This is a genomic window from Paenibacillus praedii, from assembly GCF_049725345.1.
Classification (GTDB): domain Bacteria; phylum Bacillota; class Bacilli; order Paenibacillales; family Paenibacillaceae; genus Pristimantibacillus.
Window position 1 is genome coordinate 229,328 of record NZ_JBMWAM010000002.1, and the last position, 46,205, is coordinate 275,532.

The following is a 46,205-nucleotide window of genomic DNA, read 5'->3' on the forward strand; positions in this document are numbered from 1 at the left end:
AAGTTGCGGTATACCGTATCGAAGCTGAGCCCCGTATACGATTTCCCCATATATTCATAGACTTCCTTCGGCGCCAAATAGCCCTGCGTCTCCGAGAACAGCTTCGCCAACGTCTTCCTTTGATCCGTTATGCGGAGTCCTTGACTAGACATCCGTCGCAAAATGTCTTCCATTGTATGCATATGTCGATCCTCCGAACGTAAAAGTTTCTATATCCATAATGACGAAAAAAAAAGCTCTCGTCAATGAGAGCCTCTTAACCGTTCAATCTCATGTTAATCATAAAGCTGGCCGCCATCGCCGCAAAGAGCAAAATACTTAAAATTGCGACCAGCTTCCTGCGGCGGTCCAGTCGAGCAACCCGCTTTACGTCGCCTGACTGCCTTCTCGCTTCCGTATAAGAGCGGTGCAGGAATAAATAGGTAACACTGGCTGCAACAAATAATAGGTTAACCAGAAACCAAATGGCTGTCCAAAACAAGTTTATTCCTCCGGTCATGATTAGCTATAGTCCTACTATAAGTACCATTTATTCAGGATGAACATGAATACACCGAAGCTGACGATGGCGCCTGCGAAGCTTAACCAGCCAATTTTAAATTTTTGTTGAAACATGCGCAAAATGCCAAAGCTTAGCAGGCCGAATATGAGCAGCAAAAAAATGATTCCTAGTATGAATAAAGTAGCAGAAACACTGCTTACATCAACTAATGACACGAATAACACTCCCTTTGCAAATATGTACAGGTTCACTAGACATTATAAGGGATTGGACAAGCATTATCCAGCCGCAAACCCTGTCCATTTCGTGACAAATAAGAGCGCATGCCAGCTAGCGAGCGCTCCTTCTGCAATTAAAAGCTACCATCGCACGTTCGCTTCATAGTAAGCTCGATTTGTCGGCCTCTTCTTGAGCTTTACTTGCAGTAAATCTTCCTTTAACAGCGTTTTGCATAAACGAGGCTTCACCAGCTTTGGCAGCTTGATCATCTCGCTTTTCCCATTCGGCAAACCATCTAACCTCAGCCGGTCCTCACGCACAAACAGCCGCAGCTGCTCCCGATCATAGCCGTCTGGCAGTTTTATTTTCACATGAACAAAGTGGCGCGTTTCCGAGATGGCAGCTAAGCCTCCTCCCACCATTGCTCCGGCTGCTTCGGGCAACGCCTTTGTCATCATTTTTCTCACATATTGCTCTACCCAGTCCGGCTCTCTCAATATCTCAAAGCCTTTTGGTAGCCGCTGTCCTTCCATCCACCGCTCCAGCTCATCCCATTTGGATGCCACAAGCATGCACCTGCCTTCCAGCACTTCTACCAGTGTATGCGCTCGCCTTCTTTCAGGCCACTCCTGACGCAGTAACCTCTAGGCGAATGCCGCATACGATGTAGCATAGCAATAAAGAGGAGTAATCAACAGTTTCTAGAACCGCCAAACCAAATGCTTTAGAAAGAAGGAGATGCTTATGCCTGCTGTCGTCGGTTTTGTCAAAATCGTTAGCGTCGGCTCCGGTTCTATCGTCCAATTTGGCGATGCTTTAGAAGTATCGCCAAACAGCAATTCAAAAACGTATGCGGGATCCGGCTCATTCCTAACAGGCAGCTTGACCAATTCCAATAATGCGGTAAGCGCTACGAACTCTATTGATCCGGATGTACAAGATAATACAAATAATGACATCGGTGTTGTATGAACCTCACGATCCACCAGCAGATTACCATTCACCAGCTCCGTGTGGACAGTGTGTCGAACAGCTCTGTCCTTCAGGTTGGGAGCGCCGGGTCTATTCGATCCTTATCGCAGCTTTATAATACCGGCGGGTTCACGGGACCCGCTCCTCAGCTCGGTCAAGAAAATCCGCTCTCCTTCGTGCCGCTGCCCAATCCAACCTAGCGGCTCTGAAAATAGGTTTGCAGCAAAGGAGGATATGACTTATGCAGCAGCCAAATCAGCTTTCACCGTGGCAAGCCTGGTCGCTGGACGTGCAGCATACTTTCAAAGCTCTGCAGGAGCAGATCGACAAGCTGGAAGCGCAGATTTCCGCTTTGTCCGAGCAGGTGAAGCTGCTGGAAACGCGTCCCTCTTATAATATAGAAAGCATTGAATATCATTTTGATCAATTAAAGGTGGAAAAGCTTGACGGTACGTTAAATATCGGCATGACTGCGCCAGGCTCAGGAGACAACGCATTCCCTGGCAGCATAGAACAGCTTAACGTCAGCAAGCCAATGGTTTTCCCTTCAGCAGAGCCCGCCATTCCCTCTTCTACAGAACCTTTTAACACGATTTTTGCTCAAATGAACAGCTATTTAGACACCGAAGCGCAGCAGCGGCTGCTCATGTACGAAAATGAGCTTTGCATCCCGCTTGACCCTTATCATCGGCGAATCATTATCGAGGATGTACGTAAGCAGTTGCCGACACGCATTCAGTATTACGTAAACCAATTAAAAACGATGTATGGGGATCAGGCTGCTGGTAATCAATCGAACGAAATCAGTGCTGGCGTACTTGCCAAGACGAAGAGGGATGCCGATGCTGCTTTGCTGGCCTATATGCAGCAGCTGCAAACAGGCTCAACTCCACCAGGAGGAAATGCATAATGATTCAATTCAAGGTTATTAACCATTCACTGACAGTTGGTCAAATTGAGCTGCTTGGCGTTTCCAGCGCATCCATGATTCAGGTCGGCGATACCGACTACGTAAGCTTATATTCCATGTTCGATACGCCGCCGGAATCTGTCATTGTTGGACCTCTTGCGCCTTTCCCGCTTCCTGAGGGCTCCAGCGCGGCGCAGGGTGAAGCTATTGTAACGGGACAAGGCGATGAAGACTGAGTGTAGAGAAGAAGCTTTCCCTACCCGGACTGCAAATCTCGGCTCGTTATGCATTATCAGCGCTTCTCAAACTGCTTGCGTACAGTTAGGTGATCGAGGTCAGACCACAGCTTCACTGCAAGCGCTGTCGCTGCAGCGTCAACAAGATCATACCTCAGCAGGGGATGTTTTTTTCGAATCGTATCCGATCTTTAACCGCGCTCCGCCTATTCTGAATGATGCGGAGTACGATAACGGACAGGTCGTAAACCTAGAGCGCGTGAACCTTTCCCCCAATATTTGCGTTGGCTCAGTCCATATCATCGCAGCAGGGGCAGCTTCCAGCATTCAGGCGGGCAACGGCATGCGTTTGACTACCTATTCACGTATTAAGCATATTCGTCAATACCCGCGCCCCCGACCAGTACCGCCAGTTGGCTATTCCTAAGCAGATGACTTGCGAGGCTTATATCAGGCAGGCTGCACGCCAATAAAGTCCGCCTAGATCATAAAATCTGGACGGACTTTTCAAATTAATTCAATTTCAGGCTGAATACGAGTATTAGCCCAAGCAGCGACAGCAGCACTGACCCCATTAGTCCTGCCGCGAACGACTTCAAGCCCTGCCTTTTGAACATGAGGAGTTCGACGCCTAATCCCAGACCTGCCATAGCCATTGCAATAAGCAAATAAGCTCCATTAATTAGCAGCTCGGTTACTAATGGAGGGATAATATCAAGCGTATTGACCGCGCTCATCATAAGAAAACCAACGATAAACCACGGCATTGGTATCGATTTGATCGACTTGAAGCTGATCCGCTGACCTTAACTTTCCCCTCGTCTATGCCAAATTCCGATAAAAATGTCCACTGGGACAAGCATCGCCACACGAGTCATTTTCACAATGACCGCAAGATCAATTGCCGCCTAGCCGCCCGGTGCCGCCGCCGCAATGACATGTGCAACCTCATGCAGCGTTGCTCCCGAGAATATGCCGTAGCCTGCTTCGCTTAAAGGCAAAAATGAATAAAAAAAGGTGTACGCCAGCGTAAACATTGTTCCTAGAAGATTATGATTGCTCCTTCCGATCATCCGCTTGCAACCTATCGTTTCGTCGATGCCGCGCTGCTGCGCAGCCAGGTTTGGGTACTGCGGGAATTAGGCTCAGGCACACGCGCCTATAGTGATCAATTTATAACTGATGAGAACCTAACGCCGAAGAGAACCTATATATTCAATAGCAGTCAAAGCGTCAAAGAGGCTGTGCTGAGCGGCTTAGGCATTGCTATGCTCTCACGATGGATCGTCAGCAAAGAGCTGGAGACCGGAGAACTGCGCGAGCTGCCTATGCGAAAAAAACAATTCGAGCGTCATTTCTCGATTATCCGGTATAAAGAAGGCTCCACCGCAGTGGCACTCCGTGTATTTGTGCAACGATTGCTCGCAGCAAATGGATGAGCAGCATCCTCCGCATCACTCCTGCCTATCGATAATCATAATGACAACGCCAGACCTCGCATATACTTGAAGCAACTATTGTTGCAAAGGATGAATGCGGACTATGGATATGAGCAGATTGCGTGATCGAATAAATCTGATGACAGCCGAGCTGCTTCGCCAGCAATCACCTGACGGCGCTTGGCGTATGTGCTTTGACTCTGGTGTGATGACGGACAGCTATCTGATCATATTAATGACAGCACTCGGCAGAAGAGATCATCACTTTATGCCTTCACTTGCTGCACGAATCGCTGCAAGGCAGCAAAGTAATGGCGCATGGAAGCTGTACCCTGATGAAGCCGGGGGAAATTTGGAGGCAACCGCTGAAGCCTGCTATGCTCTTCTGTGCGCTGGCTATTATCAGCAGTCGGATCCACGCATTTTGCTTGCGAAGCAATTTATCCGCTCTCGTGGCGGCTTGTCTGAAGTCCGCACCTTGCTGACGCAGGTCATCTTTGCTGCGACTGGCCAAGCCAAATGGCCGCGCCAGCTGCAAATTCCTTTACAAGCCTTTTTCTCCGACCTCGGCATCGGTCTTGACCTGTTTTCGCTTTCCGGTCATGCTCGCGTCCATCTCATCCCAACCCTCATTATGGCGAATACCCAATTTGTGCGCCGGAACGCAATAATGCCGGATTTGTCCGATCTTTTTATTACCGACTCCCGCGTCTTTGCCAATGATGACAATTGGATATCGGCTCTGAACAGCTTCCTTTCCTCGCTTCCGTTAGCGAGCTTGCTTTTCTCCGACTCCTCTGCAATGTTAAAGCAAGCGGAGAACTTTATGCTCGAGCGGCTGGAGCCAAACGGCACGCTCCTCACTTACTCAACAGCTACCATACTTATGATATTTGCGCTCTTAGCGCTGAACTACCCTCCAGAAGCCCCCCTCATCAGCCGGCTTCTGCTTGGCATTCAATCGCTGCAATGCAAGGATCAGCCGCATATACAAGTGGCATCTGCCGAGGTGTGGGATACCGCCATGCTCAGCTATGCACTGCGGGAATCGGGCGTTCCTGCTCATTCAGCAGCCTTAGAGCGCGCAGCCGACTATTTATCCGTTAGGCAGCAAACCCGATTAGGCGATTGGTCCAAACGCAGTCCTCATACGGTACCTGGCGGCTGGGGCTTCTCTGATGTTAACACGATTTACCCTGATGTAGATGACAGCGCTGCCGCTCTTAGAGCGATTCGCCCTTCTATCTCTCGCTTTAGAGACGGACACTCCAAATGGCAGAAGGGCTTAAACTGGATATTAGCGATGCGCAACGATAATGGAGGGTGGCCTGCTTTTGAGCGAGAAGGGTTATCTCTTCCTGCAAGCTTTTTTACTTTTGAAAGCTCTTCAGACATTTCTACCGATCCTTCAACGGTCGATTTAACAAGTCGTGTGCTCACCTTCCTGGGCAAGGAACTCGATATGACGATTGGTCATCGTTGGATTGATGATTCCGTTCAATGGGTATTATCAAATCAGAAGGCGGACGGTAGCTGGTACGGTCGCTGGGGAATCGCCTATATACATGGCACTGGTGCGGTTATCCAAGGGATGACTGCTATTGGTGTGGCAAGAGACCATCCCGCTATTAAGAAAGCGATAAGCTGGCTGCTGAGTATTCAGAATACGGATGGAGGCTGGGGCGAATCTTGCAAGAGTGATAAGGTAAAGCAATATGTTCCATTAGCTGCGAGCACGCCATCGCAAACCGCGTGGGCGATGGATGCCCTTATAGCCGTAAACGAGAAGCTGACACCAGAGCTTATGCGGGGGGCTGAAGCGCTGCTTCGCTCGCTTGCGCGCAGAGATTGGACTTATACGTATCCAACTGGCGCTGGACTGCCAGGAAGCGTATATGTGTACTATCCAAGCAACAACTACATTTGGCCGCTGCTCACCATGTCTGCATTTTTAAAGAAATACGGAACATGACAGGGCGCGTCACATGACGCTTACGATGCATCTAAGCAGAAGAAAACAGCTCGCTTGCTCGGCTGTTTTCTCCTTATACCCACTTTTGTTGGAACGCTGCAATATTGGCATACTCCTCCGTCAACAGACGTGAGATGCGAATATAAATGCGCATAAGCTCAGAATATAGTTGTGCATGCTGCTTGTTTGGCGAATGAAAATGCGATGCGCCCACCATATCAGCGACCGCATGAATCGAATCAATTTCGCCTAAGCTATAAAGTCCAAGTATGGCAGCGCCCAGGCAGGAGCTTTCTATACTTACCGGCACGTAAAGCTCCTGGTCAAAAATATCTGCCATCATTTGACGCCAAAGTTCAGACCTTGCAAACCCCCCGGCCGCTTGAATTTTCACGGGCTTGCCGGTTAATTCCTCAAGCACCATAAGCACGCTGTACAAATTAAAAATAACACCCTCCAGCGCCGCCCGAACAAGATGCTCCTTCTTATGGTGAAGACCTAATCCGAAATACGATCCTCTTGCATTTGCATCCCATAGCGGTGCACGCTCTCCCGATAAATAAGGATGAAAGATCAAACCATCCGATCCAGGCTTTACCTTGCCGGCAAGCTCTGTCAACAGCTCATATGGATCAACGCCAAGACGCTTTGCTTCTTCGATCTCAGCTGTTCCGATCTGATCGCGAACCCATCTAAAGATCATGCCGCCATTGTTAACGGGGCCGCCAATTACCCAGTGTTTCTCCGTTAGTGCATAGCAAAATGTTCTGCCTTTTGGATCGGTTACAGGCTTATCTGTGACGGCACGTATAGCGCCGCTCGTTCCGATTGTAACCGCTACAACGCCAGGCTCGATCGCATTGACGCCGAGATTGGATAATACTCCGTCGCTGGCGCCAACCACAAACGGCGTAGAAGCCAGCAAATTCATTTGCTTCGCAAATTGCTCCTTCAACCCATCAAGCCGGTAGGTTGTAGGAACAAGTTCTGATAATCGTTCAGCCGTCACTCCAGCAACGTGCAGCGCCTCTTCATCCCAATTCAACTGTTGCAAATTAAACATGCCCGTTGCCGATGCGATCGAATAATCGATCACATAACGTCCGAACAGCTTAAAGAAAACATATTCTTTGATCGAAATGAATTTATGCGCATGCTCGAACAGCTCACTATGATCATAACGAAGCCAGGTTAGCTTCGATAACGGAGACATGGGATGGATCGGCGTCCCCGTGCGCAAATAAATGTCATGGCCATTCCAATCGTTTTTAATTTTATTCGTCCATTCCTTACTTCTGTTATCTGCCCATGTGATGCATTTTGTCAGTGGAATACCCTCCTGATCGACGGCGATAACACTGTGCATCGCCGAGCTGAAGGAAACGCATAAAATATCGTCAGAATGCACATTGCTCTTCGTCATAGTTTTACCTATTGTCTCAATGACAGCAGCAAAAATCTCATCAGGATCCTGCTCCGCAATCGCAGGCGACGGAGAATGCAGCGGATATTCCTTGCCTTGACTTGCTACAATCGAGCCACTGACCGTGAACAGCACTGACTTCGTACTGGTTGTCCCGATATCAACCCCGATTACATACTTCGTACTCATCTCGGCTCCTCCTGAAATTGTATAGATAATGTATATTTCTACAATAGCTCTGTTTCAGCTATATATCAAATTTCGTGCCATAGATGAGTATGTGTAACAATCTGGATTTCGTACAGAGCGAGCAATGAGGGGCGATGCTCCCCGACAACAAATAGACCGCATGCTATGGCAGGCATGCAGTCTTCCATCAATGAACGTTTAGCTAAACATTTATTCGTTGGGATCCAATTGCATGCGAAGCTGCTTATACTTCTCCGCGTACTTGCAGACGCTATGCACAACCGTAGCATGCGACCAGGTAAGAGGCGCTACCGAAAGCGGTGTCCCGTCATAAGGGTTAAGCTGCTCAGGCAGCAGACCGCTTTGAAGCGCATGATCGGATACCCACTGCAGCGTACGGCGAGGACCTTCCAGCATCTCAAGCGTTTTGGCGGAATCAATCTCGTAGTTTGCTACCCACAGCGTGCATATAATCCATGGATTGCCCGGCACCTTGTCGATTTCACCTGACTGCTGGAAATAATAATCGTTTGTATACCTTGCGATGCCGCCGATATGCGTTTTGACTTGGAGCCCTTCCTTAATGGCCTCCATCGTCTGGACAACACGGAAATCATCGACCGGAAGCACACCGAATTCCAATACGCCGAACAGACTGCTCTCCAGAGTCATATCCTTCACCCAGCGGTTATCCTTCTGAATAAGCCCGCGTGCGAAACGTCCAGCCTCCTCATCCCACAGCTGAGTAATAATGCCCTTCTTAATCGCTTCTGCCGTTGTCTTGTAGTGATCGCTTCTCTCGTAGTCACCGAAGAGATCCGTGAAGTATGCTGCAGCCATCAAGCCGCCATAAACGGAGGCGGCGGTATACGTCCATATGCCGTAACGCTCCTCCCATAGATCATAGCTTGGCTTTGGCAGAGACAGCGGCTCTTCGATGTAGGAGCTCAGAAATGAAGCCGCTTTACGTATTAAATTACTATACAAGGATTGCGGCAGCTCGATAACCTGGTTACGCGAGTAGTCCTTCCACAATGCAAAGAGAACGAGAGCCGTCTCATCCTCTTGAATGGGCAAACGCCTGCTTCCCTGTACAATATAAGGATGCCAGCTAGAGCCAACAGTCCCATCTGGATTGTACTTATGATACAAATAGCCATCTGGCGCAAGAGCCTGAGCGCAAAATTGGAAAAATGGAGAAATAACGCTCTGATAGCCGGCCATGGACATCGCATCTGCGATAAGCGCTCCGTCACGCGGCCACATGTAGCTGTAGTGATCTCGATTGTATTGCAAGATATCCGTATCATTAGCTGCCAAAATCGCTCCGCGCTCATCGATCTGCGTGCGTACAAGGAGCAGGCTTTTCTTGAACATTTTCACAACGTCCTGCGGAAGATCACCGAGGTCAGTTTCTGCCCGGCGGAGCCAGTGCTTCCAGTAAATAACCATCCGGCTGAGCAACTTCTCCGGATGATTCTCCTGCACGTATTGATTAAGCTCCTTCACAACCTCTAGGTTTGGACCGATCGACATCCAATAGTAGATCGACTTATCGCTATTAGGGGGGACGATTGTACGGAAGCTGATGGTGCTGTCTACTGAGCCCTGAGCAATGGAGTTGCCCATCAACACGCCATCCTCCGCATCGCGCCAGGTTCCCTCAGCTGATTGAAACCTCTTAATACCAGTAGAGTACTGCATCATGCCGCCCTCATCCGAAGAACCGTTAAACATGAAATAATTGTTTCGCTTGTAATGATACAAGGTATGATTCTCTGGATAATATACAGCTGTGTCGCCAACTTCAGAGCCATCAATCATCAGATCCTGGTGAAAGAACAGCCTGACCTCCATCTGCTCGCTTCTTTTGTTGCGGATGACAACTCTTTTAATATAAATGCATTCCCGCTGATGGATGCCATCATTCATTTGGAGCTCGATGCCTAATCGCTCATGCTTTGCAATAATATTCGTGACAAGCGACTCCTCGATATAATCGAGATCAAACTGCCATTCCGGCTCATCCAGCCATGAGAACATGCCGTCCACCCAAACGCCCATGCGACAGTAATGACCGCCAACATGATTTAGCTGACCAACAAAAGGATAATAAATATCGCGAATATAACAATGCTGGTCTAAGTTCAGAAGCATTTTTCCGTTGCCGATTACAAGATGACGGGCCATGATTCCTTCTCCTTTCGATGCGCGGTAAGCTCCGTATATACGGACATATAGGCTTTGGCCGACCGGCTCCAGCTGTAATCCTCTTTGATGCCATTGCCGACGATTTTCTTCCAGACCTCCTCATCACGAAACAGAGCGAGCGCTCTGCGCACGGTATGCATATAGTCATGCGCGTTGTAATTCGTAAAGCTGAAGCCGTTCCCTTCGCCAGTATATTCGTCATAGGCTTGTACCGTGTCTTTCAGACCACCTGTCTCACGAACAATCGGTACGGAGCGATAGCGCAGCGCAAGAAGCTGGCTAAGACCGCAGGGCTCGAATTTTGAAGGCATGGCGAACATGTCCGAGCCTGCATAAATACGGCGTGCCAGCCGATCGTCATAACCTAACCATACCGCCACTTTATCGGGGTAACGATAGGCGGCATCATTCAGAAAATGTTCATATCGTCCCTCGCCGGCACCTAAGATGACAAACTGCACCTCCTCTTGGAGCAGCTCCTCAAAAGAGGCCGCGATCAAGTCAAAGCCCTTCTGCTCGACTAGACGCGACACAATTCCAATCAACGGAACCGTTTCTGATTGCGGCAAACCAAGCTCCCGCTGGAGCTCAAGCTTGTTTTTTCGCTTACGGCTCAGAGAATTGCGATACGGCGTATGAAGCGCGGAGTCATTCATCGGATCGAACAGCTCGTCATCGATGCCATTCACAATGCCGATTAAATCGCCCGACCGGTACCTAAGCAGCGAGTCGAGCCCCTCTCCGTAATATTCCGATTGAATTTCCTCCGCGTATGTGCCGCTTACGGTCGTCAGCTTATCTGCGTAGTTAAGCCCGCCCTTCATACAGCTTGCCGCGCCAAAATATTCAAGACTCTCCGCTCTGAACATTTCATCGCCTGCGCCGATTAAATCCTTCATCTGGTCTATTCCTAATATGCCTTGATATTTCAGGTTATGAATCGTAAATACTGACTTCGCATAAGCCCATGCCGGATCAAAAGCATACTTCGTCTTAAGCAGGAACGGAATGAGCGCCGTCTGCCAATCATGGCAATGAACAATGTCGGGATGGAAATCCATATAACGGACAGCCTCCATAAATGCAAAGCAGAAGAATACAAAACGCTCCGCGTCATCATCATAGCCATAAAGCCCGGTTCTCTTAAAATAAAACTCGTTATCGATCAAATAGTAGGTCACGCCATCAAGCTCTGCTTTCAAAAGACCACAGTACTGATTGCGCCAGCCGAAGGAAACGGTAAAGTGAGCGATTGATTCAAACTGCGCAAGGAAATGCGCTGGAATTTCTTCGTATTTCGGAAGCACGACTCTGGCATCAACACCGCGTTGACGGAGCGCTTTGGGGAGCGCTCCTGCAACGTCAGCAAGGCCGCCGGTCTTAGCAAGTGGTACAGCTTCAGAGGTTGCGAACAGTATGTTCATAAGAAACTCCTTTCCAAATGACGCTGCAGCAGCGCCTTCTATATATTTAAATAATTTTACGCTTACCAGCAAGAAACGGAGAGGTGTCAGCACCGCGGATGTCGCGATCCGCTTCAATGCGCACATCCTTGTCCAAAATACTGTGTTGAACAAAGCTATTCTCGCCTATGATGCCGTTTTGCATAATGATACTGTTACTTACTACAGCACCCTTCTGTACATGCACTCCCCGGAATAAAATTGAGTTGACGACCGTGCCTTCTATTCGGCAGCCATTTGCAATGAGCGAATTAATCGTCTTGGAGCCCATTAAATAACGAGCAGGCGGTTCGTCTTTAACTTTCGTATAGATCGGATTCGGCTGATAGAACAGCTCCTTCCAAACTTCTGGATCCAGGAGATTCATACTATTGCGGTAGTAGCTCGACAAGGTATTCACAACACCTAAATAGCCTTCATGCATATACCCGTATATGGCCAACTTATCTAATCTGGAAAATATCGCATGCCGTACGAGATGATCCTGCCCCTGTGCCAGCGATGTCTCGACAAGCTCCATAAGCAAATCCTTGCGCATGATATACATTTCCATCGAAACGGTGTCGCTTATCATACGTCCATAGTGATCTTGTATGGCTGTGATCCGTCCATCCTCATTCATTGTTACCTTTCGCGCCTTGCCTGTCAGCAGATCCGCCTGCTGCTTGCATACCACCGTAATATCGGCTGCCCGCTCCAGATGAAATTGAATGACCTTGTCAAAATCGATATTGCATACCATATGACTGCGAGTAATAACAACATACTCCAGATTAGATCGATTAAAGTAATCGCGCTGCTGATAGAAATGATATAAATCGCCGCGGCTAATTTCTTGTATATCATCCGTAGCGGGCGGAAGCACGAACAATCCGCTTTGACGATGCTGCAGATCCCAATCCTTCCCTGATCCGAGATGATCCATTAATGACCGGTACTTCGTATGGGCGAACACGGCTACCTTGGCTATTCCGGAGTTCACCATGCTTGATAATACAAAATCAATTAATCTATACCTAGCGCCGAAGGGTACAGTTGCGAGGCAGCGTCCTTGCGTCAGTCGCTCAAGCTCGTCTGTTTCATGAATTAAATTGATAACGCCCATAATTTTATGCTTCATGATTGCTCCACCTCCTGCAGCAAATGATCATTCGTTACATATTGATCCACCGCAATAACCGTGATCGCCTCATCGTCTGGACTACCAATAATAACGCCAGCCTGAATGACGGCACCCTCACCGATAATGGCTCTATGAATGCGCGCACCTTCACCGATACGAACATTCGGCATTACAACCGATTCCGTAATATAGCTGTTACTTGCAGCTTTCACGCCATAGAACAGCACTGAACGATCGACAACACCTTCTACCAAGCAGCCTTCTGTAATTAACGAAGCAGACACCTCCGCTTTAGCGCCGATATGCTGAGCAGGCTGATTTGGATTAACCGAATAAATCCGCCAGGAGGAATCCGCTAATTCGAGCGGGGGCTCATCCGCCAGCAAATCCATATTAGCCTCCCACAAGCTCTCGATCGTCCCAACGTCCTTCCAATAGCCCTTGAACGGGTAAGAGTGAAGCCGCTTGCCGTCTTTCATCATAGCTGGGATAAGATCCTTGCCGAAGTCGTGACTGGAGCTGCGGCTTGCTTCATCATAAATCAAATATTTTTGCAGCTCGGACCATGTGAAGATATAGACGCCCATTGATGCAATATTACTGGTTGGGCTTTTCGGTTTTTCCTCAAACGCGGTAATACGATCCTCATCATCGATATGCATGACGCCGAAGCGGCTTGCTTCCTTCCATTCAACCTCGATACCCGCAATCGTAACATCGGCACCGGAGCGCTTGTGATGCTGCAGCATAAGCTCATAATCCATTTTATAGATGTGATCCCCTGAAATAATGAGGACATATTCCGGGTTATACCTTTCAATAAAGCCCATATTTTGATAAATCGCATTCGCTGTACCCTTGTACCATACCCCGCCCTTCTGCTTCATATATGGCGGTAATATTGTCATTCCGCCGTCACGGCGGTCCAGGCCCCAAGGGCTTCCAATGCCAAGATACCGGTTAAGCTCAAGCGGCTGGTACTGTGTTAAGACACCAACCGTATCAATACCTGAATGAGCACAATTGCTTAACGTAAAATCAATAATCCTGTATTTCCCGCCAAAGTAGACGGCTGGTTTAGCTAAATCCTTCGTAAGCACACCAAGCCTCTTTCCTTCGCCTCCGGCGAGCAGCATAGCAATCATTTCTTTTCGGCCCATAGACACCAACTCCCTCTCAATGTGTGCTCCCCAGTTCTAGGTTGAATAGCAGGAAGGTATACGGGGGTAAATGAAGCGTAATGCTCTGATTGTGACCATGCCAAGCGATGTTTTCACTGCTGCAGCAAAGCTGTTTTTGTGTTCCTGTGCCGCCAAACTGCTTATCATTGCTATTTATGAAAGAGCGGTAAAGACCTTGCTCTGGAACACCGATTCGATAGTTTTCATAATTGTTTCTGGAAAAGTTGGCTAAAATTATAGAAAAGTCCTTGTTTCCGCGGCGGATAAAGGATATGACGGATTGCTCAGCATTATGAACGTCAATCCATTCGAAACATTCAGAATCACTGTCGCGCTCCCAAAGCGAGGGCTGATTTAAATAGGTTTGATTCAAGACTCTTACGTAATGCTGCATGGCGCGGTGCATATCGTATTCCAACACCATCCAATCCAGCATATCGCCGTCTTTCCACTCATCAAACTGACCCCATTCACTGCCCATAAAGAGCAGCTTTTTACCGGGATGCGTCATCCAAAAACCATAAAATAGCCGAAGCTGGGAAAATTTTTCTTCATAGGAACCGGGCATTTTGTTAAGCAAGGAGCGTTTACCGTGAACAACCTCATCGTGAGAAAGCGGTAAAACATAATTTTCTGTGAAGGCATAAAGGAGTGAGAAAGTAATCAAATGGTGGTTGTGCGGTCGTTCAGAAGAATCGAGCGCCATATAACGCAGCATATCGTTCATCCAGCCCATATTCCATTTGAAATTAAATCCAAGGCCGCCTAAGTAGGTAGGAGCTGTGACAGCGGGCCATGAGGAGGAATCCTCTGCAAGCATGAGAGTATCGGGGTAATAATGAAATACCGTTTCATTAAGCTTCTTTAGAAAGCGGAGGGCATCTAAGTTGTCAGGACCGCCAAGGCTATTATACGTATGCATCTCCGGCGGTTTATCCATATGTAAATTAATCATGCTGGCAACAGCGTCAACACGCAGGCCATCAATGTGGTACACATCCATCCAATAGATCGCATTAGAGATCAAAAAGCTGATGACCTCATGACGGGAGAAATCAAAGCCCAGTGTACCCCATAGCAGCTTCTCGGCTCGCTTGGAATCTGGTCCTTCATAAAGTGGAGTGCCGTCAAATAAGCGAAGACCGTGATCATCCTTACAGAAATGGCCAGGCACCCAATCCAAGATGACACCTATATCACTCTGATGGCACTTGTCAATAAAACGCATCAGCTGCTTGGGTGAGCCGTAGCGGCTCGTTACGCTATAAAAGCCCGTTATTTGGTAGCCCCAAGACTGATCAAGCGGATGTTCCGCTATAGGCATTAATTCGATATGTGTATAGCCCATTCCTGCTGCATAAGGAATTAATTGTTCCGCTAATTCTTCATACGTATAAAAATCTTCTTTTCCTTTAATCTTCCAAGAGCCGGCATGCACCTCATAGATCAGTAACGGATTCGTATAAGGTGACATCTCTCGCTTCTTCGCATACCAGCCTTTGTCTGCCCATTTATAGCCTTTCAAACTCGTTACAACGGAAGCTGTACCCGGACGCCGTTCTGCAAAAAAAGCATAAGGGTCTGCTTTGCGAATCACCTTTCCTTCCGGAGTGACGATTTCGTACTTGTAAAGCTCGCCTTCACGGATATACGCAATAAATATCGAAAATATGCCCGTCGTTCCTATATTCTTCATTCGATGCTCTATACCGTTCCAGCCATTAAAGCCGCCAATTACTCGAACCTCTGCGGCATGAGGCGCCCATACAGTAAAGCGGACACCCTGAATACCTTTCACTTTCATAAGGTGAGCACCCATAAAACGGTAGCTGTGATAAGAATCTCCCTTATTGAACAAGTACAAATCTTTGTTCGATAGACCGCTACTTGCTGCTTTCACCATTTGCGGCTTCACCTCCGCTAAATTAGTTTGGACGGATCGTAATCAGCAGAACGTGGATCAGTTACGCTTATTATACATGCTTGTTTGAAAAAAACCAGTCTGATTTCAGAGATTACAACAAATTCATACTTTTTATGTCATATTAGTTGACACGAAACTATCTCTAACTCATTATTCTATGAATGTAATAATGTTTCGAACAATAGCCCTTGGTAACAGCCATTCTTGCGCAGTTTATCCATACACATTCGGATTCTTGCTTTACACGACGCGGTCTTACCATATTGGGATCACCATGCCGCAATAAGCGCTGATGATGCATCGCGCATAAATCCTTTGCTTTAACCGGCTTCGTACAGTTTTCAATGATGCAATGGTTCATCTATAGTCTCTCCTGTCTTTCTGCCTTGAGTTTTTCCAAACCGCCTAACTGTCTGCTATTATCATATCTGGAAATCGAATGAGAATAAAGCTTGTTTTTCATCTTATTAAAGACGATTATGCGAACAATAATTATAGTATGCAAACGCTTTGTGCCTATGAAGTTCTCAAGTTTAATAAATTTAAACCATGAATGAGCCATCGATTAATGCTGCCAATTCAACAGCCTTTCTAGCATCGACACAACTCGACAAGTACTGAAAAAAGAGATTTTGCCCGAAACCGAAAAAAAACGACAATATTCTCCAGGCTGCGGAACGGAAAATTATAAAAGCCCCAAAGGCTGACAGCAGAGCTGATCGCCTCGGAGCTAGAAATCAATGTTTATGAGATACAGCCTGAAATTAGAAAAGCTTCATTTGATAAAGGCTGTAAGCTCCTTAGTGTAATAAAGATGAAGCTCGTGCATAGCCCTTGTACATGCTGTGTAGAAGAGCTTTCTTTCACTCTCCTTTCCATAACATGCATTCGAAGCATCACTAATTATGACTGCATCAAATTCAACGCCCTTGGCCAAATAGGATGGTATGACCAGAACTCCTTTCTCGAAGGTTACGGTCTCTTTATCGATGAGAAGCAATTTAGGAAAATGCTCTCGAAGCTCCTGATACACGCGTTTACTCTCTTCAGCCGTTTTGCAGATGACAGCAATGGATGGATAGCTGGCATTTACCAATTGCTCTATTCGATCCTTAATAGCGAGAATGGCATTCGCTTCGTCCTCCACTCGCGTAATCGTCGGCTCCGCGCCATCTCGATTAAAGGGCTCGATGCGATCGCCGCCTTCAATCATTTTGCTCGTGAATGCGACGATTGGACGAGTAGAGCGATAGCTTCTTGTCAATTCAATCTTCTCTGTCTCTGCCTCGCTGTAAAGCTCTGACAATGGCTCGAAGCCATTGCCGGAAAGAGAATGAGCGAAGATCGATTGATTCAAGTCACCGAGTACCGTCATCTTGCAATTTGGAAATATTCGCTTCAAGTAATGGTATTGGAACGGTGAGTAATCCTGGGCCTCATCAATGAATAAGTGTTTAACGATCGCATTAGTTTGGAATCCCTCGAGCTTTTCCTTCAAATATAAGTATGGGGTAGCATCCTCGTAGTAAATTTCTCCGCGATCCAGCATGGCAGTCGTTTGTTTGCTTATTTCCTGCCAACGCTCCGGCAGTTGAAGCTCTTCACCGTTTAATCGCTCAAGCAAAGAATAATCCCCATCGAACAATCTCCGGTAAATCGAAGGGATATTCAGAAACGATAGTCGCTTCACCCGTTTTCGCAGCTTCTTGAACTGCTCCTGTACAACACTTGCCGCTAAATAATCCTTCTCCGCTTCAAAATCATCAAACGAATTTCCTGCAAACCGATCTTTTTTCTGCAGCTCCTCGTAAGCATGCGCATAAGCTTCCTGATCAAGCAGCTCGATTTGCTCCTGTACCCAATTCTGCTCTCGCTCTGCTTTGCTCAGCTTCGTCAATTGTTTTAACAGCCATTCTGCTGTCAAGCGCATGCGATTCCCTATTGAGGTCGTACGATCAAGCGCATAGAACTGCTCCGCGATTTCCGCATCGCTGATCAGTGTACGCCCGCGAAACTTTATAGACTTGAAGGAAAGACCGGATTGCCCAAGCTCCTCGGCGTACCTATCGATCAGCTTCATAAACGACAAGCCGGATTTATAGGCAATGGCCTCCATTCTTGCATCATAGCCTAGCTCGTTCACGGCTCTCAACGTATATTCCATTTGCGAGTAGGGATCCTCTAATGCAAACATTTTGCCAAGCCTGTGCTCCAAATACTGCTGGTACGTCGTTTGCTGCATATTTTGCTCGCCCAGCTCGGGAAGTACTGTTGCCACATAGCTGTTAAACATCGGATTCGGTGAGAATAAGACGATCTGATCAGCCATTATAATACCCCGATAACGATATAGCAAATAAGCGACACGCTGAAGCGCGGCAGACGTTTTCCCGCTGCCAGCCGAGCCTTGCACGATAAGCAGTCTCGCTCGCTCATTACGGATGATCCGATTCTGCTCACGCTGAATGGTTGCGACAATACTTTTCATTTGCGCATCGGACTGCTTGCCGAGCACCTCCTGCAGCAGCTCATCGCCGATGGTTACACCGGTATCGAACATTCCGCGGATTTTGCCGCTTCGAATCATATACTGACGCTTCAGCGTCATTTCTCCATGAATGGAACCGCTAGGCGTCTCATATTGGACCGGGCCAGGTCCATAATCGTAATAGAGGCTGGACACCGGAGCGCGCCAATCATAAATTAAATAGTCATAGCCGTTCTCATCCAATAATGAGCCTACACCCAAGTAAATACGCTCTGTCATCGACTGGTTCCGCTCTATAAGATCGATTCTTCCGAAGTAAGGCGATTGCTCCAGCTTCAATAAGGTAGAAAGCTGTTCCTGCGCATGCCGATGGCTCCGCTCCCGCTCCGAAAGCACCTCGGCCTGCTGCTTCATACTGGCGTGGGATTCCGCTGATTCGGCGGCATCCTCGAAATTTACGGTAACATCGTCCCAAAAATTACGCCGAATATCGACAATATCCTCACGCATACCGCCAACCTGCTTTTGAAGCTCCTCGATACGTTCGCGAATCAATTTCGTTACAGCTTCTACGCGTCGCTGCTCTTCTTCCAGCTGCTCATTCGGATTATTCATATGCAATCACTCCTTCAATTTAGGTGTGGGAAAGTATTATCGGTCTCATGTGAACCGTTTATAATATCGAAGGCTTAAAATCGATCGTTGAACTATTGATTATAACATACTGCGGATCGAAGAACACAAAGAGCGGGCTGCCAACCGCCGACATCCCGCTATTGCTATTTTTTATAGAGGCATAAAGCCTATGTCATCGAGCATGACCTTCCCAGGTCCATTCCGAAAGTGGAACGTAATGCGACTAATATCTTCAGCAGCAAACATGGATTGTTCCGATTCAAAAGCTTCTATTGGGACGATATAGGTTTGAAATACCGGCTCTGCCGCTTCCTTGTATTTCTTATCCTTCACCCGCTTTTCGAGCCAAGCGATTGACATGAACGCGATATAAGAAGACGGCTGAACAGGCATGATTTCCTCTAACTCAAGCGCACTTGTGCGGCCGTCTTTCGTTGTAAGCTCAATGTCCAACAGTGGCAGCGGCGGAAGCTCTCTCTCACCCAGGCCGACTTCAGCCTGTTCATCCTCAGACTTCTCGGGGCTAATCAAGTCTCGTTCAAGATTAGCCATGGAGAATACGAGGCTAGCGTCATCCATTCCTTCCGCGTTGTCGCTCATATAAGATGAAAGCTCCAGCTTGTATTCCGCCCCCGGATCCTCCCACTCGAGCTCAATCCCCTTTGTTCCTTTGTTGTTGCGATCACGATCCTCAGCAGCGGCAATTTTCCATTCCGTCATTTTTTCGACAGACGCTTTGCCTCCATCCTTCAGCACAGCTTTGCTATTTCCATCATCAAATCGAGTTAGTTCGATAAATTCCGCATCCTCATAACGATTCGTATAGACCGTTTCCGGCAGCCATTCCATTCCGCTCCGATAGTCCCGGAACAATTCCTTGTATTCAGCTTGACCTTGCAGCGTCACTTGCAGGAAGGCCGATATATATACCTTTGAAATTTGACGCTGCTCCTCGCCCTCCATAAGACTTTCACGGTCTAAAAATAACCCGCCAGGAGATCGTTCATCCATACGGCCCCAATCCGTATTAAACTGGCTGTGGTTCGCATCCGCGATATATAAGGCTGCTTTAAACTTATCTGCTTCCTGATCAAAGATGGTCCTGGTATACTGACGATCTCCATAAAAATTGTTCACATCCGCATCTCTGCCACCCTGCAGCGTCAAATAATTGACATTAACCAATCGAGCGGATTTATCATCCACTTTCTTATCCGTGGGCGCAATGGCAACAACCGACTCGATGTGGATGCCGGCCAAGCTGTCCAGTGATTGATCATCCTTGAACCAGCGATCCGCATCTGCAGCCATAGCTACCGCTTGGCCGCCACGAGAATGTCCTATTAACGCGACTCTGCTAAAATCAACTCGCCCCTCAAATGGATTGCCGCTCTCGCTATTCAACTGCTTGATCTGCTGCAAGTGCTTAAGCAGCAACCAAGCTCTCATCTTCATATCGTGATTCGGGATACCAGACCATACCGAATAATTGAAAAAATTCTCATCGACAGATACAGCGATCATCCCTTTGCTTGCCAGTAATTCACCTATGTAAGCATACCCGCTGTCGGAGAAATGCTCCATGAGATGATTACCATGCACTATCAGGACAAGTGGAAACTCACCCTCGCCTTTCGGCAGCCATACCTGACCGTTTAATGGAAGCTGATGCTGATCAAAGCCCCAAAAAAATTTTTTTAACCGCGGCCATTTCGTAATGTACGAGGAGGCATCTACAGCAGTGGTCAGCACATCTACCTCATCGCTAAACCAAGCTCTATGCTTATCCTTCCCGCTGCCGTAAGTGAAAGACTCAAAAGCAAAATTCCCCCAATCGGCAGGATCCGGCGCCTGCAGCAATTGCACTCTCTCGGCAGTCTGATTCACCGCTTCTCTCTGCGGCATTACGGCAGGACCCGGCCAGTCTATGAATACATATACGCCAGCAAATAGAATAGCAGCTGATAGTCCGATCAAACCCTTATATTTCGGCTTGACCGGCATACGAAGCAGCAGCCCTAATAAGCAGCCTGCCAAAGAACCTATTAACGCAAACGCTGCCGATAATACAATAGACATCAAAATACCAAAATCAGCAAAATATAAAATAAGATAGGTTTGTAAAGCGACATAGAGCAGCACAGAAGCAAATCTTCTTGGCACCGGAATATACAGCAGAGAAAATATAATAGTTACTACATAGGCTGCCAAACTCATTGCAATCAAATTCATGGTCAAAAAAATAATAATGTCAATAGCAGTACCAAAACCAGTCGGCACGCCAAGCACGGCAGCAAGCATCGATAACGATCCAAATGCTGCAGTACTTCCAGAAGCCGTGCGCCATAAGAACGTATCACGAATATTTCGACAGCTGTAACGTGCAGCCAGCCAACCCTTGAATCTTTGAAGCTTGCTCCCGCTCGGCTCAGGCAGCTGCAGCTGGGGATCTTGCAGCATTAATTCCATAATGCACCTTTAACAGAAAGCCAGCTTCTCCCGTCACGCTTGTCGATCTCTACCGGTACGTCAAAAAACCGACTCATGGTTTCGGAGGTCAGCACATCGGCGGTCTCCCTCGCTTCAAACACTTGTCCTTCTTTTATAAGGAGCGTCTTCGTAAAGCACGGCAATATTTCCTCCACATGGTGGGTAACATAGATGATGGTTGGCGCATCTTGTTGCCTTGCGATTGCTCCGATCATTTGCAGCAGCTGTTCTCTCGCAAACACATCAAGCCCCGTGCAGGGCTCATCCAAAATCAGCAGACTTGGCGATGCCATAAGCGCGCGCGCAATGAGAATACGCTGCCGTTCACCTTGCGAGAGTGTATCATAGGTACGCTCAATCAAAGCTGCGCAGCCAAGATCGTTCATTAACGATTCTGCTTTACGGACATCACGTTCGTCCGTCTGATCATACAATCCGATCGTCGCAAATTTGCCGCTTAGCACGATCTTGAGCGCATTCTCGCTGCCATAAAGCTTTTGCTGCAGCGAGGTGCTGACCCAGCCGATCTCCTTGCGCAGTACTCGCAGATCAAATTCTCCGAATTTTTTGCCCAGTACGGACATACTTCCTTCAGTTGGCCATATATAGCCATTAATCATATTTAGAAGCGTTGATTTACCTGAACCATTCAGTCCAAGCAGACACCAATGCTCGCCTTTGCTGACGCTCCAATTTATATTTTGCAAAATCATTTTGTTCCCGCGATCCCAAGTTACGTTCTGAATGTCAATGATCATCGGTTCCCTCTCCCGTCTGCAGCCATTCCTTATCGTCGCTTCATTTGACTTCAATATTATTATAGACCATTATTATAATACAACGTTTCTAGCTTGTCTGAAATTTTCCAAATCAATATTCAAGAAAAACTATTCGTAATTGCAGGAGTGAACACCTTATGAAAACCGATCAGCTAAAGCAATGGGCTCATTTTTTTCTGACTTATAAATTCGCACTGGATGCCGTAGAAACGAAGCTGAACATCTTAAATGAAGAATTTCAATTTATTCACGACTATAATCCAATCGAGCATATGAAAACAAGAATCAAAGCACCGGAAAGCGTGATGAAGAAGCTGCGCCGCAAAGGGCTGGATATTACGCTGGAGGATGCTAAGGCGCATATCCGGGATATTGCCGGTGTTCGCATCATTTGCTCCTTCTCTACCGACATTTATCAGATTGTGGATATGATTAGCAAGCAAAATGATGTGCGTGTCGTCGAAGTCAAAGATTATGTAATAAACCCTAAGCCAAATGGCTACCAGAGCATCCATTTAATCATTGAGATCCCTGTCTTTCTGACGGACCGTTCAGAAAATGTGCTCGTAGAAATTCAAATTCGTACGATCGCGATGGATTTTTGGGCTAGTTTAGAGCATAAGATCTATTATAAATTTAATGAACAAATTCCGCCACATATTCAGCAGCAGCTCAAAGGTTCAGCCGAGATGATTGATTCGCTTGACAAGCAAATGCTTGCGCTTAATGTGGAGGTGCAAAAGCATCGTGAGCAGGCATTAAAATAAAAGCAGAAGCTCCCTTCTTTTCGGAAAGGAGCTTCTGCTTTTTTTTGTGTAAAATATTCAAGTAATCGCGTAATACAAGGGCACAATGATAAGATTTAATGCCAGTGCGATAAGTCCAATCGCCATGGCCCAGCCGCCAAGCGCGCGCGCGCCCTGCCGGTAGGCAATAAAGCCGAGTACCGCAGCAGTTACGCCAAGCAATACGGGCCATATAAACCATGACGCTACTGCAAATACAAGTGAAACCCAGCCAAGCGCAAATCCACCAGTTTCCGTGTCCACCCGCTCAGCGCGATCGGTATCGTGTTCCTCTCTGCGCGTTGCATCTACAATTGGACCGCCAACCGCGAAATCAGCGCCCATTTCTTCATTAACGTTGAGCAGTTTATCTTCTCCTACAATCTTACGGTTAGCCGTGTCCAAACGGCTGCGCTTCTCTAACAGCTTCTTATAATCATCTTCATACTTACCCATTGACCATCACTCCTTAGGTTTAAAGGTCTGGCAGCATGTTGCGGCAGATTGCTCTGCTTCATCCTCATGAAATAATCCAAGATGGTCTCCGGCAAATTCTTCGTTAAAATGCGCGCCAGCATGCTGATCAATTTCAATATTTATTTCATCAGCACTGCAATTGTTGCCTTCCTTCCAGAAGCCGCAGTTAGCTACGCTACAGGACACGCCCTTTGGCATAAAAAAATCACCTCCGTTATCAAGTTTCCCTGACTGAAGGTGATTCATTCTGCCTTATTTTTGTCCTTGCATACGGCGCTGCGTCATGTAGTCATTTTCGTAATAGGCTAATTCGTCGCGCAGCTCCTCGTAAATTTTTGAAATTCCAAGTACGATATTGCGTGCATCGCGAACCGGCTTGTACCTGAAGCGAATAGCATCCTGGCCCGTATAGGCATAGCGGCCGTCCTCAGAATAGCATTCGTTTTTCGGATAGAAAAATGCGCTAACGCATTGATGGTAAACCTCATACAGGACGCGTTCCGCATAATCAGTATCAAAATTGGGCCGTCTGAGCAACACTCCCAGCTTTTCAACCGAAACCTCAGAAAACACCAATAAATGTCTCAAATCTGATAAAAGTCCTTTGTAAAAAGTTTGTGCAACCTCACCATTATCTTCACTAGTCAATTGAAGCAGCGAATTGTTGTTAAGAAACGGTTCGAGTTGGTTTACCGCATCCTTCAGTTTTGAACGTGTTGATTCAGTTAGCGCTTTGACGTTAGCAGATGACATATAGGTAGATCCCCTTTCATAATCCAAGCAAGCTAAAAAAACTACAATCATATTCATCCTACCACAAATTACTTATAGATGGTACTGGCGATTACTGCTTTTGTCCGCATATTTTCATCCATAAAATCCGAAGCTAAAGATTAGTAACCAGTTCGATAATGGAGGTCTCAAGCATGAGAAAAAAATGGATAGCCGCTTTTTCAATTTTAGCCGCCGCTGCATTACTTATACCTATAACGCTATTTTTTGCCCCTGGTGTTGATAAAACGCCGCAATACTCAAAATCATCAAGCTTCTCAGCCAAACGGGAACACACGTTGAAGCTTGCGGCACTGCAGCAGGACGTTAACGCAACTGCGATGCTTTGCACGACTGAATGCGCTAAAGATTTTCAGAAGTTAATGCATTCAAGCGCTGGTTCAAAGCCGGAAGCAGAAAAGCAAGTCAAGCAGATGATGAACGAGCATATGCATATGAGCTACATTAGTTGGATTTCCGGCGATCGCAGCGTAAATCGCGGCCACATTCCAAAAACTACCAAGGGACAAGCTGAAACCTTTGTCGCTGCTGCCAAAGCCCAGGTAGGCAAGGGCGCTAAATATGAATCTCCGCGCTTTACAGCAGCAGACGGAAGCAAGTATATGGTGCTTGGCGTGCCTGATTCTAAGCATGTCGGCATTGGCGTTGTTGGGGTTATCAAGCAAGATATATTGAAGTCCGTTGAAAAGCATCAAATGCGCAACCTAAGACTCATTCCATATCCTGCGGAAGGCAATTACAAAATCGAATCTGTAAAGCCTAATTCCACCATCGATACAACTGTGCAAACGGGTGAGGATAATGGTAACGCCAGCCATTATCACATTCGCGACGTTGTCGTTCATTTCGCCAAGCCGATGTCCAATGCCGACCTGCAGAAGGTTCAAAGAGATATCCATGCGGAATCCATGAAACGGTTAGGCGACACTTATGTGTTCCGGTCAAAAAGCCTGGAAACCAAACAGCTTGTTCAGTACTTCAAAGAAGCTTGGCAGACAGAATATACCGAGCCGCACTACTTGTACTTGACGAATGAAACGACTGAAACCATTATTCCAAATGATGCCCTCTATTCGGAGCATCAATGGAACTTGCCTTCTATTGAAGCGGAGAAGGGCTGGAACGTATCCAAAGGTGATGAAGCGGTTATCGTCGCTGTGCTGGATACCGGCGTCCAAAGCAATCATCCCGATCTTCAGGGCAAGATCACGAATGGCATTAATATAATAAACGAGGATGCAGCCCCTGATGATGATGTAGGCCACGGCACTCATGTTTCCGGAATAATTGGAGCTACCGTCAACAATGGCGAAGGTGTAGCGGGAGTTTCCTGGTATAACAAAATTATGCCTGTCAAGGTGCTGGACAGCAGCGGTGCAGGCTCTACCTATTCTGTTGCTCAAGGTATTATTTGGGCAGTTGATCATGGTGCTGATGTTATTAATATGAGCCTCGGTAACTATGCGCAAGCAGATTTTTTGCATGACGCAATTAAGTATGCTTACGATCACGATGTGGTCCTCGTTGCGGCAAGCGGCAACGACAATACAGATCGTCCAGGCTATCCAGCCGCGTATCCTGAGGTATTCGCGGTTGCGTCCACCAATAGCAACAAGGAGAAATCGTCGTTCTCCAACTTTGGCAATTACATTGACGTGGCCGCACCCGGTGACAGCATTGCCAGCACTTACCCAGGCAGCCAATATGCAGCATTGTCAGGCACATCTATGGCAAGTCCCCACGTTGCCGCGCTTGCCGGGCTTATACGTTCCGTGAACCCGGATTTGTCCAACGTTGAGGTGATGGAAATAATGCGGAAATCAGCAATCGATTTAGGCACCAAAGGCAAAGATAATTATTTTGGCTACGGAGAGATAGACGTTGATCGCGCTTTGCATGCGGCCTCTTCCTTCGGTGGAACACTTCAAACCTATCCCGATCAGGTTAAGCGCAGGCTCGATCGCATTACAGCCAAATATCAATAGGAAGCAGCAATCGCATTAGCAGTCTAAATTCAGCATACAATAAAGCCCCCTTCTGATGTGAAGGGGGCTTTCTGTTATTATAATCGTGCGGAAAGTTTGCCTTAAGCCGGGTTCTGTACTTCTAGTGGTCCAAACGGGAACGACCCTCCCACGATGAAGCGACAATCATCTATCTAGGCCGTACATTGCTGCACGGCTCCAGCAACCAACCCGGACGCGCCTCAGGCTAAGGCTGCAGCATTTCTGCTGCCGCGTCCTCTCGGTCTTGCTCCAGATGGGGTTTACCAGGAACATAGTCACCTATGCTCCTCGTGGTCTCTTACACCACGGTTCCACCCTTACCTGATCCGGCGTAAAGCCGGCCATCGGCGGTCCATTTCTGTGGCACTATCCTTCAGCTCGCGCTGACTGGACGTTATCCAGCATCCTGCCCTGTGGAGCCCGGACTTTCCTCTCGCGGCAACAAGGCCGCCAGCGATTGTCTGTCAAACTTTCCGTGTGCATCGTTAAGTATACAAGCATTTTCAAAAAACCTCAACCCTGAAACGTATACCAGAGCTGCTGAATATTACATAAAAGTGAATGGCTCGGTATTTAATGCAGAAGCAACCGCAATGGTCTCATATTTGCTGCCCGCAAGTTGTTCGTTAAGCCAGCTCGCGACACGTGTCTTCATAACCTTCTCAATGTTATGTCCCGGGTCAATGATCGTCATGCCGGCAGCCAGCGCATCATGTGCAGTATGGTAATCAATATCGCCTGTAACTAGAACATCCGCCCCTGCAAACATAGCATGCCGAACATATCTTGCTCCCGATCCCCCAAGTACAGCCGCTTTACGTACGATACGATCCAGCGGCCCGACAACGCGGACGGTAGAAACGTCGAAGACTTGCTTCGCATGTTCAGCAAGCTTGCCTAGCGTTATCGGCTGCTCAAGCTTGCCGGCTCGACCCAACCCGAACGAGCGGCCCTTCAAATCTACGGAATAAAGATCATAAGCAACCTCTTCATAAGGATGTGCCTTCAGCATCGCCTGAACGGCTTTGCGATGGACGCTGTTAAGGACGATTGTCTCGATTCGTATTTCTTCCGCCTTCTCGAGCAATCCTTGCTTACCGATATAAGGTGTAGTGCCAGGTCCTGGTACGAATGTTCCTGTTCCTTTAATATTGAAGCTGCAATGGCTATAGCTGCCTATATTACCAGCGCCAGCGCGCCATAACGCCTCCAGAACCTGTTCATGGTGACTTTCAGGGACAAATACGACAAGCTTGTAAAGCTTATCTGTATGAACCTCCTCTAGACACTCACGGCCTTTCGGTACAATACCGATCTGGTCTGCAAGCCAGTCGTTGATGCCGCCGTCAGCAACATCAAGATTGGTATGAGAAATATAAACGGCAATGTCGTGCTTAATCAGCTTCTCATATAACTGACCTGCCGCGGTCGAGGTATCGAGCTTGGCTAGCGGACGGTAAATAATGGCGTGATGAGCGATAATCAAGTCGACGCTTTGCTCGATCGCCTCATCGACTACCGCGTCTGTCACATCAAGCGCAACCATTATTTTTTTGATCGACTTATTCAACGTGCCTAGCTGTAAGCCGATTTTATCATTTTCAACCGCATAATGCTTAGGAGCAAGCTGCTCCATGAACTGAACTACGGTTTGACCATGGGCAAACATCGCAAAACCTCCTCGATCTCGTTCATCTCAGCCTTGAACTGTTCTAGCTTGCGAGCTGCTTCAGGTAATTCCGATCCGGCGAGCTGCTTGCAGATGCGTTCGAGCTTATTAAGCTCATGGCGCCATTTCTTATACAGGACAGGCTGAGGCTCGCGAAGCAGATGGGGACCCATTTGCTTCAACAGCTTAAACTTTGCATCCTCGGAAAGCTCAACTGGGAGAAAGCTTCCATCATACAACGATTCATTTCTATCGAGCACTTCAATTTCTATAACAGCATGAAGGATCTCATAAATTTTTCCATCCTCTTCAAGAATACATTCGTGCTTCAAGTACCAACCATGCTCCAAAAGCCATTCGCGCACGATCTCTTCTCCGACATTCGGCTGCAGTATAAGCTCCTTAATACCATCAAGCTTCCCAACTGTTCGACCTGCTTCAAGAATATCACTCATAAGGCTGCCGCCCATACCCGCTATCGTAATCGTATCGGCCTCTCCAGGCTGCAGCACCTCCAAGCCATCTCCCTGCCGTACGGTCAGACGCTCAGACAGGCCTGCATCCATGCCTTGCTTTCGCGCAGCCTCGTAAGGTCCGCGATTGAGTTCACCTGCAATGGCGACTGGACATTTTTCGATTTGCAGCAAATAAACCGGGAGCATCGCATGATCAGAGCCAATATCTGCAACTCTTGCGCCAGGCGTTACATAATCTGCAATCAATTGCAGACGTTTAGATAATTTCAACATTATATAACCCACACCATCCAATGTTTTCGCATTAAAAATAACATGCCCCCGCCTGCGGCCATCTTCACTAAGAGCTGAAGCTGAAGCAAAATATGCTCATCCGCGAACATCATGCCATATAGCTCCGGCATGAACCACACAATCGCACAGACAAGGAACAGTACAGCGGATACGGGCTTCGACCAGCGATGCACAAACCAACTGCTCCAGCCAAACAACGCCGCAATCGGCAGCCAATAGAGCTGTATTTCATACCATTTGGAATCAACCATAAATTGGGATAAGAGCCACGCATATACGAGCAAAGCAGCCAACCAGCCGCATAAATGCAGCACATGAATCCGAGAGGCTATCCCATAGATGACCCAGAATATAGAACATAATGCCAGCAAGCCTGTTTTCCAGCCCCACTCATCAAGACGATGCTCATTCAGCATATACAGTCCGCCCCCCAGCAGCAAGAGCATTCCCATGCTGGTTAACGCCAATCCGGCAGCTTCATTGCGGCCGCGAAGACGCTGCCCTCTCCACAATAAAATTGAAACGGAAAAAACGACAACTGCCATTTGCATTAACGGATGAAATTCGTTAAAATAAAGCACAACGAAGGAAATTAAGGTAAAAGTTCCAAATGTAAGTAGCCATTGTACACCTGTAGCACGCTGCACTGCCGCAATTGCTTTGCCAACCGTTGTGTACTGCTCGTTCTTTGTCATTTGCGTGTCCTGATCAGCATATAAGTTCAGCAGAAAATCACAATATTGATCCGGCAGCAGCTTGCTTCGGCGCCAGTAATCAATTTCTTTCACGATAATTTGCCGACGTTCCTGATTCATAGAGGTCCATAGTCCCTTCGGTCCCGATTTAAAATTAAATAGTCCTTATGTAGGAGTGCTATGCTGAGAAAAAAGACCTCGCTGCAAGAGCAGAAAGGTCATAATTCATTACGATCAAGCTTTTATTCAAGGAAGTCCTTCAGGCGCTTGCTGCGGCTAGGATGACGGAGTTTGCGTAGAGCCTTCGCTTCAATCTGACGAATACGCTCCCTCGTCACTCCAAATACTTTGCCAACCTCTTCAAGCGTACGAGTGCGTCCATCATCTAGCCCGAAGCGCAGACGAAGCACGTTCTCTTCTCTCTCAGTCAAGGTGTCAAGCACATCTTCAAGCTGTTCCTTTAGCAGTTCGTAGGCTGCAGCATCTGCAGGTGCGAGCGCTTCTTGATCTTCGATAAAATCTCCAAGGTGAGAGTCATCCTCTTCCCCAATCGGCGTCTCGAGTGATACAGGCTCTTGCGCAATTTTCATAATTTCGCGAACCTTCTCCGTACTGAGCTCCATCTCTGCTGCAATTTCCTCTGGTGTCGGTTCACGCCCCAGCTCCTGCAGCAATTGACGCGATACCCGAATCAGCTTATTGATCGTCTCAACCATGTGAACCGGAATCCGGATAGTACGAGCCTGGTCTGCAATCGCACGCGTGATCGCTTGACGAATCCACCAAGTTGCATAGGTACTAAATTTAAAGCCCTTCTGATGGTCAAATTTCTCCACCGCTTTAATCAGACCCATGTTCCCTTCTTGTATTAAATCAAGGAACAGCATTCCTCTACCTACATAACGCTTCGCAATACTGACAACCAGTCGAAGATTCGCTTCCGCAAGTCTACGCTTCGCTTCCTCGTCACCATTTTCGATACGCTGCGCTAGCTCAATCTCATCATCTGCAGACAGAAGAGGTACTCGGCCAATCTCCTTCAAATACATCCGCACCGGATCGTTAATCTTGATACCTGGGGGCAATGCGAGATCGTCATCGAAATTGAAGTCGTCTTGCTCGCGCTCCTGCTCTTCTCCCCCGGCAGCGAGCGGATTATGATTATCCTCATCATTTTCGTTCAAAACCTCGATCCCAAAATCATCGAGCTGCTCAAAAAATTCATCAATTTGCTCTGGATCCTGATCGAATGGGGACAGTTTCTCCAAGATTTCTTTATACGTTAAGGATGACCTCTTCTTGCCCTGTTCGATCAATTGATCCTTTACATGATCTAGTTTTTGTTCAGCATCTAGTTCAGTATGTTGATCATTCGCCATGTTCCGACTCCCTCCCCCTTAGAAACGATCCTCCTGCCTTACTTTAAGCTGTCTCTCTAGGGTTATAATCTCACTTAACATTTGTGCAGCTAATAAAGCATCACCAGCACGTTCGGCACGTACCATTTCTTCTTTCCTTTGCTCGACATCCCGGAATAGCGGAACCTTTATAATATCCTGGATATAAGCATCCATTGTCGTTTCATCAAACGGAAAGTCACTGTCCATCATCAAAATCGAAGCAGCTGTGCGCTCCAAACGGTCATCGTGCAACGTCGCAATAAATCTGCTGGCGTCTGGATCATAGCCCTGTGCATAATAAGCGTATAAATAAGCAGCAAGAGCTGCGTGATCCTCTACATTAAACGCATCGCCTAATCGTTCATGAACCGTCTGAGCAACTTCTCTGTCACGCATCATCACGTGGAGCAGTCTTCGCTCCGCGTAGGTATACGCGGGTTTAAGTGTTGGCGGTCCAGACTTTCTGGGCTTTTCATTCCTACCATTATTCCACGAATTGTCGTTATTATCCCTTTGCGGCTTCTTTTTTTGCAGCTCCTGTCGCTTTTGATGACAGTCCTGCTTTAAGGAATCCAGTGATATTTCGAACTCTCGGGAAAGCTCCTTTAAGTAGACCTCGCGTTCAGTTGAAGAATCAAGCTCAGCTACAATTTCTACTGCCTCCAGCAAATAATTTTTTCTGCCTTCTTCTTTTAGCAGTATATGGTTTTTCCTTGAATATATAAGCTTAAATTTTGTAACGGATACCGTCTGATCTATCGCCTCACGCAAAAAGGCTTCTGGACCATATTCACTTATATAATCATCGGGATCCTTGCCCTTGGGCAGCATCGCCACCGATACTTTAAGACCTGCTGTCTCGAGGAGCGGTATGGATTTATAGGCTGCTGCTTGTCCAGCATCGTCGCCATCATAACAAAGAATGACCTCCTCGGCTTGCCGCCTTAGAATAGCGCTATGCTCCTCCGTTAATGCCGTACCCATTGTGGCTACACCATTCTTCACGCCTGCGTTCCACGATTTGATGACATCCATGTAGCCTTCAAACAAAACGACTTGTTTACTCTTGCGAATAGCCGGCCGCGCGTAATGCAAGTTGTATAGTGTTCTACTCTTCGTAAATAACATTGTCTCCGAGGTATTCAAGTATTTCGGCTGTCCTTCGCCTATAATGCGACCCGCAAACGCGGTAGCTTTGCCGTCTCGATCCCATATCGGAAACATAATGCGATTGCGAAACCGATCCACATACCCGCTCCCGTCCGATTTTGCCGATAGCAATCCGCCCTTCTCCATTAATGCAAGATCAAAATTCCGCTTCGATAAAAATTGCGCAAGCGTATCCCATCCCTCAGGGGCGTAACCGATCATAAAATGGTCAATAAGCTTGTCGCTTAAGTTCCGCTCCCTTAAATACTGCTTCGCTGCCTGCCCATGCTTCGTGTTGTTAAGCAGGTAATGGTACAGCTTTGCGGTCAGCTCATGCGCTTCAATAATCTTGGCTCGATCTGCATCCTGCGGCGTGACTTTGATTCCATCAGGTGAACCCCACGTAATAGGAATCCCCGCGTCCGTTGCAAGTAATCGTACCGCCTCGGGAAAGGAGTAGCCCTCCATTTCCTCTACGAATCGAATCACGTTGCCACCCTTGCCGCAGCCATAGCAATGATAAATTTGGAGCTCCGGCGTAACCGTAAACGAGGGCGTCTTCTCCGAATGGAACGGACATAAACCCTTCATATATTTGCCGTGCTTCGTGAGATGAACGTATTTCCCGACCGTCTCTACGATGTCATGATGCTTGCGTACCGCTTCTATGACCTCTTCCGGTATTTTATTACCGTATGTCATCGTTCATCACCTTCATCCTAGTAACACGTAAATAATATTCGCTATGCGTCATGGTTCTCCTGCTCATTTTGCAAAACTTTTGTCAACTTTTGTTGAAAGCGATCTCGATCCTCATGATTCATTGCCTTTGGTCCTCTTGATTTGCCGCCCGATCGGCGACGCTTGGCAAGCTCATGTCTTCGCTCCATTAAATAATCAATATTCTCGTCTGTATATTGCTCCCCACGGGGAGAAAGCACGATAGCGCCTTTGCCGATCGCTATGCATGCCAATCCAAAATCCTGAGTGATAACAATATCACCGCGCACGATATGATTCACAATATACAGATCGACGGATTGATTGCTTCGGTCGACCTGGACAAGCTGGACGCCGGGCTGCGGGGTAAGCCGATGATCATGCGATGCAACCATAAGGACAGGCGTGGAAAATTGTGTTGCCGTTTCACCTATTTCCGCTTTCACCGGGCATGCATCCGCATCTACGACAATGGTTGGTTTCTTGTACCGAATAATCAATCACCGCTCGTCTTCGTTTTCTTAACCTGTACTATTATATACGGCAAATCTAAAAAAAATCCTGCATTTTCTCTTTATGGCAGTCGCATATATTCCATAATCAGGCTAGCTGTTTCCTCGACAGCGCGATGAGATACATCGATGACCACGCAATCAAGCTTCTTCATTATGGTTTCGGCATATTGAAGCTCTTTTTCAATACGATCCGGCGTAGCGTAGGATGCATTGTTAGGCAAGCCTAGCGCTTTAAGCCTTTCTTTGCGAATCGTATTGAGATAGGGAACAGCAATGGTGAGTCCGATAATTTTGCGCTTCGGAAGCTTAAACAGCTCGTCAGGCGGCTTCAGCTCCGGTACAAGCGGGACATTCGCCACTTTAAACTTCTGATGCGCAAGATACATCGACAGCGGCGTTTTGGAGGTGCGGGAAACGCCGACAAGCACGATATCTGCCTTCAGCACACCAGATGTATCTCTCGCATCATCATATTTAACCGCAAACTCGACCGCTTCAACCTTACGGAAATAATCTGCATCAAGGACATGGTTCAGCCCAGGCTCCTGACGGGATTTTCGCCCCGTTCGCAGCTCCAGCGTTTCGATAAATGAACCCAGAAGATCAATTGCAACAATGTCATGGGCTTCCGCGAGCCTTCGCATGCTGTCTCGAAGCTGTGGGATAACTAATGTATAAAGTACAATCGCCTCCGCCAGCTTTGCTTGCAGCGCAATGCGCTGCAAGCCGGCTTCATCTGTTAAGAAAGGTGCGCGGCGTATCTCGGCATTCATGGGATGAAATTGGGCAATTGCCGCACGTACAACCAGCTCTCCTGTATCACCCGCTGCATCCGATACAACGTATACGATCACTTCAGCTTTTGCATGAACCATAATTCATCGACCTCCTGACACTTACAATAGAAGAAGAAAGAATGTCTGTTCAGCTACCAAACCAGCTTCGAGAAGTCGGCGACGATCGCGATATCCGCAGCGATTCCAGCAAGAGTAGACAGCCGGTTAGCACGAACTGCTTCATCTGGCGACATAACCATGACGTTTTCAAAATAGGCATGAATGTACGGCTTCAGGACTATAAGACTCTGCAATGCTTTCGAAACATCACCCTGCTCGATCGCTTCCCTAAATACCGCTTGCTGCTTCTGCCACTGCTCAAAAAGGTCCTTCTCCACTTGTTCAACGAACAATGAGGGGTCAACTGAAACGGATGCAGCCTTTGCAGCCAGATTGCTGACGCGGTTAAATTGTTCGACTGTTATTTTAAACTCCGCGCGGTCTTCACCAGCAGCATGAGCTTGAACAATCGCAGCACGCTGTACGGCAAAACGCAAATCAGCAAATCCAGAAGCCATCACGGCATCAACGACGTCGTAGCGGACACCTTGCTCGGAGAGCACATTTTTGACGCGAAGCGCGAAGAAATCCGACAAATCCTTACGAATATCTGCTGCTTCGCGTTTCAACCCGCGCTGCAAATGAACCGAAAGCGCCGCATCATAAAGATCATTTAATTGCAGCTTCAGCCCATGCGCCAAAATAATTTGGACGATTCCGGCAGCTTGTCTGCGGAGCGCATACGGATCCTGTGAGCCAGTCGGAATGATGCCGATTGAGAAGCAGCCAACGATGGTGTCGATTTTGTCCGCCAAGCTTACGATTGCGCCGGTCAGCTCGGAAGGGGCACGATCACCTGAGAAGCGTGGTTGATAATGCTCGTTAACCGCCCTCGACACAGAAGAGCTCTCCCCAGCCTTGCGTGCGTAATCCTCTCCCATAATGCCTTGAAGCTCCGGAAATTCATAAACCATTTGCGACACGAGATCAAATTTGCAAATATCGGCCGCACGGCTTACGTCCTGTGCCACTTGCTGGTCAACAAGCAAGTGCTTGCTTAACAGGTCCGCTGTCGTCCGAATTCTTCTTACTTTATCCGCAACTGAACCGAGCTCCTCATGATAGACGATGTTCTCAAGCTTCGTAAGGGCGTGATCGATCGTAAGCTTATGGTCCTCCTCATAGAAGAACTTCGCATCAGACAGTCTGGCGCGCAGTACCTTCTCATTCCCCTTGGCAACAAGCTCGATCGACTTTCGATCACCATTGCGGACGGTAACAAAGTAAGGCTGCAGCTGTCCCTCTCCGTTAAATACCGGGAAATAACGCTGATGCTCACGCATCGACGTAATAAGCACCTCTTGAGGAATATGAAGGAAAGCCGGATCGAAGCCGCCAAATAGCACATTTGGGTATTCGACCAAGAAAAGCACCTCTTCAAGCAAATCTTCTTTGATTGCTATTTCCCAGCCCTTTTCCTTCGCCAGGTCATTAATCTGCTGGATAATGAGCTGCTCGCGCTCACTGACATCGGCAATAACATGCTGCTCACGCAGCTTTTCTACATATTGCGCCGGTTCGAGCACAGTCGTATCCTCGCCAAGGAATCGATGTCCGCGAGATATATTACCGGTTTGAACGCCTGTAATCTCAAATGGAATAACCTCTTGACCAAACAAGGCGACCAGCCAGCGAATCGGGCGAACGAAACGAAGCTCATGACTTCCCCAACGCATATTTTTCGGAAATGACATGGATGTAATAATCGCTAGCAAGCCATCTGGCAAAACAGCCGTTGTAGCTGTTCCAATGCTGCTTTTATTAGCGTATACGTATTCAACACCAGCAAGTTCCTGAAAAAATAGCTGATCCGGTTCTACACCTTGACTTCGAGCGAAGCCTAGTGCTGCTTTACTCCAATTGCCCTGATCATCTTGAGCGATTTTGCGCGAAGGCCCCTTTGCTTCTTCATTCATATCAGTCTGTTTTTCCGCAACCTCATGAATAAGTAAGGCAAGCCGGCGAGGTGTAGCAAAAACTTCAACAGCTCCATATTCGATACGCGAATCAGAAAGCCACTTTACCGTTTTTTCCTTTAGTTGATTCATTGCGCCGCGAACAAATCTTGCGGGAACTTCCTCTAAACCAATTTCCAGCAATAAATCTCTAGTCATGCTGCTCCACTCCTTTCTTCAGCAATGGGAAACCGAGACGCTCTCTCTCCTCGTAATAAGTAGACGCACAAGCACGCGCCAGGTTTCTCACCCTTGTAATATAGCCCGTTCTCTCCGTCACGCTGATTGCTCCGCGAGCGTCAAGCAAGTTAAAGGTGTGTGAGCATTTCAGCACGTAATCATATGCAGGAAACACGAGATGCTGTTCCATCGTTTTCTTTGCTTCCTCTTCATACATGTTGAATAAGGTAAACAGCATAGCCGTGTCCGAAGTTTCGAACGTATATTTCGAATGCTCATATTCTGGCTGCTTGAATACATCCCCGTAGGTTATACCCTCTACCCATTCCAGATCGAATACATTTTCTTTTTGTTGAATATACGAAGCAAGCCGCTCCATTCCATAAGTAATTTCGACCGCAACGGGGTTTGCATCAATTCCGCCAACCTGCTGGAAGTAGGTGAACTGCGTTATTTCCATGCCATCGAGCCAAACTTCCCAGCCAAGCCCCCAAGCGCCAAGCGTCGGCGATTCCCAGTTATCCTCAACGAAGCGGATATCATGGTCATTCGCATCGATACCAAGCTGTTTAAGGCTTTCCAAATAAATCTCCTGAATGTTGTCCGGTGATGGCTTCAAAATAACTTGAAACTGGTGATGCTGATACAGGCGATTTGGATTCTCGCCATAACGGCCATCCGCCGGGCGGCGGGAAGGCTCCACGTAGGCCACATTCCAAGGCTCGGGTCCAATGGAACGCAAGAACGTCATTGGGTTCATCGTACCTGCACCTTTCTCCACATCATAAGGCTGTACGAGAATACAATTTTGCTCAGCCCAGAACTTTTGCAGCGTCAAAATCATTCCTTGAAAATTCATCGTTGTTCCTCTCCTTATTTCACTATTTTCTGTCCATTGACGGACTGCGCTCTGGATCAGCAAAGGCGATAAAATGCCAAAAAAACTCTTGTCTCTACGCCTGCTGCCAGACGTAGGGACGAGAGTTATATCCCGCGGTTCCACCCTACTTGGTTTATCCTTCCCGATAAACCCTCTTGTTCGTTACGACTCCGGAGTGCCGTTTCATCGTATTGTCCATCCAGGCTTTCACTGTTCCCGGCTCGCTAATTCAGTCGACACATCACGATTACTTTCTCCATCATTGTCCAATATTCATAATTCTAATATTGTATGCCTTTTTGCACCGGTTGTCAAACCTTTCGCATAATTAAATAAAACATTACTGCGAGACGAATGACTCACAGAAGCTTATCCAGTTGATCAAGAAAGCTGCGGGATTTCAGTTGAAACCCAAGATGCGTGTCGATCAGCTTGCGCATACATGCTTTCAGCTCCGTCTTCGTCTCAGCCTTTACTGAAATGGCGCCCAGCCTGCGCATATCCAATCTCCGGAACAGCTTGAGCAGCTTATAGGCTCCATCTCCTAGCGGTAAAGCGCTTGGATCCTTTCCGGTACATCTCGCGCACAAAATGCCTCCTGCATAAGCAGATAATTTGAAAGGGCCTACTACATTGCTGCAGCTAACGCACTCATCAAGCTCAGGAGCATAGCCTGATAGATCCAAAATGCGCATCTCATACAAATGAATGACGATTTGTGCATCCTTGCCTTGCTCCAGCGCCGACAAGCACGATTGCAATTGCTCAAAATGAAAGCCGGTTGCTTCATCATCCTGTGTAGAGCGATCGGTTAGCTCCGCCGCATAAGATGCATAAGCAGCCATATCCAGCTGCTCGCGCAAATGATGGTGAGATTCTATAATCTCACCATGATTTAACGTGCCAAGTCCGCTGCTTCGGAAATAAACGAACTCTCCATATGTAAACGGCTGGGCTAGTGATGAATGCTTGCTCTTCACCTTCTTCGCCCCGCGTATAAGCACGCCTGCCTTGCCGTTTGACTTTGTGAGCAGCGTCACGATTTTATTGCCTTCCCCATAATCCATACTTCGTATAACAATGCCCTCTACACGATAAAGCATACCGCTAACTCTCCCCTGAGCGCTTAAAAAATCAACGATTCAACTATCAGCGATTCAATAATTTCAAAAATACGTCAGCTTGTGCTGTCTTCCAGCGCTATGGTAGACGTTTGTTCTTCATCCATTGCTGACGTATCGGAACGGCCTTCCTCTCCAAACTGATTTATTTCTTTATAAAGCATGAAGGATTCGACATCCCCAGTCAACGCAAAATACTTCCACGAAAAATCTCGCATTCGTATTCATCCCTTTCCGCGTCGGAAATGCTGCTCCAGACGGTATTAGGATGCAATAATCAGCTGTCGGCTATCCTTAACAAATTTCGTCAAATATGATCAGTCATGCCGGAAGCCAAGATCCTTCAAAATGCGGTCCTGATTCCGCCAATCCTTCTTCACCTTTACCCATAGCTCCAGGAAGATTCGTGATCCAAGCAGCGCCTCGATGTCCTTGCGCGCTTGCTTTCCGACCTCCTTAAGCAATTCGCCTTTCTTGCCAATAATGATTCCCTTTTGAGAGTCTCTTTCGACAAAAATAACCGCTCCGATATAAACGACGCCATTTTCCTTCACGCGCATATCCTCAATCGTCACCGCAATGGAGTGGGGTATTTCTTCACGAGTCATGTGCAGTATCTTCTCGCGTATCAACTCCGAGCATACGAATTGCTCTGGATGATCGGTAATTTGATCCGCAGGATAATACTGAGGTCCTTCAGGCAAATAACGAGAAATTTGTTCGAGCAAGGTATTGACGTTATTACCCTTGAGAGCCGAGATCGGGATGATTTCCGCAAAATCATGCAGCTCATTATATTGTGTAATCATCGGAAGAAGCTGCTCAGGTTCTACCTTGTCAATTTTGTTCATGACAAGAAATACAGGCGTCTTCACTTTCTTGAGCTGCTCAATAATGAAACGGTCTCCGCCGCCCAAGCCTTCAGAAGCATCGATCAAAAACAATGCAGCCTCCACTTCCTTAAGCGCGCTTTCAGCGGTTTGCATCATATAGTTGCCGAGCTTTGACTGCGGCTTATGAATCCCTGGTGTGTCCAAAAAGACGATTTGTGTATCATTAGTCGTATATACGCCATGGATTTTGTTGCGAGTCGTTTGCGGCTTATCTGACATGATGGCGATCTTCTGACCAATTAAATGATTCATCAAAGTCGATTTTCCCACATTCGGTCTTCCTATAATGGCTACAAAGCCGGAACGGAATTTCTTGCTGTCACGTTCGTTTGAAGTTGGTTTACTCATTCTATTATTTAACGCTCCTCGATTTCTAGTGATGCCGGCGTGAAGGCTCCCGGCAATATATCCGCTACGGTCGCAATCGTCCAATGACCGTGTAAATTTCCCATAATGACTGGCATTTCCGGTGCGCACAGCTCGACTAAAACCTGTCGACAAATTCCGCAAGGCGCTATCGGCCCTTCTGTATCGCCAATCACTGCAATGGCTTGAAATTGTCCCGGACGCTTGCCATCTGCCACAGCGCGAAACAAGGCGGTGCGCTCTGCGCAATTCGTCGGTCCATAGGCAGCATTCTCCACATTGCAGCCATAATGGACATGGCCTTCATCGTCTAGCAGTGCTGCACCAACCTGAAACCTTGAATAAGGAACGTAAGCGCGAATCATCGCTTCCCTTGCCGCATGCAGCAGACTCGTGTACGCTTCTGACAATCCTGCATATTCCATCGTGATATCCCCCCATTCCTTCAGTCCAGCTTATTTGACCAGTAAATGCCACAAAGGGGGCCCCATAATAAGCAGACCTACGACTAGAGAAAGAGCTGCGGAAATTAATACAGCTCCCGCAGCAGCGTCCTTGGCAATCTTTGCTATTGGATGTATATTCGGGCTGGCCAAATCAACTGCCTGCTCGATAGCGGTATTCATCATTTCAGCGGTCATTACCATTGCTATTGTAACGATTATGATTGCCCATTCCAGCGGCTTTAACGACACAAGCCAGCCCAATCCGCAAACCATAATCGCAGCAGCGATATGAAAGCGCATATGGCTTTGCGTGCGAATCGCAAAGCCTACTCCTGCGCCTGCTGCCAAAAAGCTGCGCATAAACTTTCGCATTATCTTGTTAAGCCTGCTTGCTGCAGAACCGCTTCCTGCTTTGCCGTCATTTCTTCCTCAGCAGCATGCTCCTGATGATCATAGCCAATCAAATGCAGAAAACCATGGACGAACAAGAAGCCGATCTCACGCTCAAGGGAATGCCCATATTCCTCGCTTTGCAGAGCAGCGGTTTCAACCGAAATAATAATATCGCCAAGCATGCCAGATATCGGGTCCAGCTCATCTTCGCTTTCGACATCAAAAATGATATCAAGCTCATCTGTACCGTCCTCCTGCATAGCGAACGATAAGACATCTGTTGGCCGGTCAATGCCTCGATATTCGCGATTCAACTCATGTATACGGTCATCGTCGACAAATGTGAGCGAAACTTCTCCATCGGAAATTCCTTCCGCCTTAGCGGCAAGCTGCAGCAGCTGCTCCAGCTTTGCAATCCAGACATCGGGAATTTCCATCTTCTCCTGTTCATTACTCCAATCCAGCTGCAAGCTCATGCCATACGCTCCTTTGTTTTCACATCTTCGGGGTATTCAATCCGCGAATGGAATATGCCAATAACGCTTTCTTTGAGCGATTGCGCAATTTTGTCAAGCTCCTTCAGCGTCAAATCGCATTCGTTATACTGATTATCATCAAGTCTGCTCTTGATGATTTTATTGATCATAGCTTCAACCTGCTCCACGGTTGGATTCCGCAAGCTTCGTACTGCTGCCTCCACGCAATCCGAAATCCCAACTACAGCAGCTTCCTTCGACTGCGCTTTGGGACCTGGATACCGGAAATCATCCTCGGTAAACGTTGGCTCAGCTCCCTGCTCCTCAGCCTGCTTCAATGCTTTATAGTAGAAAAACTTGAGGGAGGTCGTACCGTGATGCTGCTCCGCAATATCGCGAATCGGCTTAGGGATATTATAACCCTTGAGCATTTCAACACCATCTCTAGCATGCGCGACAATGATCGATTTGCTAAGCTTAGGATCAATTGTATCATGCGGATTCTCGATGTTCGTCTGATTTTCGATAAAATAGTTCGGCCGCTTTGTCTTGCCAATATCATGATAAAATGAACCTACCCGGCACAATAAACCATCGGCGCCAATCGCCTCTGCCGCCGCCTCGGATAAATTGCCGACCATAACGCTGTGATGATAGGTTCCCGGCGTCTCCGTAAGCAGCTTGCGAAGCAGCGGATGATTCGGATTTGACAGCTCTACCAACTTAAGCGCCGACAAAATACCAAACGTTATTTCAAAAAACGGCATCAGGCCAATAACTAAAACCGCTGTTACCAATCCACTTGCAAATGCAAACGCAATCGAATAAATAAACGATACCCGATCGATCTGCTCAGACAATAGAAGAATGGTTATGACAGCTAAGGAACCAAATAAACTAACCATAATTCCAGCCTTTAATATGGTCGAACGCTGACTTGCGCGATGAATCGAGAACATCGCGGCAAAGGATACAACAATGATGACAAAGCCATATTTATAATCAAAAAGCTGCAGTTGTCCTGTGTTTAATATAATACTGCCTATAATTGAAAATAAGATGGAGCTGATCATAGCTAAATGCATGTCCAGCAATAGCGTAATGAGCATCGTACCAAGTGCGGCCGGAGCCAAATAACCCGCATAGGATGCCGCGTCCGTCTGCGTCAAGGAAATGATCTGCATCAAAATAATATTAATAAGAAATATGAGCCAAAGCATCAGCAGCGAAGCGTTGTTATATCTCGGCTTAATACCGTTAATACCGCCAGATTGATGTAAATAAGCATACAGAACAATAATGAACATAACGGATAATATAAGCAAGCCTAGCTGCGGCCAGTAGTTTTTCTTATCCTGCAGCAAATTCGAATCAGCGACCAGCTTATATAAATCAGGCGTGATCGTCTGACCCCGCTTCACGATCAGATCGCCTTCTTTAATGACGACGGGCGGCGTATTCTGCTTCGCTTGCAGCTTAGCTTCGTCTGTCGCTTCCTTGTCCATAAATCGGTTCGGCATAATCGCGAACCTGGCCAATTCCTGAACGATTTCACGGCTAGTCCGGCTGGACAGCGAGCTCGCATTTACCTGCTCTGCTACCTGTGTCCTAGCTGTTTCCGCCTCGCGCAGCTGCTCGCTCGTCAGCTTACGCACAATATCCCGAGCTACTGTACGCATCTCGGCTAAAGTCTCCGACGAGACATTAGGAAGTTTATAAAAGGTTTCCTCAGGAACGGTATACTGCTGCTCCTTCGCAATTAGCGCCATTTCTTCCAGCAACGTATCGTTATACGTTTCTTTCCCTTTGTTTAGCTTGACAAAATCATCAATATAAGTGTTATAACGGCCAGGGATTTCATTCCGGTAAATATCGATTTTATTTTGCACCGTTACCTGATCATCCTGATTAAGCTGTTCAATGCGCAAGAAAATTTGCTCCACGAGCGTTTCGCTGCGAAGGGCAACGTTCGAATAAATGACGTCGACCTTCTCAGCGGCTTCCTCTTCGGCCTGTCTTGTTGCCTTCTCATCCTTGATTTGGAAGGGAGCTTTAATGTCCTTCTCGCTTACAGCACCCTCATGGATATCATAGGTTTCAGGGACGAGATGAGGCGCCAGGCTGAAATAGAACAGCACCACAAACATAAACATCAGCACCCAACGAACGGCTGCACTCTGCTTCCAAGTCGCCGTATTAGGCGGACGCAAGCTCCCCTGTTTTCCGGTCTGATTTTGGTTCATGCAGCAGACATTCCTCTCTAGGCTTTGTTTTCAGCATCCCAGTTATATGCCACAATAATTTTTTGAACGAGTGAGTGACGAACAACATCTTGCTCAGAGAAAAAGATAATACCGATTTCTTCTATATCCTTCAAAATGCGCTGCGCCTCAATGAGTCCTGAGTTTTTGCCGCGCGGAAGGTCGATTTGCGTAACATCGCCGGTAATGACCATCTTCGAGCCGAATCCAAGCCGCGTCAAAAACATTTTCATTTGCTCGGGCGTCGTGTTTTGAGCTTCATCCAAAATAATAAAAGCATCATCGAGTGTGCGTCCGCGCATATAAGCAAGCGGAGCGATTTCAATCATGCCTCGCTCCATCGCCTTGACCGTCTGCTCAGGTCCCAGCACATCATGCAGGGCATCATATAAGGGCCGCAAGTAAGGATCGACCTTTTCCTGCAGATCACCTGGCAAAAAGCCCAGATTCTCGCCTGCTTCTACAGCTGGTCTCGTAAGAACGATACGCTTAACGGAGCCTTCCTTCAACGCCGCAACGGCCAATACAACGGCTAAATATGTTTTTCCCGTACCAGCTGGACCAATACCGAATACAATGTCAAGCTTACGTATTGTTTTCACATAATGACGCTGTCCAATGGTCTTCACTCGTATCGGCTTGCCGCGATAGGTCGTCGTAATTTCCTTTTTAAACAAGTCTAGCAGCTCTTCTGCCTGCATGGATCTTGCTAATTCAAGCGCATAGCCCACATCCCTCTCCGAAGGCGTATAGCCCCCGCGGACGAGCTGTAATAACACGTGATAGAGCTGCTCTAGCGAATCAACCTCTTCATTCGGTCCGGATATGACAATTTCTGCCTCGCGTGACGAAATCGATGCTTCGACCTGTGCTTGAACTAGACGCAGATACTTGTCCTGCGGTCCGAATACGGCTAATCCTTCCGCTGCATTGCCGAGCGGTATTTTGACTACTTTCGTCTCAATTTGCAACAATTCTCAATCTCCTTGCATCTGGACTAGTGGCATTTCCTTTACGATAGACTGCTCGACCTCAAAAAGAACTTTCATATAAACTTTACCATTGTCGGCCTTTTCATGCAAAACAATTTCATTGCGGATGACCGCGTCGCTTCCTGCTTTCAGGATAACCTCTGCCTTCGCCTGCAACATGCCGATGCTCTTTGCCTCGTCTTCCGTTAACGACCGCTTCTCCAAACGGGTCTCCAATATCGTCTCTTTCAACCGACCAATAGGGAGCGACCATTTGCGCCAGGCTGCCTGTTCCTCGTGTCTGATGGTTTCGGAGGCGCTATACGGCGTTTCACCGTATCCGCTAACCTGAAGAGCCCTGGAGCCTATTACAGCAAACCATTTCGTTTGCTTCTCACCCGTATACACCTTTACTTGCTGTACCATAGGAGAGGCTACCTCAAATTCGTACCATACAAGGCCTTTTACCTTCCCTTTCGCTACAACAGTTCGAGAATACTCCTCTCCTCCGATTGTGCCTGATATTAATGTCTGTCCTTTTTTTACCTTCATATTTTTCTTTACGACAGGTCTGCCAGCTTCCGCAATGATTTCCGTTACGACCGCATCGGCGGAAGCTACCAAATGGCGAGGATTCTGCAAGGGGGCTTGATCGGGAACCGTCTGCTCAACGACGCGAATGGTCACCTTCGTCCCTTTCTTCTCAACGCCTATCCAAGAGGAGCCCGGCAGCCTGCGTACAAGCTGCTTAGACAGCACGTCCGTATTTGCAAGACGAAAAGACCACTGCATGGGATACAGCCCCTCCTGCTTGGCCACAGCTCTTATTTGATCCTCCGAAAGCTTCACATTGCCTTCCACTTCAACGCTCCATACAAGCGAGGAAAGCATAAATATAAGAGCAAAGAACAACATAATACCCGCCGCAAAAAATTTCCGTTTTTCCACCTTTACCAGCCAAAAAGGCAGACCTTGGCGTTTGCTCACATGTACGCGGCAGCCTGTCTCCTTCAAATACGTGCGAAGCTGAAAAAAGTCGCTAATTGACACTTCAAATTCCAGCAGTCCTCCGCTTGTCCACCGAATTGAAGACAGCTGCAGGCCGCCGGAAAGCGCCTGATTAACCAGCTGCTCAGGCTTCCCCCCCCTGATTTCGACAGTAACGATCCCCTTAAACCATTGTCCGCCTCGTGCGCTCACGCCATTTCCCTCCCATAGCTTTGACTCATTCTAATCAACGATTTCAACTTGTTATGGAATCAATTGTATGTTTGTAATTTGTCCTTCCACGAACACTTCTTCTGCCCATATCGTCCGAATGACAAGTGCGCTGCCCGTTACTTCCAGTTGCCCTTTGCTGAGCGCCAATCGCAGGCGCTCACTGGAAAAATGAACGACACCCCGATGATTTTCTATGTAGAGCTGACAATCCCCAATCATCGTTAAACGCGGCAAATCATATACGACGTCATGAGGCATTTCCAAAAGCTCTGCGGTCATTTTACGAAATCTTTTCTTCATAAGGGGCATCGACGTCTTTACCCTCCTTAAAGGTTTGCGCAGCAAACCTGCTTCGTAAGCATTGGCTAAGGTTTGCGCAGCAAACCCGCTTCGTAAGCATTGGATATTTCATGTACTGTACCAAAATATGCAAACCGCCGACTATTTATGAGATCAATGTGTTGAGAGCGGGGAAGCGGGGAAGTTGCTGCGAAAACAAATATAGGCTAACCAGGGGATTGATATGCTCCCCATACGGTAGACAGGTGAAATAATAAAACCTGCTACTGTAAGGGGAGTTTTTTCATGCCTAAAGAAATATATAGTCCGTCAGATAAACTAGCTATCATCGGTGAAATATCGAGTGGCGAGATTAGCTTGAAGGATGCGACTAAGAAATATGGTATCTCTAAAACAACTCTGGTGAAATGGCGAAAACGTTATAAGGTATATGGGGTTGAAGGACTGGAACGTCAGGCCCATAATCGTTGCTATAGCGCTGAGCTTAAGCTCGAAGCAGTGAAGGATTACCTGGAGGGGGGCTTGTCCCAGTACCAGATCATCGATAAATACAAGATTGCTAGTCGAACGCAGCTCTCCAACTGGATTAAGCAGTATAATGGCCATAGCGGCTTAAAAGCTTATTCAGGGGGAGCACATGCGATGACCAAAGGACGTTCTACAACTTGGCAGGAACGAATCGATATTGTTCAATATTGTATTGCACATCAG

Annotated in this window: 45 protein-coding genes, 1 other RNA gene and 1 pseudogene (1 of these 47 cut by a window edge); 10 read left to right on the forward strand and 37 right to left on the reverse strand. The window is 47.4% G+C overall.

The genetic code is table 11. The features are described 5' to 3' along the window. The 4 genes from ACO9K6_RS03740 to ACO9K6_RS03755 form a co-directional block, all read right to left on the reverse strand. Window positions 1–182, reverse strand: partial view of a Fur family transcriptional regulator gene (locus ACO9K6_RS03740; RefSeq protein WP_424766190.1) — the 5' end (the start) only. Its footprint begins 256 nt before the window's first position; 182 of the gene's 438 nt are visible here — the first part of the coding sequence; its start codon is at window positions 180–182; the stop codon falls past the left edge of the window. A gap of 74 nt (window positions 183–256) precedes the next feature. Next, a complete protein-coding gene (locus ACO9K6_RS03745; RefSeq protein WP_424766191.1) occupies window positions 257–481 on the reverse strand; it encodes a hypothetical protein in 225 nt (74 codons plus the stop codon). 35 nt (window positions 482–516) lie between these two features. After that, window positions 517–717 carry a hypothetical protein gene (locus ACO9K6_RS03750; protein ID WP_424766192.1) on the reverse strand — a complete coding sequence of 67 codons (201 nt, stop codon included), beginning with the start codon at window positions 715–717 and terminating at the stop codon, window positions 517–519. A 144-nt stretch (window positions 718–861) separates the two neighbouring features. Then, window positions 862–1,293, reverse strand: a complete 432-nt coding sequence (locus ACO9K6_RS03755) for an Hsp20/alpha crystallin family protein (protein WP_424766193.1) — start codon at window positions 1,291–1,293, stop codon at window positions 862–864. Between the two features lie 172 nt (window positions 1,294–1,465). Here ACO9K6_RS03755 and ACO9K6_RS03760 point away from each other — a divergent pair, with 172 nt between their 5' ends. From ACO9K6_RS03760 to ACO9K6_RS03780, 5 genes are read left to right on the forward strand one after another with little or no spacing between them, the layout of a single operon-like run. After that, window positions 1,466–1,693 (forward strand): spore germination protein, encoded by a 228-nt coding sequence (locus ACO9K6_RS03760; RefSeq protein ID WP_424766194.1) that lies wholly within the window; start codon window positions 1,466–1,468, stop codon window positions 1,691–1,693. Further along, a complete protein-coding gene (locus ACO9K6_RS03765; RefSeq protein ID WP_424766195.1) occupies window positions 1,690–1,893 on the forward strand; it encodes a spore germination protein GerPB in 204 nt (67 codons plus the stop codon). The genes ACO9K6_RS03760 and ACO9K6_RS03765 overlap by 4 nt, the downstream gene beginning before the upstream one ends. Before the next feature lie 41 nt (window positions 1,894–1,934). Next, window positions 1,935–2,603 carry a spore germination protein GerPC gene (gerPC, locus tag ACO9K6_RS03770; protein ID WP_424766196.1) on the forward strand — a complete coding sequence of 223 codons (669 nt, stop codon included), beginning with the start codon at window positions 1,935–1,937 and terminating at the stop codon, window positions 2,601–2,603. Next, window positions 2,603–2,839, forward strand: a complete 237-nt coding sequence (locus ACO9K6_RS03775) for a hypothetical protein (protein WP_424766197.1) — start codon at window positions 2,603–2,605, stop codon at window positions 2,837–2,839. The genes gerPC and ACO9K6_RS03775 overlap by 1 nt, the downstream gene beginning before the upstream one ends. Then, window positions 2,829–3,266, forward strand: coding sequence for a spore germination protein GerPE (locus ACO9K6_RS03780; RefSeq protein WP_424766198.1), 438 nt, complete (start codon window positions 2,829–2,831; stop codon window positions 3,264–3,266). Before ACO9K6_RS03775 ends, ACO9K6_RS03780 begins: the two co-directional genes overlap by 11 nt. Window positions 3,267–3,351: 85 nt before the next feature. On the opposite strand, the pseudogene ACO9K6_RS03785 reads toward ACO9K6_RS03780, so the two are convergent. Next, window positions 3,352–3,912 (reverse strand): annotated as a pseudogene (locus ACO9K6_RS03785) (YeiH family protein). Between ACO9K6_RS03785 and ACO9K6_RS03790 the strand changes: the two are divergent. Continuing rightward, window positions 3,892–4,278, forward strand: a complete 387-nt coding sequence (locus ACO9K6_RS03790; protein ID WP_424766199.1) for a LysR substrate-binding domain-containing protein — start codon at window positions 3,892–3,894, stop codon at window positions 4,276–4,278. The pseudogene ACO9K6_RS03785 and the gene ACO9K6_RS03790 overlap by 21 nt on opposite strands. Window positions 4,279–4,381: 103 nt before the next feature. Beyond that, window positions 4,382–6,250: a squalene cyclase gene (locus ACO9K6_RS03795; protein ID WP_424766200.1), complete on the forward strand. Its 1,869-nt coding sequence runs from the start codon at window positions 4,382–4,384 to the stop codon at window positions 6,248–6,250. 73 nt (window positions 6,251–6,323) lie between these two features. Here ACO9K6_RS03795 and gntK read toward each other — a convergent pair whose 3' ends face one another. From gntK to ACO9K6_RS03840, 9 genes are all read right to left on the reverse strand, one after another. Further along, window positions 6,324–7,862, reverse strand: a complete 1,539-nt coding sequence (gntK, locus tag ACO9K6_RS03800; protein WP_424766201.1) for a gluconokinase — start codon at window positions 7,860–7,862, stop codon at window positions 6,324–6,326. 210 nt (window positions 7,863–8,072) lie between these two features. Next, window positions 8,073–10,052, reverse strand: coding sequence for a glycoside hydrolase family 15 protein (locus ACO9K6_RS03805; protein WP_424766202.1), 1,980 nt, complete (start codon window positions 10,050–10,052; stop codon window positions 8,073–8,075). Further along, window positions 10,034–11,497, reverse strand: coding sequence for a glycogen synthase GlgA (glgA, locus tag ACO9K6_RS03810; protein WP_424766246.1), 1,464 nt, complete (start codon window positions 11,495–11,497; stop codon window positions 10,034–10,036). Before glgA ends, ACO9K6_RS03805 begins: the two co-directional genes overlap by 19 nt. A gap of 46 nt (window positions 11,498–11,543) precedes the next feature. Continuing rightward, window positions 11,544–12,656, reverse strand: a complete 1,113-nt coding sequence (gene glgD, locus ACO9K6_RS03815; RefSeq protein ID WP_424766203.1) for a glucose-1-phosphate adenylyltransferase subunit GlgD — start codon at window positions 12,654–12,656, stop codon at window positions 11,544–11,546. Then, window positions 12,653–13,819, reverse strand: coding sequence for a glucose-1-phosphate adenylyltransferase (locus ACO9K6_RS03820; protein WP_424766204.1), 1,167 nt, complete (start codon window positions 13,817–13,819; stop codon window positions 12,653–12,655). The genes glgD and ACO9K6_RS03820 overlap by 4 nt, the downstream gene beginning before the upstream one ends. Window positions 13,820–13,835: 16 nt before the next feature. Next, on the reverse strand, window positions 13,836–15,743 hold the full coding sequence (gene glgB, locus ACO9K6_RS03825; protein ID WP_424766205.1) for a 1,4-alpha-glucan branching protein GlgB: 1,908 nt from the start codon (window positions 15,741–15,743) through the stop codon (window positions 13,836–13,838). Window positions 15,744–16,539: 796 nt separating this feature from the next. Further along, window positions 16,540–18,867, reverse strand: a complete 2,328-nt coding sequence (gene helD / locus ACO9K6_RS03830) for an RNA polymerase recycling motor HelD (RefSeq protein WP_424766206.1) — start codon at window positions 18,865–18,867, stop codon at window positions 16,540–16,542. A gap of 171 nt (window positions 18,868–19,038) precedes the next feature. Beyond that, entirely contained in the window at window positions 19,039–21,348 is a 2,310-nt protein-coding gene (locus ACO9K6_RS03835) for an alpha/beta hydrolase family protein (RefSeq protein WP_424766207.1), read from the reverse strand. Then, window positions 21,348–22,136: an ABC transporter ATP-binding protein gene (locus tag ACO9K6_RS03840; protein ID WP_424766208.1), complete on the reverse strand. Its 789-nt coding sequence runs from the start codon at window positions 22,134–22,136 to the stop codon at window positions 21,348–21,350. Before ACO9K6_RS03840 ends, ACO9K6_RS03835 begins: the two co-directional genes overlap by 1 nt. 158 nt (window positions 22,137–22,294) lie before the next feature. On the opposite strand from ACO9K6_RS03840, the gene ACO9K6_RS03845 reads away from it, so the two are divergent. Further along, window positions 22,295–22,924 carry a GTP pyrophosphokinase gene (locus ACO9K6_RS03845; RefSeq protein ID WP_424766209.1) on the forward strand — a complete coding sequence of 210 codons (630 nt, stop codon included), beginning with the start codon at window positions 22,295–22,297 and terminating at the stop codon, window positions 22,922–22,924. Between the two features lie 57 nt (window positions 22,925–22,981). Here the strand turns inward: ACO9K6_RS03845 and ACO9K6_RS03850 are convergent, their stop codons facing one another. Genes ACO9K6_RS03850 through ACO9K6_RS03860 form a run of 3 tightly spaced genes read right to left on the reverse strand, consistent with a single transcriptional unit; the run spans window position 22,982 to window position 24,172 of the window. Further along, a complete protein-coding gene (locus ACO9K6_RS03850) occupies window positions 22,982–23,398 on the reverse strand; it encodes a hypothetical protein (RefSeq protein WP_424766210.1) in 417 nt (138 codons plus the stop codon). A 6-nt stretch (window positions 23,399–23,404) separates the two neighbouring features. Beyond that, complete coding sequence (locus tag ACO9K6_RS03855) at window positions 23,405–23,617, reverse strand: DUF1540 domain-containing protein (RefSeq protein ID WP_424766211.1); 213 nt, start codon at window positions 23,615–23,617, stop codon at window positions 23,405–23,407. 54 nt (window positions 23,618–23,671) lie between these two features. Next, window positions 23,672–24,172 carry a YpuI family protein gene (locus ACO9K6_RS03860; protein WP_424766247.1) on the reverse strand — a complete coding sequence of 167 codons (501 nt, stop codon included), beginning with the start codon at window positions 24,170–24,172 and terminating at the stop codon, window positions 23,672–23,674. Window positions 24,173–24,345: 173 nt separating this feature from the next. Between ACO9K6_RS03860 and ACO9K6_RS03865 the strand changes: the two genes are divergently transcribed. Beyond that, the gene (locus ACO9K6_RS03865; RefSeq protein WP_424766212.1) at window positions 24,346–26,196 is read left to right on the forward strand and encodes a S8 family peptidase; all 1,851 of its coding nucleotides are present in this window, start codon (window positions 24,346–24,348) and stop codon (window positions 26,194–26,196) included. Between the two features lie 87 nt (window positions 26,197–26,283). Here the strand turns inward: ACO9K6_RS03865 and rnpB are convergent. The 20 genes from rnpB to yqfC all read right to left on the reverse strand — a co-directional run bounded on the left by rnpB (window position 26,284) and on the right by yqfC (window position 45,503). Continuing rightward, window positions 26,284–26,690: RNase P RNA component class A (rnpB, locus tag ACO9K6_RS03870), an RNA gene on the reverse strand. 74 nt (window positions 26,691–26,764) lie between these two features. Next, window positions 26,765–27,886 carry a Nif3-like dinuclear metal center hexameric protein gene (locus ACO9K6_RS03875; protein ID WP_424766213.1) on the reverse strand — a complete coding sequence of 374 codons (1,122 nt, stop codon included), beginning with the start codon at window positions 27,884–27,886 and terminating at the stop codon, window positions 26,765–26,767. Further along, on the reverse strand, window positions 27,862–28,635 hold the full coding sequence (locus ACO9K6_RS03880; RefSeq protein WP_424766214.1) for a tRNA (adenine(22)-N(1))-methyltransferase: 774 nt from the start codon (window positions 28,633–28,635) through the stop codon (window positions 27,862–27,864). The genes ACO9K6_RS03875 and ACO9K6_RS03880 overlap by 25 nt, the downstream gene beginning before the upstream one ends. Further along, window positions 28,635–29,471, reverse strand: coding sequence for a hypothetical protein (locus ACO9K6_RS03885; RefSeq protein ID WP_424766215.1), 837 nt, complete (start codon window positions 29,469–29,471; stop codon window positions 28,635–28,637). Before ACO9K6_RS03885 ends, ACO9K6_RS03880 begins: the two co-directional genes overlap by 1 nt. Before the next feature lie 122 nt (window positions 29,472–29,593). Beyond that, window positions 29,594–30,730, reverse strand: coding sequence for an RNA polymerase sigma factor RpoD (gene rpoD, locus ACO9K6_RS03890; RefSeq protein WP_424766216.1), 1,137 nt, complete (start codon window positions 30,728–30,730; stop codon window positions 29,594–29,596). Between the two features lie 18 nt (window positions 30,731–30,748). Further along, window positions 30,749–32,602 (reverse strand): DNA primase, encoded by a 1,854-nt coding sequence (dnaG, locus tag ACO9K6_RS03895; protein WP_424766217.1) that lies wholly within the window; start codon window positions 32,600–32,602, stop codon window positions 30,749–30,751. Window positions 32,603–32,643: 41 nt separating this feature from the next. After that, the gene (locus ACO9K6_RS03900; protein WP_424766218.1) at window positions 32,644–33,120 is read right to left on the reverse strand and encodes a YaiI/YqxD family protein; all 477 of its coding nucleotides are present in this window, start codon (window positions 33,118–33,120) and stop codon (window positions 32,644–32,646) included. Window positions 33,121–33,194: 74 nt separating this feature from the next. Beyond that, window positions 33,195–34,010, reverse strand: coding sequence for a pyruvate, water dikinase regulatory protein (locus ACO9K6_RS03905; protein ID WP_424766219.1), 816 nt, complete (start codon window positions 34,008–34,010; stop codon window positions 33,195–33,197). A 53-nt stretch (window positions 34,011–34,063) separates the two neighbouring features. After that, window positions 34,064–36,145 carry a glycine--tRNA ligase subunit beta gene (glyS, locus tag ACO9K6_RS03910; protein ID WP_424766220.1) on the reverse strand — a complete coding sequence of 694 codons (2,082 nt, stop codon included), beginning with the start codon at window positions 36,143–36,145 and terminating at the stop codon, window positions 34,064–34,066. Then, a complete protein-coding gene (gene glyQ, locus ACO9K6_RS03915) occupies window positions 36,138–37,025 on the reverse strand; it encodes a glycine--tRNA ligase subunit alpha (protein ID WP_424766221.1) in 888 nt (295 codons plus the stop codon). Before glyQ ends, glyS begins: the two co-directional genes overlap by 8 nt. Before the next feature lie 380 nt (window positions 37,026–37,405). Next, window positions 37,406–38,149 (reverse strand): DNA repair protein RecO, encoded by a 744-nt coding sequence (gene recO, locus ACO9K6_RS03920; protein WP_424766222.1) that lies wholly within the window; start codon window positions 38,147–38,149, stop codon window positions 37,406–37,408. 74 nt (window positions 38,150–38,223) lie between these two features. Beyond that, window positions 38,224–38,385 carry a YqzL family protein gene (locus tag ACO9K6_RS03925; RefSeq protein WP_424766223.1) on the reverse strand — a complete coding sequence of 54 codons (162 nt, stop codon included), beginning with the start codon at window positions 38,383–38,385 and terminating at the stop codon, window positions 38,224–38,226. Window positions 38,386–38,484: 99 nt separating this feature from the next. Then, window positions 38,485–39,408, reverse strand: a complete 924-nt coding sequence (era, locus tag ACO9K6_RS03930) for a GTPase Era (protein WP_424766224.1) — start codon at window positions 39,406–39,408, stop codon at window positions 38,485–38,487. Window positions 39,409–39,416: 8 nt separating this feature from the next. Next, the gene (locus ACO9K6_RS03935) at window positions 39,417–39,851 is read right to left on the reverse strand and encodes a cytidine deaminase (protein WP_424766225.1); all 435 of its coding nucleotides are present in this window, start codon (window positions 39,849–39,851) and stop codon (window positions 39,417–39,419) included. Between the two features lie 30 nt (window positions 39,852–39,881). Continuing rightward, window positions 39,882–40,244: a diacylglycerol kinase family protein gene (locus ACO9K6_RS03940; RefSeq protein WP_424766226.1), complete on the reverse strand. Its 363-nt coding sequence runs from the start codon at window positions 40,242–40,244 to the stop codon at window positions 39,882–39,884. Next, window positions 40,244–40,741 (reverse strand): rRNA maturation RNase YbeY, encoded by a 498-nt coding sequence (gene ybeY / locus ACO9K6_RS03945; protein ID WP_424766227.1) that lies wholly within the window; start codon window positions 40,739–40,741, stop codon window positions 40,244–40,246. The genes ACO9K6_RS03940 and ybeY overlap by 1 nt, the downstream gene beginning before the upstream one ends. Beyond that, window positions 40,738–42,984, reverse strand: coding sequence for an HD family phosphohydrolase (locus ACO9K6_RS03950; protein WP_424766228.1), 2,247 nt, complete (start codon window positions 42,982–42,984; stop codon window positions 40,738–40,740). The genes ybeY and ACO9K6_RS03950 overlap by 4 nt, the downstream gene beginning before the upstream one ends. Before the next feature lie 17 nt (window positions 42,985–43,001). Beyond that, window positions 43,002–43,973 carry a PhoH family protein gene (locus ACO9K6_RS03955; RefSeq protein WP_424766248.1) on the reverse strand — a complete coding sequence of 324 codons (972 nt, stop codon included), beginning with the start codon at window positions 43,971–43,973 and terminating at the stop codon, window positions 43,002–43,004. 6 nt (window positions 43,974–43,979) lie between these two features. Next, window positions 43,980–45,173, reverse strand: a complete 1,194-nt coding sequence (yqfD, locus tag ACO9K6_RS03960) for a sporulation protein YqfD (protein WP_424766229.1) — start codon at window positions 45,171–45,173, stop codon at window positions 43,980–43,982. Between the two features lie 51 nt (window positions 45,174–45,224). After that, window positions 45,225–45,503: a sporulation protein YqfC gene (yqfC, locus tag ACO9K6_RS03965; RefSeq protein WP_424766230.1), complete on the reverse strand. Its 279-nt coding sequence runs from the start codon at window positions 45,501–45,503 to the stop codon at window positions 45,225–45,227. 276 nt (window positions 45,504–45,779) lie between these two features. Here yqfC and ACO9K6_RS03970 point away from each other — a divergent pair. Next, window positions 45,780–46,205, forward strand: a 426-nt coding sequence (locus tag ACO9K6_RS03970; protein ID WP_424766231.1) for a transposase, incomplete at its 3' end; no start/stop codon positions are given.

Bases quoted from the DNA above. Each gene is read 5' to 3' on its own strand.
- ACO9K6_RS03755 (WP_424766193.1), bottom strand. From the start codon at position 1,293: ATGCTTGTGGCATCCAAATGGGATGAGCTGGAGCGGTGGATGGAAGGA.
- ACO9K6_RS03760 (WP_424766194.1), top strand. From the start codon at position 1,466: ATGCCTGCTGTCGTCGGTTTTGTCAAAATCGTTAGCGTCGGCTCCGGT.
- ACO9K6_RS03765 (WP_424766195.1), top strand. From the start codon at position 1,690: ATGAACCTCACGATCCACCAGCAGATTACCATTCACCAGCTCCGTGTG.
- gerPC (WP_424766196.1), top strand. From the start codon at position 1,935: ATGCAGCAGCCAAATCAGCTTTCACCGTGGCAAGCCTGGTCGCTGGAC.
- ACO9K6_RS03775 (WP_424766197.1), top strand. From the start codon at position 2,603: ATGATTCAATTCAAGGTTATTAACCATTCACTGACAGTTGGTCAAATT.
- ACO9K6_RS03780 (WP_424766198.1), top strand. From the start codon at position 2,829: ATGAAGACTGAGTGTAGAGAAGAAGCTTTCCCTACCCGGACTGCAAAT.
- ACO9K6_RS03790 (WP_424766199.1), top strand. From the start codon at position 3,892: ATGATTGCTCCTTCCGATCATCCGCTTGCAACCTATCGTTTCGTCGAT.
- ACO9K6_RS03795 (WP_424766200.1), top strand. From the start codon at position 4,382: ATGGATATGAGCAGATTGCGTGATCGAATAAATCTGATGACAGCCGAG.
- gntK (WP_424766201.1), bottom strand. From the start codon at position 7,862: ATGAGTACGAAGTATGTAATCGGGGTTGATATCGGGACAACCAGTACG.
- ACO9K6_RS03805 (WP_424766202.1), bottom strand. From the start codon at position 10,052: ATGGCCCGTCATCTTGTAATCGGCAACGGAAAAATGCTTCTGAACTTA.
- glgA (WP_424766246.1), bottom strand. From the start codon at position 11,497: ATGAACATACTGTTCGCAACCTCTGAAGCTGTACCACTTGCTAAGACC.
- glgD (WP_424766203.1), bottom strand. From the start codon at position 12,656: ATGAAGCATAAAATTATGGGCGTTATCAATTTAATTCATGAAACAGAC.
- ACO9K6_RS03820 (WP_424766204.1), bottom strand. From the start codon at position 13,819: ATGGGCCGAAAAGAAATGATTGCTATGCTGCTCGCCGGAGGCGAAGGA.
- glgB (WP_424766205.1), bottom strand. From the start codon at position 15,743: ATGGTGAAAGCAGCAAGTAGCGGTCTATCGAACAAAGATTTGTACTTG.
- helD (WP_424766206.1), bottom strand. From the start codon at position 18,867: ATGAATAATCCGAATGAGCAGCTGGAAGAAGAGCAGCGACGCGTAGAA.
- ACO9K6_RS03835 (WP_424766207.1), bottom strand. From the start codon at position 21,348: ATGCTGCAAGATCCCCAGCTGCAGCTGCCTGAGCCGAGCGGGAGCAAG.
- ACO9K6_RS03840 (WP_424766208.1), bottom strand. From the start codon at position 22,136: ATGATCATTGACATTCAGAACGTAACTTGGGATCGCGGGAACAAAATG.
- ACO9K6_RS03845 (WP_424766209.1), top strand. From the start codon at position 22,295: ATGAAAACCGATCAGCTAAAGCAATGGGCTCATTTTTTTCTGACTTAT.
- ACO9K6_RS03850 (WP_424766210.1), bottom strand. From the start codon at position 23,398: ATGGGTAAGTATGAAGATGATTATAAGAAGCTGTTAGAGAAGCGCAGC.
- ACO9K6_RS03855 (WP_424766211.1), bottom strand. From the start codon at position 23,617: ATGCCAAAGGGCGTGTCCTGTAGCGTAGCTAACTGCGGCTTCTGGAAG.
- ACO9K6_RS03860 (WP_424766247.1), bottom strand. From the start codon at position 24,172: ATGTCATCTGCTAACGTCAAAGCGCTAACTGAATCAACACGTTCAAAA.
- ACO9K6_RS03865 (WP_424766212.1), top strand. From the start codon at position 24,346: ATGAGAAAAAAATGGATAGCCGCTTTTTCAATTTTAGCCGCCGCTGCA.
- ACO9K6_RS03875 (WP_424766213.1), bottom strand. From the start codon at position 27,886: ATGTTTGCCCATGGTCAAACCGTAGTTCAGTTCATGGAGCAGCTTGCT.
- ACO9K6_RS03880 (WP_424766214.1), bottom strand. From the start codon at position 28,635: ATGTTGAAATTATCTAAACGTCTGCAATTGATTGCAGATTATGTAACG.
- ACO9K6_RS03885 (WP_424766215.1), bottom strand. From the start codon at position 29,471: ATGAATCAGGAACGTCGGCAAATTATCGTGAAAGAAATTGATTACTGG.
- rpoD (WP_424766216.1), bottom strand. From the start codon at position 30,730: ATGGCGAATGATCAACATACTGAACTAGATGCTGAACAAAAACTAGAT.
- dnaG (WP_424766217.1), bottom strand. From the start codon at position 32,602: ATGACATACGGTAATAAAATACCGGAAGAGGTCATAGAAGCGGTACGC.
- ACO9K6_RS03905 (WP_424766219.1), bottom strand. From the start codon at position 34,010: ATGGTTCATGCAAAAGCTGAAGTGATCGTATACGTTGTATCGGATGCA.
- glyS (WP_424766220.1), bottom strand. From the start codon at position 36,145: ATGACTAGAGATTTATTGCTGGAAATTGGTTTAGAGGAAGTTCCCGCA.
- glyQ (WP_424766221.1), bottom strand. From the start codon at position 37,025: ATGAATTTTCAAGGAATGATTTTGACGCTGCAAAAGTTCTGGGCTGAG.
- recO (WP_424766222.1), bottom strand. From the start codon at position 38,149: ATGCTTTATCGTGTAGAGGGCATTGTTATACGAAGTATGGATTATGGG.
- ACO9K6_RS03925 (WP_424766223.1), bottom strand. From the start codon at position 38,385: ATGCGAGATTTTTCGTGGAAGTATTTTGCGTTGACTGGGGATGTCGAA.
- era (WP_424766224.1), bottom strand. From the start codon at position 39,408: ATGAGTAAACCAACTTCAAACGAACGTGACAGCAAGAAATTCCGTTCC.
- ACO9K6_RS03935 (WP_424766225.1), bottom strand. From the start codon at position 39,851: ATGGAATATGCAGGATTGTCAGAAGCGTACACGAGTCTGCTGCATGCG.
- ACO9K6_RS03940 (WP_424766226.1), bottom strand. From the start codon at position 40,244: ATGCGAAAGTTTATGCGCAGCTTTTTGGCAGCAGGCGCAGGAGTAGGC.
- ybeY (WP_424766227.1), bottom strand. From the start codon at position 40,741: ATGAGCTTGCAGCTGGATTGGAGTAATGAACAGGAGAAGATGGAAATT.
- ACO9K6_RS03950 (WP_424766228.1), bottom strand. From the start codon at position 42,984: ATGAACCAAAATCAGACCGGAAAACAGGGGAGCTTGCGTCCGCCTAAT.
- yqfC (WP_424766230.1), bottom strand. From the start codon at position 45,503: ATGCCCCTTATGAAGAAAAGATTTCGTAAAATGACCGCAGAGCTTTTG.